The following is a 57,671-nucleotide window of genomic DNA, read 5'->3' as shown; positions in this document are numbered from 1 at the left end:
TCGAGCAGCTCGGTCGTGGTGCCGAGCAGCTTGAGATAGGGGCTTTCATCGATCATCTTCGATGCGACTTTGACATATTCAGGATTCAGCTTCATAATTCGCCCTCATCCTCCCTTGACCTACGACCTACGCGGCTCTAACTACGCATGTTCGAAAAATCTTTGATTCCCCGCAAAAGCAGATCGACCTCTTCAGCCGTGGTATCGAAGCCAAAACTTACGCGAATCGTCGATTTGCCGAGTTTCAAGGGAATTCCAGCCGCCTGAAGGCTCAAAGGATGCTTCGGACGCCATGTGCCTTTCGGAACGGTCGTATGATTTTCAGTGCATGCGGAAGCTTTCGAAATGAAAATGCCCCGTTCGCCCAAGAAATCGAGCAAATCTTGGTTGAAGAGGCTCGGCAGCGACACGTTCACGATATACGGCGAGCCGTCGTCACGAGAGTTCACGATAGCGTCGGGAGCGGCATCGTACAGCCCTTCGACAAAACGAGCTTTCAACCCATGCGCATGAGCGAGGTTCGCCTCACGATTTTCGCACGCCTTTTTTGCGGCAACGGCAAACCCCGCAGCCAAAAACACCGGCTCAGTACCCGATCGCAGGCCCCGCTCCTGGCCCCCGCCAAAGGCATTGGTGAACATCTGCGTGCCGCGCTTCACGTAGAGCGCGCCAATACCGCGCGGCCCGCCGATTTTGTGGCCGGCAATGGTGAGCAGATCGACCCCCCATTCGCGAGGAGGCGTTGGCAGCTTTCCGAACGATTGCGTCGCATCGCAATGCACAAGCGCACTCGGAGCACGTTCATCACGAGCGGCGACGATTTCGGGAACGGGAAGCAGCCAGCCGAGCTCGTTTTGAACGCGCATCACAGAAATAAGCGTCGTGGGCTTGAGCAAGGCGCCGTGCAGCTGCTCCATGTCGAAATCGCCTGCGACATCTTCAATATGCTCAACATCCCAACCCTCGCGTCGCATGCCTCGAATCGACCTCGTAACAGAGGCGTGTTCAAGGGATGACGTCACAATGCGGCGCGATTCGTCTTTGCGCGCCATGCAAGCCCCGCGCACGGCAAGGTTATTCGCCTCGGTCGCACCGGAGGTAAAGAAGATCTCGTCGGCATCGACGCCAAGGCATTCAGCGATTGTGGCGCGCGATTGCTCGAGCACCTCTTTCGCAGCAGAGCCCACCCTATGAGGCGAAGACGGATTGCCCCATGCATGGCGCAACACGTCATTCATCGCTTCAATTGCCTCATCGATAACGGGCGTGGTTGCAGCGTTGTCCAAATAGGCATTGCAAACAGGCTCTTGCATGGTGGTCCTTAATCGAATGCGCAATGCAAAGCATCGCGCCACGGTGTCGAATATCAGCAGCAAGCATAATTCATTTCGGCAAACAAAAAAGCCGCGATGGGCAATCGCGGCTTTCATTTCATTTCAACGGCAGCTATTCAGTAAACAGCGGAGTTGAGAGATAACGCTCCCCCGTGTCGGCAAGAAGGGCAACGATGGTTTTGCCCTCGTTTTCGGGACGCTTGGCAAGCTCAATCGCAGCCCAGACGGCAGCGCCAGAGGAAATGCCCACGAGAACGCCTTCGGAATGGCCAACCAAACGGCCCGTCTCGAACGCATCGTCGTTTTCAACGGCGATAACCTCATCGTAGACGCCTGTGTCAAGCGTATCGGGCACAAAGCCTGCACCAATACCCTGGATTTTATGGGCGCCAGCGGTGCCCTTCGAAAGCACCGGAGAGCTCGCAGGCTCAACGGCGACAACCTTCACGTCGGGGTTCTGGGATTTCAGATATTTACCAACGCCGGTCACCGTGCCGCCCGTGCCCACGCCCGCAACGAAGACATCGACCTTGCCCTCGGTATCGTTCCAAATTTCGGGACCCGTGGTTTTGATATGGGCCTGGGGGTTTGCAGGATTGGTGAACTGGCCCGCGATGAAGCTGTTCGGAATCTCGGCGGTAAGTTCTTCCGCCTTCGCGATAGCGCCCTTCATACCCTTGGCGCCATCGGTAAGCACCAGTTCGGCACCGTAAGCCTTCATGAGCAAGCGACGCTCGACTGACATGGTCTCGGGCATCGTGATGATGAGTCGATAGCCGCGAGCCGCAGCAACCGAAGCCAAGCCGACACCCGTATTGCCGCTCGTGGGCTCGATAATCACAGAATCTTTGTTCAGCTTGCCCGCAGCCTCGGCATCGTCAAGCATCGCCTTCGCGATACGATCCTTCACAGAACCCGCAGGGTTGAAGTACTCGAGCTTTACGAGCACCTTGGCCTTCAGGTCGAGGTTCTTCTCGATATTGCTGAGTTCCAGAAGCGGCGTGTTGCCGATAAGTTGATCGATAGAGGTGTATACAGCCATGGGAATCTCCTTTTATAAAGTGGGGTGAAAACATAACGAGTGCGAATCTACCGTTCGCTGGAGCGCAAACATCGACATCGCTCGCCGGCGCACGACGCCACGCCATCCCTCTTCCAATGCTTCATTTCCATATTCCCACCTTTCCTGTAGGTATAACGGTATTTTACGATTTGAACCACGCGTGTCAAGCGCCCACGAATTTTTTTCTACCAACCGAATGCGTCTCAACATTTTCCATATAATCCTATCAACCCTGTATATAATAGGTTTGATACATGACACGATGCATTCACACTACGCCTGTAAGGAGGGCTTGCCATGATGGTTTCAACCAAGGGCCGCTACGCCCTGCGCGTTATGATCGACCTCGCCGAGCATCAAACCGATGGATATATCCCGCTGAAGGAAATCGCAGCACGCCAAAACATTTCCGAGAAATACTTGGAAAGCATTATCAAGTCGCTCGTGAAAAGCAATATGCTCATCGGCCTGCGCGGCAAAGGCGGCGGATACCGACTTACTCGCGAGCCCGACCAATACACCATAGGCGAAGTGCTGCGCCTGACCGAAGGCTCGCTCGCGCCCGTCGCATGCCTTGAGGCGAACGCCGAGTCGTGCCCCCGCATGATCGATTGCCGCACGGTGTCGTTATGGAGAGGCCTCGATGACGTGGTGAACGAATACCTCGACGGAATCACCGTGGCCGATTTGGTTGCGCCGTACCAATCGGGCGATAATTACGTTATCTAGAACGCTTTGCGCAAATCCGATTCCTTGTGATGCCAATGCCGAACCACGCTGCCGCCCCGCCCTCGCAAGGCGCGATGTGGCAGCTTTACTTTCATGAGGGGAACCAACGATATGGCATAATGTCTTGTTGGGTATTGGAGGGAATATGGAACACAACGCGATGATGGCGAACCCGATTCGCCACATTCGATTTATTGGATACGGCCTTACGAACGCATGGTCATTCATGCTGCTGTTCGTGCCGCTTTTTGGCGCGCATGACTCAACGATCGTCGTAAGCGGCTCGATGCTTTCAGGGGCGCTTTGCGGCCTTATGCTGCTGCTCGCTTCGCCCAAACTGCAAACGATCGCGGGCCGCAAGATGCTTTCGTTCCTCTTCGCCCTGGGCGCTTCTATCGGAACGCTTCTGTACGCGTACCCGATGTTTCCATCGTCGCCCGTTGCCCTATTCGGCCTTTTGCTATCGGGCTTTTGCTTTATCGGCATCGTCGCTTCGTGGTTCGAGAATTACGCCCGCTTAAGCACGCGCGATGTGGTGCTTCTTGCGGGATGCTCGTTTCTTTTCGCGGCGATTTTATGCCTCGTAATAGCAGCGGTCCCGCTCGACATCTCTGCATTGCTGCTCGCCGCGCTCCCGATCGCTTCGTTTGCGCTTATGCCCCATTCCCTTGTTGAAAAGCCGCATGCAGTTGCCGGCAACCCCGAGTCCGCCGCCGAAACGGCCCACTCGCTCATCGACAATGTCAAAGAATCTGTGAAATGGCGCACGCTCGCAGGGCTTTTCGTCACCTTTTTCGCGCTGGGGTCCATCGGGGCCCTCATACCGGCAAGCGAGCCGCCATTCGATTTCGGAATCAAATTCCTCATTATTCCCGTTATCATCTTTGTCTTCTTCGCCGTAAGCGCGCTGACGCTGCGCAGCAAAGTCGACATGACGATTCTCTACAAGGTGATGCTCGCAAGCTTCGCGGCACTCGTCTTTTTGTTCTCCAATTCGGAAAACGTGCCGCTGTCGATGGTGTTCTCGGGCTTCATCACAGCAGACGTGCTTATGTGGATCATGCTTCTGCTTATCGCGAAGAAAAGCCCCGCGAAGCCTATGGTTGTGTTCATCATAGGCTGGTTCGCGGAATGCGCCGGCAACGTTTCGGGACATATCGTGGCACCGCTTTGTGCAGGACATTCGACCATTTTTGTCGCAGTAGTGCTCATGTTCATCGTTCTGACCGTGGGACTCATGTTCTCGGAAGGCCAGTTTGTGCTCGACTTCGACATCGAAGCAGACGAAAGCAGCGTGCATGTCGAGGAAACCCCCGTTGAAGATTCGCGCGACGCCATTCGCGAATTCTGCGAGCACTACGGGCTGTCGCCCCGAGAATCGGAAGTATGCGAAATGTGGCTCACGGGCCATGGATTGAAATACATCCAAGAGAATCTCTTCATTTCAGAAGCGACCGTGAAAACGCACGTACGCAATATCTACCGCAAATGCGACACGCATAATCGAGCTGAAATCCTTGCCCTCTACGAGGCGGGATTGAAGAAATAAAGGCTTAGATGGGAAATATAGCTTAGAAAAACTAGCTTATAGGACGAAAAGTGCGTCCGATTTCGGGCGTTGGCGCAGTTCAACGCCCGTTTTTATGGAAGCGACCATTCGGGTCGAGAAAAAAGAAGCCCGCAGGCATTCCCAAGAGCGGGCGCACCTGCGGGCCTTATTCCGAACTGGTAAACCGATTGACGAGTTGCTTCTTACTGATTACTGGAGCTTTTCCAGAACAGCTTCGGTCGTTGTCACGCGCGAGTCGTAGCAACGCGTAAAGTAATCAAGGCCGCCTTCCTGGGTTCCAACAAGGAACGTCGCGGTGGCGTCGGCGGGGACAATGGTCTTATACCCGCGGAAATACGCACCGGCAAGCGTCTGCAGCACGCAGATATTCGTGTCGCAGCCGACAGCGATAAGCGTATCAACGCCCAGCTCACGCAGCGTCAAATCAAGATCGGTCTGGAAGAAACCGTCATAGCGGCGCTTCGAGATAACGAAATCGCTTTCCTGCACGTCGAACTCGGCCAAAGGCTGCGCAGCGTCGCTGCCCACAATGCCATGCTCGCCCCAAAGCTCCAATTCCTTGTCGAGGCCAGGAATATGCGCGTCGCACGAGAACACGACCGGAAGCCCTTTTGCGCGAGCAGCCTTCACGATTTTCACGCTGTTCGAAGCCATGCCCTCAAGACCCGGCGTCGCTCCCCCTTCGCCACCCAAAACATCGATGACGAGCACAGCCGTTTTCGACATATCGAACACATCGGTTTGCTGCCAGGGGGTGTTTTGCGCTACGGGAATATAAGCCATCATGTGTTCCTTCCTGCGAGGCTTACGAATTTAACGCTGATGCTTGCCGCGCGTATCGCGGCCGCGGCTCGATGCGTTCTTCGAAGGCCGCGTATGCACGACTCGCTGGCGCGATGCGTGCCTGCCGGCGAGCGCCTGCGTGTCGTCTTCATATTCTCTCACTTCGGAAGCGCGTTGCTTCTCTTTCGCAGCCTGTTCCATAAGCTGGGCACGAACGCGCGCCTTTCGCTCGCGCTCGCGTGCTTCGGCGTCGGAAGAAGCCCTCGAAGAGGCGACGGTAGCTCCCGAAACGCGCACGCGCTGCGAGGTTTGCCCGTTATAGCCGCGCACACGAGTCGTTCGAGCCGGCCCATCGGCCGATTCCGCATGCGACCCACGCGAGCGAACCACGTTCGTTTTGCCCGTTTTAACCTGCTCGCGAGCGCTGTGCATGGCCTTCTTCGTTTTCTGGCGAATTCGCAGCGCATCTGCCTGAGAGATATCGATACGACCCGACATAGCGGGGTTCACGGGCAACGTCGGCGTGCGACCCGAAGCCTCGTCGTCTTCTTGCCACACCGCGCCATGGCTGAACTGCACGCGAATCGTGATGTATTCCATGGCGAGCAGCGAAAGAAGAATCGCCATAACGATGAGGTAGCCGATTACAGCACCCGGCAAGCCCGTGAAATTGATGAGCAAAATGGGCACGAAAACCGAGAAGCCGAACGTGATGAAATAAAGCTTCGTAACGTCACCCTGGCGACGCAGCACGGTAATGACCTGATACAGGAAGTCGACTGCAGCGGTCACGCCGCCAGCAGCGACCATGACGTAGGCCAAGCCTCGATAGGGCTCGAAATCCAAGCCGTAAATCCAGCTCATAAGAGGTATGCCGATCCAGCCCATAAGAACGGCCGTCACGCCCGTGAATGCAAGCACAACGCCCATCATAGCCAAGAACGCCAAATCGAATCGCTTACGGCGGCTCGGGTCGGCCCATTCCTTCGTAAGTCGCACAAGCAGCGGCTTATATACCAGCTGAATCGCGAGCATAATGCCCTGCGCTGGGAAATACAGCGCGTTGAAATACAGCTGGCTGTCGTAAGGAAGCACGCCTTCCATCACAAACTTCGGCATGCTCTCGATAAGGTTGAACAGGAACACCGCCAGAAAGAGCGGGAAGCACTGCTTGAAAATAACCACGATGTTCTCAAAAGTGCAGCGCGGCGATTTCGGCGTTTCGATAAGCCCCAAAGGGAAAGTGAGGAAAACGAACGTCAACGCCGCGACCACAGCCATGGCGATGCTCGCGACGCCCACATTGCGCGTAATAAGCAACGCAAGCGAGAAAAGAACCACCACGAGAACCGAACGCACAGCCTGCGAGATGCCCGCAAGATAGAACTTGTCTTGTTGCTGCAAGCGGCCCTCATACACATCGGCGAGCGCATCGATCATGCGATAGAAATACACGCCGATCGAAATGGTGAGCATGTCTCCGCCATAGCCGCGCACCATGCAGTATCCCACGCCAACAACCATCATGAGCGCGCAGGTAATGAAACGGTTCACCTCATAATCGGCAAACGAATGGCGCTCATCGATATCGGAAACCTGATAGGTGCGCACGCCGTAATTGCCGATCATCATAAGCAACGTAGCGGTGATGAACGCAAGCGAAAACATACCCGCAAGCTCGGCGTTCGTGAGCTGCGTGATAACGACGGTGAGCACGGGGAAAACCATGCCCCACGTGGCGATGCCGAACATATTGCAAATGTAGTCGCGCGATGTGCGGTGCGACGCATACATCTCGTCCTGATCGGAAAACGAGCCATCTTTCGCGGCACCGAGCAAGCGGTTCCACCATTGGCCAATAGTCCTGGTAAGCGCGTTATTCACAAATACGTTCGACATAACGAAGCGAAAATCCCCTTTCAACGCCCCCATGGAGCGAAATGCATAAACACATGGAATTATAAAGCCCCGTCCGGAAAACTCCGGACGGGGCGAAGCGGCGTCAACAAACGTTCACCTAACGAAATAAAGGATGAATTTACGCCTCAATGGCACCCGCGGAACTCACCTGAGCTTCGGAATCATTGAACACATCGCGATTGAAGCCGCCATTGACGTGGGACGACGTAATTCCCGCAACCATGGAATCGCTCACATTGAGCGCCGTGCGGCCCATATCGATGAGCGGCTCAACGGAAGCGAGAATGCCCACGATTTCGATAGGCAGGCCCAGGGTGCCCAGCACGATGAGCGATGCGAACGTCGCGCCGCCGCCAACGCCGGCGATGCCGAATGAGCTCACGACGATGACCGCGACGAGCATAACCACGAATTCTGGCGAGAACACGTTAATGCCAACCGTCGGGGCGATGATCGTGGCAAGCATGGCGGGATAAATGCCCGCGCAGCCATTCTGGCCAATCGACATGCCGAAGCTTGCCGCGAAATTCGCCGTAGCAGAATCGACGCCGAGCGCATGGCGCTGCGTTTCGATATTCATGGGCAACGCACCGGCGCTCGTACGAGAAACGAACGCGAAGCTCAAAACGGGGAATGCCTTCTTCACGTACGTAATCGGGCTCACGCGATTCGCCGCCACGATGATGAGGTGCACGATGAACACCGTGATCAGAGCAATATAGGAAACGATCACGAACTTGCCCAAGTCGAGCACGGCAGCGAAATCGCTCTTCGCCATGAAGCTCGCGATAAGGGCGAGCACGCCGTAAGGAGTGAGCGAAAGAACCATATTCACGATACGCATGACGATGCCGTACAGCGCATCGATGAACTTCTTGAAGAATTCAGCCTGCTCGGAATCTTTATCGCGCAGCTTCAAATATGCGACGCCCACGATTGCCGAGAAAATAACGACCGCGATGGTGGATGTGGAGCGGCTTCCGGTGAAATCGGCGAATACGTTCGTCGGAATGAAGCTGAGCAGCTCCTGCGGAATGGTGAGCGCGGCAACGGTTTCCTGCTTGTCTTGAAGGGTTGCGAGCTTGGTCGGGTCCACCGTGCCATCGGCAAAGCTTGCGCCCGCCAGGCCGGAAAACGCGATAACCGCCCAGCCAACGATTGCCGCGATGGCGACCGTCGCGAGCAGCACGACGAGCACGACCGCGCCAATCTTGCCAAGGTTATCGGTCACTTCAGCGCGCGTGAAGGCGCCGACAATGGCCACGAACACCAAAGGCATAACGAGCATCTTCAGCAAGTTGATGTAACCCTGGCCCACGATGCTCATCCAATCGAGCGCCGTCTTGGTCGCATCGGTGCCGAGCCCGAGCACGAGCTGGATGCCCGCGCCGAACACCACGCCCAAACCAAGCGCTGTGAACACGCGGAACGTGAAGCTCATGCCCTTCTTCTTCAAAAATGCGAGGAAGGCGATGAGGCCAACGAGAATCGCGAGCACCACCACCGTCGACGCGACGGTTCCAAACGACATAGCGTCCCCCCTTGAAACATGGAGCCGAGGCCCCTTTGATTAGGATGGTTCTGCATTATTATTCTATTTCCCTATTTATGCAATAGGTTTATAGGTATTAATTGGGAAGAGAGCAACGAAAAGGCAAAAACGATAGTTCATCGCTGCAACAATATGCCGCAGGGGATACAATCCAAGTAACGCGATTCAAGGAGGATAGCTTATGTCTTACGCATTCATCCACGCCACGGTGCTCGACGGCACAGAAAAAATGAAGCCCGCGCCCGACACGACGGTTCTCGTCGATGACGAGGGCAAAATCGTCGAGGTCGGCCCCACCGCCAAAGTAAAAATGCGCGGCGGCGAGCAAATCGTCGATTTGCAAGGCAAGTACCTCATGCCTGGACTCATCAATATGCACGTTCACCTGGTTGGCGACGGTACGCCCCGCAGTTCGAGCAACGCCGAAGGGGCGGTTCAAAAAGTCACGGGCAATCCCGTCGGCATGGCGATTTTGCGCCACATGCTGAAGGCTTCGCTGAAAAACCAGCTCGCAAGCGGCGTAACCACCGTGCGCAGCGTCGGCGACCCCGGGTATGCCGATATCCAAGTGCGCGACCAAATCAAATCGGGCAAATTCCAAGGTCCGCGCCTTATCGCATCGGGCTGCGGCATCACTGTTCCCGAAGGCCATGCGCGCTTCTTCGCGAAAAAAGCAACGACCCCCGAAGAGGGGCGCGCGCTCGTTCATGAGCACTTCAGCAATGGCGCCGATCAAATCAAGCTTTTTATCACGGGCGGCGTTTTCGATGCCGAAGTCGAAGGCGAGCCGGGCGTTTTGCGCATGCCGCTCGATATCGCGCAGGCAGCGTGCGACGAAGCGCATAAGCTCGGGCTTCGCACCTCAGCCCATATTGAAAGCACGGAAGGCGTCGAGGTTGGATTGAAAGCGGGCGTCGACACCATCGAGCATGGCGCGCCCCTTACCGACGAGCTTCTGAAGCTGTTCAAGAAAAACGGGCTCGGCAACGCCTCGTCGCTTACCTGCACCCTCTCGCCGGCACTCCCCTTCGCGGTGCTTTCGCCCGAGAAAACGCACTCTACCCATGTGCAGAAAGTCAACGGCCGCGTCGTCTACGAAGGCGTCGCCACCGCGACGCGTCAGGCGCTTGCCAATGGCATTCCCGTAGGCCTGGGCACCGATTCCGCCTGCCCGTTCGTCACGCACTACGATATGTGGCGCGAAGTGGTGTATTTCCAGCGCCATACCGGCGTGACGTCCGAATTCGCGCTGCATACCGCGACGCTCAAGAACGCGCAACTGCTGGGCGTGGCCAACGAAACCGGCTCCATCGAAACGGGCAAAAGCGCCGACTTCATCGTGCTCGACGTAAACCCACTCGACGATCTTTGCGCGCTGCGCAACGTTGAACAAGTCTACATGGCCGGCAAGCCGGTGAAATACAAGGCGAAGCACCTGCCCAAGATCGACGCCGGGCTCGATGGCATTATGGACGGCCTCGACAACGACCCGTTCGTGAGCGAATGGAATATCGCGGGCGAAAAGAAGTCGCTCAACCCCTTTGCGAAACGCGGCGCGAAGGAATAAAGGCCGACAGCAAACGCGAAAAGGCCGCTTGGCTTTTTCGTGAAACGCGGCACAAGGGAATAGAGCGGAAACGCCACCCTTCGGCAACGTGCTCAACAGCCACCGAAAAACACGCACACCAGCCGCCGCTTCGGAATCGTGAGCCCGAAGCGGCGGCCTAATGCGCATAATGAAAAGGCAACTCACCTCTCGACAAGGAAAGGAACACCCATGAGGCTCGCAATCGCTTCAGACATTCACGGTTCTGCGAAATGGTGCGAAAAGTTCTTGAAAGCGGCCGACGAGGAGCGAGCCGACGAGATTATTTTGCTCGGCGACATTTTGTATCACGGACCACGAAACGAAGAACCCGAGGGCTACGACCCCAAAAGCGTTGCCGCCATGCTCAACGAGCGCGCGGGTTCCATTGTGGCCGCGCGCGGCAATTGCGACGCAGAAGTCGACCAGATGATGCTCGAGTTCCCCTGCATGAGCGATTACGCGCTCGTCTTCGCTGACGGCATGCGCCTGTTCTGCACGCATGGCCATGTATTCGGAAGCGGGCTGCATAACAGCGTCAACAACATGCCGAAATTGCCGAAAGGAAGCGCATTCCTGTTCGGACACACGCATATCAAGGTGAACGAGCGCGATGTGCACCACACCGGCGTGTGGCTGTTCAACCCAGGCAGCGTATCCATCCCGAAAGACGGCTCTCACAGCTTCGGCATTTTCGACGACAAAACCTTTACCCACCGCATTCTGCTGTAAGCGACACCCAGCGCGACACGAAAACGGCCTGCCAACCATATCCAAAGGTTGGCAGGCCGTTTGATTTCATGACAAGCCAGAAAACCGCGCGTGGGCCGTTCACGGCGATGCGCCGAGCGAGACCTGTTAAATGCTCGTAGTGCTTAACAAGTTCAACGCCGCATATGCATCCCAGCAAAAGAACGGCTCCCTCCATAGAGGGAGCCGTTCTCGTTATGCGATAGATGACCTTACGCAAGAATAAACATGAGCAAGAACGCGAGCGAGGCAACCAACATGAGCGGCTTGACTTCCTTGGCCCTGCCAGTCACGAGCATAATGACCACGTAGGAGATAAAGCCGAAGCCGATGCCATTCGTGATGGAATACGTCATGGGAATACCCATGATGCACGCAAACGCCGGGAACGCATGCTCAATGTTCTCCCAATCGATATGCACGACGTCGGAAAGCATGAGATAACCCACAACGACAAGCGCGCCGCAGGTAGCCGAAGACGACACCATGCCAATGACAGGCGCAAAGAACGCGAACACAACGAACAGCAGGCCCACGACGATGTTGGAGAGGCCCGTGCGAGCACCAGCTGCAGCGCCCGAAGCCGATTCGACGAACGTGGTGATGGAGCTCGCGCCGCAGAAACCGCCTACCGCAGCAGCCGCGGAGTCGACCATAAGAATGGGCTGGATGTCGTCAACGTTGCCATCTTTGTCGGCGAACTCGCCGCGCTGGCCAACGGCAACAACCGTGCCCATGGTGTCGAAGAAGTCGCTCATAAGCAACGAGAATACGAAGAGCAGCAATGCAGGCTGCAGGAACACCTGAACGATTGCCATGGTGTCGGTGCCAGGAATGGTTTGGAACGGGGCCGCAAAAGCCGAGAAATCCAAGCCGAAGTTCCACGACGTCGGCAGCGGCGTTACGCCCAGCGGAATACCGATGATCGTCGCTGCAACGATGGAAATGAGCAGGCCGCCCTTCACGTTGAGCACCTGCAGAATAACGGCAATTGCAATAGCAACGATCGAGACAATGGCAACGGGCGAAGACAGATCGCCAAGCGTAAGAAGGGTCGATTCGCTCGAGACGATAACGCCGCCGCCCTTCAGGCCGATAAACGCGATGAACAAGCCGATACCAATGCCGATAGCGTGTCGCAGGCTGGCCGGAATAGCGTCCATGACCGCCTTACGAAGGCCGCACGCGACCAAGATGAAGATAACCACGCCCTCGAGCATAACGATGGCCATAGCAACGCGCCAGTCGACGTTTACGCCGCCCAGGCACAGGGTATAAGCGACGATGGCGTTGATGCCCATGCCAGATGCCAAAGCAACGGGACGGTTGGCGATAAGGCCCATGGCGATCGTCATGATGGCTGCGCCGATGCACGTTGCGGTAAGCGCCGCTTCAAACGGCATGCCCGCCGCAACAAGCATCTGTGGGTTAACGGCGATGATGTACGACATCGCAAGGAATGTCGTGAGGCCGCCGATGACCTCATTTCCGACCGAAGAATTGCGCTCGGAAATCTTGAAGAACGTATCCACTCTCAACCTTTCTGCTCGAGAAGCTTCGCCGCACTGTCTATGCGGCAAATGAGCATAGTAGCACGCCTCAGAAAAGAAAGCAGAGCAATCTGCTACGCGACGCGTAGAAAGGCACTCGATAAAGGTGAATGGATGAGGGGAGTCATCCTCGCAGCCTCATACAAAAAAGCGCCGTTCGTTAGAACGGCGCAACAAAGACTGGAGCGGACAACGGGCTCATGGACGCGCTTCGCGCGCCCCTACCCCTCAGGCTAAAGCCTTCGGGCGAATTCCTAAAAACCGCCCACTGGGCGGTTTTCTTGACAGAATTCCACCTCATCGGTTCGAGCCCCGCTCCGTGCCCCCTTCAGACCAGAGTTGCAGGTTGGATTCCGAAGAGCCGCATTCGCAGCAAAGGCAGCGAGCGCCATGCTGAGTGGGCAGATTGCCCTGAAAGAGGAGCGAAGCGTACTTCGGTACGCGAGCGACGATTGAGGGGCAAGATGCCGCCCAGCATGGAGCGCAGCGTCGGTCGTCTCATACGAAAAAGCGCCGTTCGCTAGAACGGCGCAACAAGACTGGAGCGGACAACGGGGCTCGAACCCGCGACCCCCACCTTGGCAAGGTGGTGCTCTACCAACTGAGCCATGTCCGCAAATATGGAGGCGAGAACCGGATTCGAACCGGTGGTGAGGGCTTTGCAGGCCCCTGCCTTACCACTTGGCCATCTCGCCATTATCAAAAGAAGCCCGCCCGAAAACGGGCTTCGAATGAACTGGAGCGGACAACGGGGCTCGAACCCGCGACCCCCACCTTGGCAAGGTGGTGCTCTACCAACTGAGCCATGTCCGCGAAGTGGTGGGCGATACAAGATTTGAACTTGTGACCCCTACCGTGTCAAGGTAGTGCTCTCCCCCTGAGCTAACCGCCCACTTCGTTTGGTTGTTCGGTTCGTTTCCGTTCCGCTCAACCGCGCGAGTTGGTATATTACAGACTTCCCCAAGCGAATGCAAGAACTTTTTTCGAAATTTTTGCCCTTGGATCAACGATAATAATATCGACGCAGGTCGGAGCCCAATAATATTTCAACTGCTTCCAACTGCTACGCTCCCCGCCTCCCTGGACATTAATTGCGTTCTGTAAAGAAGCGTCTGAGATTGCCGCCATGCGGCCCGAATGCACGGGGCGAACCTTCTTTGTCAGAAATCGCCGCAATGGGGCCCGAATGCATTAAATCAGGCTTGTTTTGTCAGAAATCACGACAATGGGGCCTCAAAGTCGCGGTCTCAATGCCACACGAAGGTCAAAATGGGCCCAAAAGCGCAATCAGAGCACGTTTTCAGGGTCTAATAGCAGTCTGCAAGCTTGCAGAGAGGCCCCATTGCGCCACTTTCTGTCATAAAAGGCTTCCCGCTCTGAAACAGGCTTTCCCGGAACGCGGCAACTATCCAAAGGCGCACGTTTGCTCCGCAGACCCACAGCATCAGCTTCATAGCTCCGCAGACCCACGGTCCATGACCCTACAGTCCAACAGCCTCACGGACCCACAGCCTCGGCTCCACAGCACCGCAAATCCACGGCCCCACGAGCCCACGAGCCCACGGCCTCACGTCCTCACAGATCCACGAGCCCACGGTCCCACGGTCTCACAGACCCATGGCCTCATAGACCCACGGCCCCAAGTTTGGCCCCGCCTATAAGCCTAAGCATAAGTCCAAGCCCGACCTTAGAAAACGCTGATTAATAGCGTTTTCTCCAAGCGCGGCTAATAGAAGTCCTCTCATATAGGAGTGAGAGCCTGCCCCGCCCTTCGAAGGTCACCTTAATCAGCGTTTCCCTTATGCATCGGTCTAACTTTGCCTAAGACAAAATAGCAACAGATGCAAAAAGCCACCCGATTGGGTGGCTTTCAAGTTTCGATGGTGTCGGAGGCGGGATTTGAACCCGCACGCCCGGTATGTGGGCACTAGCACCTCAAGCTAGCGTGTCTGCCGTTCCACCACTCCGACGTGGTTCCTTGTTTGGGTTGCCCCTCGCAAGCGACAAGAAAGTATTTTACAGGAACGCCAATTGAATGCAAGAACTATTTTTAGAATTTTTTTCCGCCCAAACAATGCCACAAGCGCGCAGGCCTCAAACCATCAAAACACGCCTGCAATACAATCCACGGGTTCATATCGACTTTCAAAAAGACACGTAAAGATTGGGTTATGTTTCAAAAAGTGTGTCCTTTTTGAAACATAACCCTAAAGATTCGCCTCCGATCCTCCCGCAAGCGCAATTGAGCCCGCTCAGTCAAGCTGACTCAACCCAGCTAAGGCCTGACCCTATAAGCCTAAGCCTCAGTCTCAAAGCCCGCCGGACTCACACATACAAAAAGCCACCCGACTGGGTGGCTTTCAAGTTTCGATGGTGTCGGAGGCGGGATTTGAACCCGCACGCCCGGTATGTGGGCACTAGCACCTCAAGCTAGCGTGTCTGCCGTTCCACCACTCCGACGTGGTTCCTTGCGCATTGCAAGCAGCGAATTGGTATTATACGGAACTCTCTGAATTGAGCAAGACCCAATTTAAAGAAATTTCGAAACCTAGCGAGAAATCGTGCCCTGCGGGTACAGGAGCATAAGCGCGAGCAGCGACAACATGAAAACGATCGCGAAAATAATCGTGATGCGGTCAAGATTCTTTTCGATGATGTTCGTGCCAGTCTGAGTAGAATACAGCGAGCTGGCGATCATGTCAGAAACACCCGTGCCCTTGCCAGAGTGCAGCAAAACGAACACGATAAGGCCAACACCAGAAACAGCCCAGACGATAAGGACCAAAATAAGCAACGGATTCACGTTGACGTTCTCCTTTATAGGGGTCAGAAAATTGCAACCTGAATATTCTAGCCAGCAATACACTATTTCGCAAGATGGTCGTGCAAAAACAGCATAGCCTGCCGATAACCTTCAATACCCTGCCCCATTATGGTCCTGAGCGCAGCCTGACGCACGAAGGAAACCTGGCGGAAATCCTCGCGCTTGGTCACGTCGGAAATATGAACCTCAACATACGGAATGCCGACGGCTTTCAATGCGTCGAGCAAAGCCACCGAAGTATGCGTGTATGCCGCGGGGTTGATCACAATGGCATCGGTCTTGCCGAACGCCTCCTGAATTCGATCGACAAGCGCGCCCTCATGGTTGCTCTGGAAAAGCTCGACTTCATCGCCCAACTCAGCCGCGGTATCACGCACGAGCTGGCAGAGCGCATTGAAATCTTGCTTTCCGTAGATATCGGGCTCGCGAACGCCAAGCATATTGATGTTCGGCCCGTTCATAACAAGAAATCTCATAGTGCTCATCCCCTTTCGGAAACGCTCAACGCGCCAAGGCGCATCGATCAAATTACTTCTGCAACTTTTCGAGCGCACGTCCCACGACGATCATCGGGTCGGCGTCATTGGAAACAACGATGTCGCCCCAGGCGTCATATTTCGGGCCGCGATCACGCGCAAGAGCAGGAATGCCCTTGGTGATAGACATGGGCCGCCCATCGGACACGAGCAGTTCAAGCGGGCGCTTCAGCAGCAGGATGATGCCGTTCTGGTGCAGCAAGTCGTAATTGCGCGCCTTGGTAACGACCCCGCCGCCGCACGCGATAACCAAACCGCTGCGCTTGCACACGTCGCCCGTGACCTGCGTCTCGATAGCGCGAAACGCCTCTTCGCCATCTTCCGCAAAAATATCGGCGATAGATTTTCCGGCCGCTTCGGGAATATGGTCGTCGATATCGACGAATTCGCGCCCAAGCTGTTTGGCGAGCAGCGAGCCAATGGTGCTCTTGCCGCCCGAAGGCATGCCGATAATGACGATATTGCCCTCTTCGAACGTGATTTTCTCAACGATCTCGTTCACGATTTCGTTGCCGATTTGCTTGTGCTGCCACAACTCGCTTGCCGCTTTCGCCTGAGCGACGAGCATGGGCAGGCCGCTTATATGGGGGATGCCGAGCTTTTCAGCCTGAAGCATGAGGCCCGTTCGAGCCGGGTTGTACACCACGTCAATAACGCCGAACAAGCCATCGGCGCGACCCTCGCGCAACTCACCCGTTCGTGCGAACGGCTCAAGGTCAATGGGAGAATCGGGGCAGTTGGGGAACATGCCCACGGGCGTCGTGTTCACGATGAAACGCGCATCGTAGTGCTGCGCGATGTTTTCGTAGTTGTTCTCACCCGTGCGCGAAACCATGACGATTTCCGACGCGCCACGATCGGTAAGCACGGCATGCACCGTTTTCGCCGCACCGCCCGTACCGAGCACGACGACCTTGCGGTCGGTCACGTTCATGTGGCCGACATTAAGCAAATGGGAGAAACCGTAATAGTCGGTGTTGTCGCCAAGCAAGGTGCCGTCTTCGCGACGGACGATAGTGTTCACGTTTCCGATTTTCTTAGCAGCATCGGTGAGCTTGTCGCACAAATCCATCACGGTTTCTTTATACGGCATCGTCACGTTCAACCCCGCGAAATCGCCTTCCCGAATGAAGGCGGCAACATCGTCGGGCTCAACTTCATGCAAACGGTATTCATAGTTGCCCAGCATCGCGTGAATGCGCGGCGAGTAGCTGTGGCCGAGCTTTCGACCAAGCAATCCGTATACGGGTTTCGTTTGAGAGGCAGCCATACGTACTCCTTTATAGAATGCGCCACAACATGGCGCGAATTTCACCATTGGTCGGCGGCGTTACATTTCGCCACGTGCCCGCGCGGGAGCCGAAAGAATCCGCGCGGGCGTCAAAACACGTATCGGCCCAGCGTCGTAAGAAGAATATCGCCAACCATTTATTCCGACACCTCCGCATAGCTGCCAAGATAGGCCAAAGAGTCGCAAAGCGGCTCGATTTGGGCAATTACCTCGTCAAACGCCGCATCGTTCGGCGTGCATTCGATATCGACATAGAACATGAACTCGAATTCGCTGCCAGGAATGGGCCGGCTTTCGAGCTTCACCATATTCACCCCAAGTGCCGCGATGCGGGAAAGCACGCGGAAAAGCGCGCCCGCCTCGTGCGGCGTGATGAGCAGAAGCGAGCTTCGCTCCGGAGCGCCAACGAGTTGCGGCTTTTTCGTCACGCAGATGAACCTCGTGAAATTATCAGCCTCGTCTTGAATGGCATGCTGAAGAACGTTGAGTCCGTAAAGCTCGGCGCAGGCAGTCGAAGAAATCGCCGCAACATCGCGTCGATCGCTGTTCGCCACGGAACTCGCCGCCATCGCCGTGTTACGACAGGCCGTCGAGGTTACTTCGTTGGGCATTTGCGCGATGAAATCGGTGCACTGGCGCAATGCCTGCTCATGGGAAAACACCTCGACGATATCGGATATTCCAACGCCGGGCTTCGCAAGCAAATCGTGGTTGATGCGCAGCGTAATGGCGCGCGCGATGTACAAGCCGCGTTTATACAGAAGGTCATATACGCGATCGACCGTGCCCGCCGTTGAATTCTCGAGCGGCAAAATGCCATATTCGACGCGCCCCTCTTCAACAGCGTCGGCGACGGCATCAAACGTGGGCACGAACGCGATATCGGGATCGTCGAAAAGCTCGCAGCACGCAATGTGCTGATAGGCGCCCTCAACGCCCTGCACCGCCACGCGCGCGCCCGCAGGAAGCTCGGCAATCGCATCAATGGTGGCAGGCACCGCGCCTTCCGAGCCGTCATCAAGCAGCGAGTGCTGATAGGCGCGGCTCATCTCCATCATCATGCTGAACAGAGGCGGAATGAATTTCTTGAACTCGTCGCTTGCAAGCTCGGTCGCTTTGTCGATCTTCGCCGCTTCGCGCTGCTTGTCGAGCACGGGCTTGCCCGTCGCGCGCTTATAAGCCGCCACGTCGGCGGCGATATGCATGCGGCGCTCAAACAACTCGATGATCTGGGCGTCTATCTCGTCGATACGCGCGCGCGAAACCGAGAGGTCGACGACGGGCGTCGTGTTCGTTTCCTGCGAGGTCATTAATCCATCCTCGATTCCAAAAGCAAGTCGTACAGGGCAAGCGCGACCGCGGCCTCAACGACCGGAACCGCGCGCACGACGACGCACGGATCGTGGCGGCCATGCACGGAAAGGTCTTCGTTCGCACCCGCCTGCATATCAATGCTGTGCTGAGCGCGCGAAATAGAAGGCGTCGGCTTGAACGCGCAGCGCACCACCACAGGTTCGCCCGTCGTAATGCCGCCATTCGCGCCGCCAGCGTTGTTCGATTCGAACACGACGCGGCCATCCTCGATGCGCATGCCGTCGTTGCTCTCGCTGCCACGCATATCGGCCACATCGAAGCCGCGACCAAATTCAACGCCCTTCACGGCGGGAATGCCGAACAGAATGCGGGCGACGGCGTTCTCGACCCCGTCGAACATCGGCTCGCCTACGCCGACGGGCATTCCCACGGCAGCGCATTCGACAATGCCGCCAACGCTATCGCCCGCCTCGCGCGCTTCGGCGACGGCGGCAATCATGCGCTCGCCTTGAGTGTCGTTGAGAACAGGGAACGGCTTCGCATGCGCCGCATGAACGTCGGAGGACGAAAGGCCCTGAAGCGCGAACGCATCATCGGCAATGCCCGCAATGCGTGCGATATGCGCACCGACTTCGATTCCCTCATCGCGCAGCAACTGGATTGCAATGCCGCCCGCAATGCACAAAGGGGCGGTGAGGCGACCTGAAAAATGGCCGCCGCCCGAAACGTCTTGCGCACCGTGGAATTTCATATTCGCAACGTAATCGGCGTGGCCCGGTCGCGGCACGCGGCGAAGTTCGTCGTAATCGGAGCTTTTCGTATTCGTGTTTCGAATAAGGGCCGCAAGCGGCGCGCCGCACGTGGCACCGTTGACCAAGCCGCCCAAAAATTCAGGAAGATCGGCCTCTTTGCGGGGCGTCGACCACGGCATGCCGCCTGGCGCTCGACGCGAAAGAAACGCCTGCAGCTCATCGAGGTCGATTTTCTTTCCGGCAGGTATGCCCTCGACCACGCAGCCGATGCCGGCGGAGTGGCTTTGTCCAAAGATGGACACGCTGATATTTTTCCCAATGCGCGAAGCCATGCGCCCCGCCTTTCTATCGTTGGTGCCGTCTGGCACGATGTTTCATTTCGCCCTGTATCACTTGTTCGATTCGCTATGCGCATGCATCATGGACGAATGCGCGGAAATCGTCGAGTTCCAAGGTCTCGATGCGCGACGTGCCGATCTCGGTCGCAACGACGACGTTCATCGTGGAGCCATGGCGCTTCTTGTCGGCAAGAGCCGCCTCGTATATCGCGTTCGCGGGCTCTTCGGTTTCGGCAAGAAGCCCCCACGCGCGCACGGTCGATTCGATTCGAGCGGCATCGGCGCCGGAAAGCCATCCGCGCGCAACGCTCGCCTTCGCCACGAGCACCATGCCACACGCGACGGCGAACCCGTGCGTCACCGTGAAGTTCGACAGCTTCTCAATCGCGTGGCCCAAAGTATGCCCATAGTTGAGCAGTTGTCGGGCGCCCGCTTCCTTTTCGTCGGCAACCACTACGTCACGCTTCAGTTCGACGCAGCGCGCAATCACCTCAGGCAGGCGCATATCGCTCGCAGCGCACGCCTCAAGTTGGACAAACAATTCCTTATCGAAAATCACTCCGTATTTCAAAACCTCGCCGCAGCCGTCAATGAAGAAACGCTCGGGGAGCGTTGCGAGAAGCGACGTGTCGATAAGCACGGCATCGGGCTGGAAGAATGCGCCCACGAGGTTCTTTCCCTCGGGCAGGTCAACCGCCGTTTTGCCGCCGACCGACGAATCGACGCAGGCCAGAAGCGAGGTTGGCACTTGAACGCATCGAATGCCGCGCATGTAGGTGGCAGCCGCGAACCCCGCCAAGTCGCCCACAACGCCGCCGCCCAAAGCGACGACGAGCGACGAACGCGTAAGCCCCGCATGAGCAAAGGCCTGCTGGGCCTGAGCATAGGTCTGAAGCGTTTTCGATTGCTCGCCCGCCTCGAATACGAAACTCGATACGACATAGCCTGCCGCCTCGAGGCTCGCTTTCGCGCGCGAGAGGTAGAGCGGGGCAACGTTGCTGTCGCTCACAATGCAGCAGGCGTCTCCCCCGCTCACGTCGCGACATACCTCGCCAAGCTGATCGAGCGTGAATTCATCGACGAAAACATCGTAGCTGTGCGACGCGGCGTCGACTTTGACCACGCTCATCGCACGCCGCCTTCGCGCGCATCGGAATACCGGCCGTCGGCCTTGCGCTTGGCGATCGACCCTTGTTCAAGCAAATCGTGCAGTTCGGCTTCATCTCCGCGCGAAAGCGCGTCGCGATAGCGCTCGAGCTCGGTTATGACGACGCCAATTTCCTCGGTGAGATTGTCGGCGTTGTCCATGAACAGCTCAGTCCACATATCAGCATTGAGCTCGGCAACGCGAGTAAGGTCCTTATAGCTGCCAGCGGAAAAACCACGATGCTTTTGCGCAGTGGGGCTTTTGATGAACGCGGAGCTTACCACATGGGCAAGCTGCGAAGTGTACGCGATGATCTGATCGTGCTTTGCCGCCGTGGTGATCGAGAACGAGCCGAACGCCGCAGGCGACAAGGCTTCCTCGGCCCACAGAATAATATCGGGGTCATAAATTTCAGGCGGCACGAGCACCATAGGCTGGCCGGCATACAAATCGGCACGCGCGTGACGATAGCCCGAATACTGCAGACCCGCCATAGGATGCCCGCCAATGAACGTAAAGCCACGACGCTCCGCGATAGAGAAGCACACCGGGCATACGCTGCGCTTCACGCTTCCACAGTCAATAACGAGCGTTGAGGGCGAAATGAATTGCTCATACGCACGCACCCACTCGATAATCGCCTGGGGATACACTGCGAGAATCAGCAGATCGCACGAAGGGATGGACGCTTCATCCAACGGAGCCACGACCGTTTCTTCTGCCATGGCGGCGTTCATGGCGCGCTCGTCGATATCGGCAGCAAATACTTCAATACCTGCATCGGCATATGCCTTGGCGAACGAGCCGCCAATAAGGCCCAGGCCGACAATGCCAACTCGTTTAGGGGTTCGATCAGTCTCAGACATGGCGGCCTACCATTCCGCAGTTACGGCAGAACGAATGATGCCCACGCGACGCATCATGTCTTCGAACTGCTCGGGAAGAAGCGCCTGGGCGCCATCGGAGGCGGCATGGGCGGGGTCATGATGCACCTCAACCTCGAGGCCATCGGCCTGAGCGGCGGTCGCGGCGCATGCCACGGGCGTCACGAAGCGGGTATAACCCGTCGCATGGCTCGGGTCGGCGATAATGGGCAAATGGGTAAGCTCGCGAAGCACGGGGATGGCGCTCACGTCGAAGGTGTTGCGCGTGCGAGTCTCGAACGTGCGAATGCCGCGCTCACACAGCATGACTTGGTCGTTTCCTTCGCTCATGATGTATTCGGCGCTCATAAGCAGCTCATCGATCGTGGCCGACATGCCGCGCTTGAGCAGCACGGGCTTGCCATAACGGCCGAGCTCCTTGAGCAGCGAGAAATTCTGCATGTTTCGCGCGCCCACCTGAAGAATGTCGACATCATCGAAAAGATCGAGGTCGCGGGCATCCATGATTTCGGTAATGATAGGCATGTCGAACTCGCGCTTGACCTTCGAGAGGATGTCGAGGCCCTCTTTGCCCAAGCCCTGGAAGGAATAGGGGCTCGTGCGGGGTTTGAACGCGCCACCGCGGAAAATAGCGGCGCCGTGCTTTTTGACCTGCTCGGCAATGATCATACACTGCTCTTCGCTCTCGACCGAGCAAGGACCAGCCATAACGGCGAAATTGCCCTTGCCGCCGATTTTCACACCGCCGACCTCGATGACCGTATCATCGGGATGGAACTTGCGATTCGCCTTCTTGAAGGGCTCGGACACACGACGAACGGCCTCAACCATGCTGTTCGACTCGAGCAAATACGGGTCAATGCGGGTCGTATCGCCAACCAAACCGATAATGGTTTGATTCGCGCCTTCGATAACCGACGTCGAAACGCCTTTACTCTCAATGATTTCGCAGAGTTGCGCCACACCTTCTTTTGGTGTTCCAGGTTTGACAATTGCGATCATGCGCGGAATCCTTCCATAATACAAAGATGCCGAAGCGGACAGCCTCGGCATTAAAGGTGTTGCAAGCGGGTTACAAGACTATAGCACTATCGCGTGATAAAGTGAAAGAGGAATTGCGAATCCACGCGCGGAATTCGACAGCTGGAATTCGACAAGAACCATAAAAGATCGAGCAGCGCAGACGCCCTGGCATGCGACTCTGCGCCTGGGCGTCTGCGCTGAAACTTGTTTTTTATTTAGTTAAGCGCAGCCAAGCGAGCGCATAGCGAACGAAGTGAGCGGTAGCGAACTGTGCCCTTGCGCAGAGTCGCATGCCAGGGCGTCTGCGCTACCGTTCCCCGCCGAATGCACGTTGCGGAGCGTCTGCGTTCATATTTGCATTTCATTTCAAAGTTGAACGCAGCCAAGTGAGCGGTAGCGAGCTGTGCCCGCAACACGCCTCGGCGAGGGGGGGGCGGCAGCGCTCAGGGCGTTACGCCAGCAGGCTACGACCCGTGAATTCCTTCGGCGATTCCATACCCAGGGCGGCCAAAAGCGTCGGCGCGATATCGCACAGCGCGCCTTGCTCGCCATTGAGCTTGAGGTCATCACCAGTGCCATTGGCCAGAGCGAACGGAACGAGCGCCGTCGTGTGCGCCGTATGCGGCGTGCCATCGTCGGCGATCATTTTGTCGGCGTTGCCATGATCGGCAGTAACGAGCGCAAAGCCGCCCTTGGCCTTCACCGCCTCAACAACCTTCGCAACGCCCGCATCGACCGCTTCAATGGCGGCAACTGCGGCGGGAATAACGCCCGTGTGCCCAACCATGTCGGGATTGGCGAAGTTCACGATATACACGTCGGCCTCGTCGTTTTCAATCGCCGCAGCAAGTGTGTCGGCAACAGCGGGTTCGCTCATCTCGGGCTGCAGATCGTAGGTCGCAACCTTCGGGCTCGCGATAATCGTGCGCTGCTCCCCCGTCTTTTCGGCCTCAATGCCGCCATTCAAGAAGAACGTGACATGCGCGTACTTCTCAGTTTCGGCAATGTGGTACTGGCGCAAGCCAGCGGCAGAAAGCACATCGGCGAGCACGTTTTCGGGGAATGTTTTCGGGAATGCAATGGGAGCGTCAATCGAGGGATCGTATTCCGCCATGCACACGAAGCTCACCTTGGGTGCGCTCGCACGCACAAAGCCGCCGAAATCGGCATCGACAATCGCGCGCGTGATTTCGCGGGCGCGGTCGGGGCGGAAGTTAAAGAACACGACCGCATCGCCATCGAGGACGCCACGAGCATCGAGCGCGCCTGGCACCACGAACTCATCGGTCACATCGTTGTCGTAGGAAGCCTGCATGAATGCATCGGCCGAAAGGCTGCTGCACGGCTCGGCGCACACAACCGCATCGTAGGCCTTCTGCACGCGCTCCCAACGCTTGTCACGGTCCATCGCGTAATAGCGCCCCGAAATCGAAGCGATTTTCGCCACACTCGCAAGGCCCTTTTCGGCGATGAACTGCTCGAGCTCCTCAATATATCCCTTGCCACTCGCAGGCGGCACATCGCGGCCATCCATGAAGCAGTGAATGCGAATGTCGCTCACGCCGTAAGCCGCCGCATGCTCAATCAGCGCATACAAATGCTCGTTAGAAGAATGCACGCCGCCATCGGAAAGCAAGCCCATTAGGTGTAGCGCAGCACCGGGGGCCTTCGCCGCATCAAGCGCCGCATTGATCACAGCGTTTTCGCGAATAGAGCCTTCACGGCATGCCATATTGATTCGAGAAAGCTCCTGATGCACCACGCGACCAGCGCCAATATTCAAATGGCCTACTTCGGAATTTCCCATCTGGCCAGCAGGAAGTCCCACGGCCTCGCCCGATGCTTCGAGCTTGCACATGGGGGCTTCGCTGAAAAGCGTATCCAAATACGGAGTGTTCGCGAGGGAAATCGCATTGCCCGGACCAGGCTCCGCCAAACCGAAGCCGTCCATAATCACAAGCAGGGCTGGCGTACGCAGCGTTTGCATAGTTCCTCTTTCCCGCGCAAAAGCGCGCATCACATTGCGGCCAACGGGCCGCGACTGCCTTATCCCCCTTGCAAAAATCCCGGCAACCGCGAAGGCACCGGGATTTCTGCTCGTTTTTCAAAGAGTGGTATCGAATTATTCGGCGTAGCCAGAGGCGATTTCGACGAGTTCGCAGAAATCTTCAACTTTAAGCGAGGCTCCACCAATAAGGCCGCCATCGATATTCGGGCATGCCATGAAACCGTCGGCGTTTTCAGGCTTCATAGAGCCACCGTAGAGCACGCGCATCTTCTGGGCAGCCTGCTCGCCAACCAAGTCGGCAACCGTCGCGCGAATCGCCGAAGCGATTTCTTCGGCTTGTTCGGGGGTAGCGGTGCGGCCCGTGCCAATAGCCCAAATGGGTTCATAAGCAATCGTGCAATACTCAGCTTCGTGAGCGTCAAGGCCGGCAAGCGCAGCGCGCACCTGGTCACACACAAATCGAACGGCATCGCCCGCATCGCGCACAGCAAGGCTCTCGCCGACGCATACGATGGCGTTAAAGTTCGATTCGGCAAGCGCACGAACCTTCTTGTTCACCATGGAATCGGTTTCGCCGAAATAGTCGCGACGCTCCGAATGGCCCACGATGCACCAAGCGGCGCCAACATCCTTCAACATGGGAATGCTCGTCTCGCCCGTGAAAGCGCCCGAAGGCTCCCAATGACAGTTCTGAGCACCCACGTCAATGTTCGACTTGTCGAAATCGAGCACCGTGAACACCGAACGCAGATCAATCGTCGGCGGGCACAGCACCACGTCGACCTTGTTCCATTTGCGAGAATAGCGATTGGAAATGCCCTGGGAAAGCACCACGCTCTCCGCAGGCGTCTTATTCATTTTCCAGTTGCCAGCAATCAAAGGTTTGCGAGACATAGGATTCCTTTCAATGGACTTCACCTGCGCTTTGGTTGGGAATGGGTTCTACGCGACACGATACCTGAGCTCGCACGAAAGCCACATAAGGTGGCTTTCGGCTCGTGCGGACGGTCGCTATGAACCCATTCCCAACCAAAGCGCGCCACGCCACTTCGGAGAAAGGCGAGCATGCGGCGAACCGAAGCGTCCCCATGGAGCGACCGTCCGCACGAGCCGAACAGCCCAGTGGGCTGTTCGCGCGAGCTCAGGTATCGCGTCGCGGAATGGGAACGCTTCGGTTCGCAAAGCGAGGCTATCGTAACGCTTCGACGCCGGGAAGGGGCTTGCCTTCAACGAGCTCCATGGATGCGCCACCGCCCGTGGAAATAAACGTCATCTCGCTGGCGAGGCCGAACTTGTTCACAGCAGCCACGGAATCGCCGCCGCCGATGATGGTCGCGGCTTCCTTGTTCGCGGCAACCGCTTCAGCCACGGCCTTCGTGCCATGCTCGAACGCCTTCATCTCGAACACGCCCATAGGGCCGTTCCAGAACACCGTTTTGCCTTCAGCGATAGCGGCGGCATAGGCGGCCTCGGTTTCGGGGCCAATGTCGAGACCCATCATGTCAGAAGGCATCGCGTCGGCGGCGCAGGTCGCAGTATTCGCGTCTTCGGCGAATTTATCAGCAACAACCACATCGGTCGGAAGCAGCATCTTCACGCCACGCTCTTCAGCCTTCTTGAACATCTCGCCCGCGCGCTCGACCCAATCCTCTTCTTTAAGAGACGTGCCGACCTCGTAACCCTGAGCAAGCAGGAAGGTGAAGCACATGCCGCCACCAATGATGATGGTATCGGCCTTGTCGATAAGAGCGTCGATAACGCCGACCTTGTCGGAGACCTTCGAGCCGCCCAGAATGGCAACGAACGGGCGTTTGGGGTCGTCGAGCATACCGCCCAGAGTTTTCACTTCGCCAGCCAGCAGGAAGCCCGCATATGCGGGAAGCAATGCGGCAACGCCAGCCGTGGATGCATGAGCGCGGTGCGCGGTGCCGAACGCGTCGTTCACATATACATCACCCAGCTCAGCAAGCATCTTGCAGAACTCGGGGTCATTTTTCTTCTCACGCTTGTCGAAACGGAGGTTTTCGAGCACAACGATTTCGCCGTCGGAAAGCGCCGCGATCTTCGCCTTAGCATCATCGCCCACGGTATCGGCGGCGAAGGCGACAGGGGCATCGATGAGCTCGCCCAAACGCGCAGCAGCAGGCGCAAGCGTGAACTTATCCTCAAAGCCCTCGCCCGACGGACGACCCAAGTGGCTCATGAGCACGACCTTCGCGCCGCCCTTCACGAGATATTCGATGGTCGGCAGCGCCGCACGAATGCGCGTGTCGTCGGTCACGACGCCGTCTTTGATGGGCACGTTGAAATCGACGCGCACTAGCACGCGCTTGCCCGCGACGTCAACGCCTTCGATAGTCTTGATATCGGCCATAAGGAAACTCCTCATCAGTCAATTTCGATACAGGGAACCTGTTAAATGCTCTGAACTTTTGACAGGTCAAAGGTAGGGATAGGTTTTCTGGCTGGCGGAAAGCGCTCCTGAAGGCCTCTGAGCTTCAAACATGTTCTTCATCCAGATACGAAAGCAAAGGAGCGAGGCGCATAGCGAGCAAAGCGAGCGGTAGCCGAGCGCGCCTTAAGGAGCGCCTTCCGCCAGCCAGAAAACCAGGTAAGTCACACAAACAAAAAAGGCCGGAAACAAGTCCGGCCTTTTCCCAATAGCCTAAAGAAGAATTTTGGCCAGGTCTTTCACGCGGTTGGAGTAACCCCACTCGTTGTCGTACCAGGAAACAATCTTGACCAGGTCGGAATCGTCGCCCATGACCATGGTGAGGCCCGAATCGAAGATGGAAGAATGATCGTCGCCCACGATGTCGACCGAAACGATGGGGTCTTCGGTGTAGGCGAGAATGCCCTTGAGCGGGCCTTCGGCGGCAGCCTTCATGGCGGCGTTGATTTCTTCCTTGGTCACCTTGCGCGAAAGCTGCACGGTGAGGTCAACCATAGATCCATCGGGGGTGGGAACGCGGGTCGCAAAGCCATCGAGCTTGCCCTTGAGCTCAGGAAGAACCAAAGCAACGGCACGAGCGGCACCCGTGGTGGTCGGAATCATGGACAGCTGGGCAGCACGGGCACGACGAAGGTCCTTGTGCGGAAGGTCGAGGATCTTCTGGTCGTTGGTGTAGCTATGAATGGTGTTCATGTAGCCGCGCTCAATGCCGAAGTTCTCAAGCAGCACCTTAGCAACAGGAGCCAGGCAGTTCGTGGTGCACGAAGCGTTCGAAATAATGTTGTGTGCTTCCTTGTCGTAATCGCCGTCGTTCACGCCCATGACGATGGTGATGTCTTCGCCCTTGGCCGGGCAGGTGATGACGACCTTCTCGGCGCCAGCGTTGATATGCTTGGAAGCAAGTTCGCCCGTCTTGAAAATACCGGTGGATTCAATAACGACGTCGACGCCGAGCTCGCCCCAGGGCAGGTTCTCGGGATCACGCTCGCAGAGCACCTTGGTGGCATGGCCGTCGGCCACAAAGCCGTCTTCGGTAACCTCGACCGTGTCGAATGCGCGGCCGTGGACGGAATCATATTTCAGCAGATGGGCCATCGTGGGAATGTCGCCCAGGTCGTTAACCGCAACGACGTCGAGCTCGGGATCGTTCGCCATCGCGCGGTAAACGAGACGACCGATACGGCCAAAGCCGTTGATGCCAACCTTGATTGCCATGTGCAAACCCCTTTCTTAGGTGCATTACTGCATCGAATTATAGGTGAGAGCGATGAAAGGACAACAAAAAGCGGCTCAAAAGCACGGCGAGCGGCCCAAAAGCACCGCTCGCGGACATGAGAATGACACGCTCGCCTCAAAGTCAGCGAAAACGGCCCTGGCGAGTGCAGTTCAAGTGAAGCCAAGGCGACGCGTACTTCGGTACGCGAGCCGAAGGCTGAACCCGAAATGCGCCGCCAGGGCCGTTTGCAGCGTCGAGCGGTTGCGTCGTTCGTCAGAACGACGCAACTATTTCAAATCCATGTTCTGCATCATTTCTTGCAGCTGCTTCATATCGGACATCTTCATGCCACCCATGCCGGGCAAACCGGACATGCCGAAACGTGGCTTTTTGCCCTTCTTGCCTTTCTTGCCCTTCTTCATGGGACGACCCGCATTCGCGGCTGCGGGCATCATCTTCTTCATCATTTTACGCGTTTCGTTGAACTGCTTCATGACCTGGTTCACTTCCTGAACCGAAGTGCCGGAACCGGCCGCAATGCGCTGACGGCGGCTGCCGTTGAGCAGCTCGGGCTTTTCGCGCTCGGCTTTCGTCATAGAGAAGATGATGGTCTCCATGCGGTCGAGCGCACCCGTATCGACCTGGCCCTGCGCCATGGCCTTATCGCCGCCCGGCAGCGCGCTGATGAGCTTCGAAATGCCGCCCATCTTGGAAACCTGCTTCTTGATTTCGAGGAAGTCGTTTAGGTTGATATCGGCCTTCTGGACGCGCTCAGCGGTTTCGGCTTCAATTTCTTCGGCCTGGATTTTCGAGGCGTGCTCAATAAGCGAAACCACGTCGCCCATGCCCAAAATGCGCTTGGCCATGCGGTCGGGATGGAACGGCTCGAGCGAATCGGGCTTTTCGCCTGCGCTGATGAATTTGATCGGCTTGCCGGTGACCTGCTTGAGCGACAGCGCACCGCCGCCACGGGCGTCGCCGTCCATCTTCGACATGATCACGCCGTCGAAATCGACTTTCTCAGCGAAGGCCTGAGCCACGTTCACGGCGTCTTGGCCAGTCATGGCATCGACGACCATGAGAATCTGATCGGGCTTCACGGCAGCCTTGATATTGGCGGCCTCTTCCATCATCTCTTCGTCGACGTGCAAACGACCCGCCGTGTCGACGATGACCACATCGCGCAAGTTATCGATAGCGAAGCGAACGCCCTCGCTCGCGATTTTCACTGGATCTTGGCCGTAGCCGCGATAGACCTTCACACCCATCTCGTCGCCGAGCGTTTGCAGCTGATCGGCCGCAGCCGGACGATAGACGTCGCAGGCGACGAGCAAGGGGCTGTGGCCTTTGCCCTTCAACAAATGCGCAAGCTTGGCGGCAGCGGTGGTTTTACCCGAGCCTTGCAAACCCACGAGCATAATCACGTTGGGAATGCGGCTCGAGAGCACGAGCCCCGAATCGGTTTGGCCGAGCAGCGCCGTGAGCTCGTCGAGCACGATTTTCACGACGTTTTGCGCCGGCGTGAGCGAATCGAGCACCTCGGCGGTCAGACAGCGCTCCTTCGCATTCGCGATGAAGCTCTTGACGACCTTGAAGTTCACGTCGGCCTCGAGCAACGCCATGCGAATTTCGCGCATGGCTGCATTAATATCGTCTTCGGTAAGGCGGCCCTTCGACTTCAGACCGCTGAAAATGCCTTGCAGGCGATCGGAGAGGTTCTCAAACATACATGGCTCCTTGCTATCGCGCTTCGCGTTCGTCGAATTCGCCCACGAGCGCTCGCGCGAAATCGTGCGCGTCGAAATCTTTCAAATCGCCCAGGCCCTCGCCCACGCCGATTTTATAAATGGGCAGGCCGAGCTCGTGGCTCACGGCCAACGCGATGCCGCCCTTCGCGGTGCCATCGAGCTTGGTCACGATCACGCCATCCAAATCGAGCGCTTTATCGAACACGCGCGCCTGCGACAGGCCATTCTGGCCGGTAGTCGCATCGATCACGAGCACGGTGTACACGGGCGCCTTCGAACGCTTGCGCACCACGTTCACGACCTTCTGCAGCTCGCGCATGAGGTCGTCAGACGTATGTAGGCGTCCCGCCGTGTCGATGAGCACCAAATCGGAGCCATCGGCTTCGGCGCGTTCGATGGTGTCGTAGCACACGCTTGCCGGGTCGCTTCCGCGCTCGCGCTCCACAATGGGAACGTTCGCGCGACGAGACCATTCCTCGAGCTGCTCGATAGCGGCAGCGCGGAATGTGTCAGCGGAACCCAGAATAACTTTGCGACCGGCGTCGGCGCCTTCCTTGGCGAGCTTGCCGACCGTAGTGGTTTTGCCAGCGCCGTTGATGCCGACGAACAGAACGCATGCGGGATCGCCGCCAAACGGATCGGCCTCAGCGGTGGCAAACGTACTTGCGAGTTCATCATTCAGGCGATCGAGCACGGCATATGCATCGGGCAGCGCCTTGCGCGTAGCCTCGTCGCGCAAGTTTTCGACGACCTGCGACGCGGCCGAGCCGCCCATATCGGCCAGAATGAGCGTTTCTTCCAAATCGTCCCAAAAATCGTCGTCCAAATTAGGACCACGATCGAGCAGGACGTTCATTTGCTCGGTGAATTTTTGGCGCGAGCGCGAAAGGCCCTCGCTGATTCGATCAAAGAATCCCATGAAAATACCCTTTCATGCGAATGGAAAAGTCAACCTTGTTAGCCTACCACAGCAAAAAGCCCGCCAACGCGCGCGCTGGCGGGCTTTATCGAATCATCTTTTCGAATGAAAGGCAAAGAGGCCGGCGGCGTATGGGAGGGGAATCGCCGCCGGCAGGAAAGATCGCCGGGGGAGGACGCGACCAAAGAAGAAGGCTAGATTCCGTCCACGCAGTTTCGTGCGGCCACGTAGCTCAGCGTAGTGGAATGCCCTGAAAGGCTCATTGGCACCTGCGGAGCATAAATGTTTCCGTAGAAGCATCCTGCCGGATTGCCGCCCGCATACAAGCCGGGAATCGGTTCGCGCGAAACGTCAAGCACATGCAGCTGCTTGTCAATTTCCAAACCGCCAACGGTCGTCATCCACGAGGAGCCCATCTCGGCGGCGTAATACGGCGGCGTATCAATCGTAGTAAGCCAGGTAGCAGGCTTATAGAAATCGGTATCTTCGCCGGCTTTGCACATTTCGTTGTAATGCGCGAGCGTTTCTTTGAACTGCTCCCCGTCGAATGCTCCGTTGTCCCAATTAGCGTCGTTCATCTTCTCGATAAGCTCGTCGATCGTGTCGGCCTTGATAAGCAGGCCCGCCTCGATCATCTTTTCAGAATGCTCTTTCGTGTCGATGCCATCAACGAGGCGGTCGAAATAATGCGGCACGACCTTGTTCTCGGAATCGCCATCCCACAGAGCCCAGAGCAAACCATTAGGCTGCTTATCGATGGTCGGACCCGACATGAAATAGCCGATTTCCTCATTCATAAAGCGTTCACCACGTTGGTTAACGTAGAGGACAGGAGCCAACGCGTTTGACGGAAGCGCCCATTCCTTCCACGGCGTGATGAATGCCGTGGATTCCGTCTCCATCATCATGGCGTCACTTCGCATGACGGCCGCGGGTGCCACCGTGCCCATCATATGAGACACGTATTGGCCCGGATCTTCCATCTTCGCGCCGACCCAAACGCCCATCTTGTGGCCGTCGCCCGTCATCCATTTTTGCCAGGTGCGGCACGTACGAAGACCGATGGGGTAATAGTAATCAACCATCTCGTCGTCCCAGTCGAATCCGCCCGTTGCGAGGATGACGCCCTTGCTCGCCTTGATTCGGATGTATTTGCCCGACTGAGAGCAGATGGCACCCGTTACGCGCTTCGAGGAATCGCTCTCCCAGCCTTCTTCGCGTTCAAGCTGCTCTGCGGTGGTATTGAAGATGAATTCCGCGCCTTGCTCGGCCGCATGCTCGTAAATCGGAGTCAGCCAGTCGGCATCCGAGAAATCGGGGCGACCCCAAAGGCAGACACCCGGCTCGTCGTTTTCGCCCACTTGGTGCTGCAGCGCATACATATTCCAGTACGAGTCACTGAAGACGCCGCCAGTCTTCTTCATATCCTCTTGAGATTCCTCGACCGTATTGAAGTGCTTATAGTAACCGTAGTAGCCACCGACGCGCACAGGGATGCCGCTTGCCTCGATGATGTCGGTCAGGTAATCGCCCGCCTCGCCCGATTCATCGAGCCACAGGCGAACAATATCCTGCTTCGAAGTGGCATTTGCACCGCCGAAAACGTCTTTTACAATGGTCGCCTTTTCCTCTTCCGTACACAGCACACCGAGCTCCTTGAGCTTTTTCGTGCCGAACCACGACATGCCGGTGGGACGGGTAACGCAGGGCGTCGCGCCTTTTTCGACGCAAATAACCTTCGCGCCCTTTTCCGCGGCGATAGAAGCCGCGGGCACACCCGATATGCCGCCGCCAATTACCAGCACATCGCATTCGAGCGTCTCGGTGATTTTGTCTTCCGGAATCGCTTCGGGCTTGGCCATGCTTGCCGGCAGCGTTTGCCCGTTGAACTCGATCGTTTTCGATACCGAAGCCGTACCGCTCGCCGAATCCGCATCTTTCTCGGTCGAACCCGATGGCGAACAGCCGGCAAACCCACCCATCACAGCCGCGCCAAAGGCCGTAGCCCCGGCGCCTTTCAGAAATGACCTTCTCGTTACTTCCTCACTCATCGCATTCCCCTTCCTCGGAGATGAACGAATGCCCCTTTTGGGACTAACTTCACTGTAGCCAAAGCGAAACGCCGCTATCGAAACGTCCTCCAATGGCCCATTCGAAAATTCAATGGAGAAGCAAAAGCGCCAAAATTCAGCAGCGCCCGTGATGGGAACGTGGGAAAATGACGGCATAGGCGGTCAAGGGAGGCGCTAATGGAATTCAGGGATATAGAATGCTTCCTCGCCGCGGCGAGGCTGGGCAGCTTTTCCGCGGCGGGGCGATATCTTTATATGTCGCAACCCACAGTAAGCCAACGCATTTCGGCGCTTGAAGAGGCGCTGGGCTTCGAACTGTTTACGCGCAGCGGCTCGCATATCGAGCTCTCACCGGCAGGCTCGTATTTATTCCCGCGCATGGAAGGCCTGAAAGAGACCTTCGAAAGCTATACGGCCACGGCACGCGACCTTGCCCTTAACGGCGAAGGCGCGATTACCCTCGGTTATGACGGCCCCCTCGCCGAGCCTTGGATAGAGCGAGCGTTGCAGCCCATCATGAAAGACCCACGCTTCGCCGCAGGAATCAAGCTGCGCCGCGACACACTTTCTTCGTTGACGGAATGCCTCGTGGACAATCTGATAGACGCAGCCGTAACGGTCGATGTGGAAATCGAGACACTTGAAGGGATATCGTTCATTCCCATAGCGAAAAGTACACCATGCGTTTACGTTTCCATGGAAAACTCGCTTGCGGCAAAATGCGAGGTGCATATTGAAGAGCTTTTAAAAGAGCATGTCATAGGCTCGTATCAATATCCTGTACATGGCTCGCTTTCCAGAATGGGCACATGCCTGCATAAATTAGGCCTGCCGCAGGAAGGGCTCGCCGCATATTCCGATGGCGAAAGTGCCATGCTTGCAGCGAGCCTCAACCAAGGCATCTTCATCGCGAGCCGCCTATGCGAGAAGTTCTCCCAACACTACAACGTCGCATGCGTCGATGTAGTGGCCGACCTGCCGGATATTCATCTCGGTCTCGCCTACACAGGCAACGCCGAGATGGCGACGTTGCTCGCGCACGCAATGAAAGCTGCGCTCACCGCAATATAGGAGAGCGGCATCCGATTCCGCCACCACAGCAAAAAGCCCGCCAACCTGTGCAGTTGGCGGGCTTTATCGAATCCCTAATTCATCGCGAGGGGCATGCCTCGTCTGCCGCAATAAGCGAGCAGAATCGCCCGAAGCACTCAGACATTTCTTCGGGCGATTCCTTGCATCCCTCATGCAGCCAAATCATGCATGCGTTAAACGTGGCACCCGTTGCGAAATACAGCGAGAAGCGGTCGATCGACCCTTGCGGCATGTCTCCGGCATACTCGACATTTGCCTCGTTCGAACATTCGAGCAGAACCGACGAATAGCCGAAACGTTCGAGCAGCAATATGAGTTCACGATGCTACCTCATTAATTCGAAGAATTTCGTTCCATACTCACGGCTCCAGAAATCGCACGACGAGTTTATGAGCTTGTTCATATCGGCGCGCAGCACCGAGCCAATGTAGCAGCGCACGATATCGCGCCTGCATGAGAAATTCCGGTAGTAGGCCATGCGCGACACGCGTGCCAGCGACGCAATTTGAGAAATCGCGATTTCGTCAGGGTCATCCCCCTCGATTTGCTTGGGCAACGTGAAATATGCGCTGGCGATTTGGGTTTTTCACTCAGATATTTTCCTCTAAGCGCTTATCCATGGGGCGCCTCAAAAAAGTCAAGAGCCAATGCGTTGCATATGTCCCAAATTCGAAACGTTACGAAAACGGTGTAGGCGAAACGTTACACGAGTCCAATGCATCTTTACCGCAAAGAATAGTGGTCTCATCACGTGATGCAACGAACTTTCTCGCAGCATTCGACAAGGCGCACCCGGGACGCGCCTGAAGCAACGTAGGGAAATACCACACGCAACACAAGGAGAACGCGATGAGCTATTTCATGACATGACAGACGAGCAATCGCTCCTTAGGGATTCCGTTGAGCAATTCTGCACTGCTCCCGACACCATCGCAGCCATCCAGGCCGATACTATGCAGGGCGGCTTCCCCCGCCGCAGTTGGGACAAATTGGCCGAAGCGGGCTTCATTGGAATGTCGATTCCTGAAGGATACGGAGGCCAGGGCTAAGATACGGTAAGCGAGCTTATCGTAAACGAGGTCTTGGGATTAGCGGCGGCCATGAATACGAAGTATGCGACCACGGCGCCGCTGTGCAATATGTTGCTCGGGCTTTTGATTATCGCGCAGGTGCCCATCATGCTTGGCTTCATTGGAGGAGACGCGGACATCGGCGTGCTTCCCTGGGTGCTTGCGGCATACCCAGCGATCATAATCGCCGTAATCTTCATGATTCTCGACGGGCAATTGCTTAATGCGACCGTCAACGGCGTTTTGAGCATTGTGCTTATGGGCCAGAATTTTGTGAAGGGCATCGTCTATCTCGCGTTCGCAGCTCAGGGCGCCCTCATCGACCCCGAACTTGTCGCGGCAATGGCTCTTATAGATGGCGCGGCATATCTCGTGGGCGGAATCATCCTCGTCGCCGTCGGCGCGCTGAACTTCTCGCAAAGCAAGCTAGCCGGTATATGCATCTGGTGTGCGGCTGCAGGGTTCATCTGCCTGTTCGGGGCCTCGTACCTCGGAGTTGCGGTATTTGGCTTGGTGGGAGGCATAGGGCTTCTCATCCTTGCGATATTCCTCGTATATGCAGGCATATCGGAGCTTATTGGCCGGACGAAGACGCAGGCTGCGTAAATCGAGAACCCTTGTGTTCTCGCTGCGACCGCACTTACGGAAAAGCGGGACAGGGTAACCTGTCCCGCTTTCGTATACAAAGCCTATTCCGCATGCGGAAGCGCATCTTTCAGACGCTGCGAGAAGACCTTCGTCACGCCATCGGCCTGCATCGACACGCCGTAGAGCACATCGGACATCTCCATGGTGCGGCGCTGATGCGTGATCATGATGAGCTGCGTTTCGTTGCGCAGCGTGGCCAGATACGCGATAAGGCGCCTCAGGTTGCTGTCGTCAAGCGCCGCTTCCACCTCGTCGAGAATGTAAAACGGGGCATGGCGAATACGATACACCGCGAACAGCAACGCGATGGCCGTGAGCGATTTCTCGCCGCCCGACATGAGCGTCATCTTCGAGATTTTCTTGCCGCGCGGCTGCGCCTCGACCTCGACGCCGAGCGAGCTTTGGCCCTCTTCCCCACCGACAAGCGAAAGCGAAGCGGAGCCACCCGGGAACAGCTGGGCGAAAATGGTCTTGAAATTCTCGTTCACCTGTTCAAACGTCACATCGAACTGCTGCTGCATGCGCTCGTCGATCGCGGCGACGATGCGCTTGAGCGAGCGGCGCGCGGCTTCCATGTCTTCCACCTGAGCAGCCATGAAATCGAAGCGCTCCTTCATGGCCTCGTATTCTTCGGCGGCCGAAGAATCGATGGTGCCCATGGAATTCAGGCGGCGGCGCATTTTGAACGCCTCGCCCTCGGCCGCGGCGCGGTCTTCCGGCGCGGGAATCTCGAGCGCGGTTTCAAGCGGCGTGCCGCATTCGTCGACGATGGTCGAAATCGCGGCTTCCACCTGAACTTCGAGTTTGCCCTTCTCGATGCGAACCTCATTGAGCTTCGCCTGCGTCGCTTCAAGTTCGTCATGGGCGGCGCGCGAGGCAGCACGCGCCTCATTGATGGAGGCATTGAGCGAGGCGGAATTGCTCTGCTCAAGCGCCGCTTTTCCCGCAAGGTCGTTCACCCATGCGGTGGCCGATTCTTTCAGGTTTTGCAGCACGTCATGCAACGGCTCGATGCGCCTGCTCGCGACATCGAGCACCACGAGATCGCGCTCGGCATGCTCTTTCGCATGCTGCGCACGCTCCAAATCGCGCACGCGTTCGCGGTGCTCGCGCGTGAGTGAAAGCGAGCGCTCCTTCGCCGTGGCGAATTCGAGCTTGCTTTCGGAAAGCTTGCTCGAAAGAGCCTGCTCACGTTCGTACGCAATGGCGCGAGCGCCCGAAATGTCACTCATGCGCTCTTCGGCGTCGATGCGCGAAACGCGCAAGGCTTCGATAGCCTGGCCAAGCTCCTCGACTTCAGGCTCTGTTTTGGCGAGCTCGACATTCACGCGAGCCAAGTCTTCCGCGACGCTTTTCTGCGACGCCTGAAGCGTTCCCACGCGTTTCGCGAGACGCTCACGTTCGGCCTGGGCGCTTGCTTGAGCACCAGCGCGCTGCGCATGGGTTCGAGAAAGTTCCAAGCTCATGGCGCGCTTGCGCTCCAGATCGCCCTGAAGGCGCTCGAGCTCCGTCTGTGCTGCGGCGTGCTCCTTATTGGAAGCCTCGAGCTGCGCCCGCAAATCGTCGAGCTCTCGCTCGCGAGCGAGCATGCCCTCTACGCCGGCAGACCCCATGCGTACCGTGATTTTCGCGCCCGGCCACACGACGATGCCGTCCTTGGTCGCGAATCGCGCGCGGGCGCTTCCCGCTCGGGCCCCAAGGCCCTCTTCGAGCGAGTCGACCAGGAACACATCACCCAAAAGCGACTCCAGAAGCCCTCGCACGTGCTCGGGATAGTCGAGCGCATCGAGCAGCCGCGGCTTGTCGCACGAAATGCACTCGGGCGCGCTGCCGGCAACGAGTACCGACGCCGTGCCAGTTGCGCCCGTTTGGGAAAGGGCATCCACGATGCTTTGCGCAGATGCGGCTTCGCGCACATACATGCTCGCGATATCTTCGCCGAGGAGCTGCTCAACAAGAGCCTCGAGGTCTTGAGGGGCGCGAACCTCTGCGGCGAGGGGCGCAATGGCCGCGTCGAATTCCTCGCCATGCTCGGCAACCCATGCCGAAGCATCGTTTTTCGAGAGCATGCCGCGGTTGATTTCCTCAAGAGCGGCGATTTTGCCTTCGAGACGCTGGACGGCTTTACGCTTATCGTCGAGCGTTGAGGTCGCCATGGCCACCGCACGCTCAGCAGCTGTCACGTCTTCGGTAGCCGCGCGGCTCTTCTCGAGCAGCTCGGCCAGCGCGGCGGTCTCTTCATCGAGGCCCTTGCATTTCTCATCGAGCTCGACCGTTGCGCCCTCGAGCTCGGCATCGATTTCCTCACGCTTCGATTCAAGGAGCTGCTTGGTTGACATGCGCCCCGAAAGAGCATCTTGCAAACGCGCGCGCTTCGCCGTTTTCTCGTCGATTTCGCGCTCGCGCTGACGCAAAGAGCGCTGCACTTCGGCCAGCTCAACGTCACGCGACTGGCGTTCGGCCTTCGCTTCGTCGAATTGCGTCTTCAACTCTTCAACCTGCGTGGCCAGCGCATCGCGGCGAGCCGTGCGCTCGTCGAGTTGCTCCTGCAACGCGGCTACTTCCTCTTCGAAATTCGCGATGCGGCGGGCACTGCCCATCGCGGTGTTTTCGGCCTGCTCGCGACGGGATCGAATCGAGCGCGCCTTTTCGGAAAGAAGCATATCGGCCGACTCGAAACGCTCGACCACCATATGGAAGCGCCCGCGCTGCGCGGTGAGATCACCCACATACAGGCCTTTTTCCTGAAGCGCCAGCTGCAGTGCTTCGAGCTCTTCCTCGGCCTTCTGGGCTTTGATTTTCTGCACATCGATGCCCGCGGCAGCTTCGTTTTCGCTCTTCAGAGTCGCATCCCATTTGCCCTGCAGCGTGCGCAAATCATCGACCGCGAGCACCAAATCGAGTCGGGCGAGCTCATCGGCCAAGCCTTGGTATTGTTTGGCTCGTTGCGCCTTGCGGGCAAGCGGTTTCAGCTGGCGCTCAACCTCGGCCGTAACGTCTTTCACGCGCGCGAGGCTCGCATCCATGCTCGCAAGCTTACGCTCGGAGCGTTCCTTGCGTTGCTTGTGCTTCAGAACGCCCGCAGCTTCCTCGATGAGCGTGCGACGGTCTTCGGGCTTGCTCGCAAGAATAGCGTCGAGCTTGCCCTGGCTGATGATAGAGTGCGCGCCCGTGCCAAGGCCGGTATCGTGCAGGATGTCCATGAAGTCCATGCGGCGGGCGGGTGCGCCGTTGATGAGGTATTCGCTTTCACCGGAACGGTACATGCGGCGGGTGAGCGACACCTCGTTGAAATCGACGGGCAGCGTGCCGTCGGAATTATCGAGCACGAGTTCAACCTCGGCGACGCCGACGCTTTTGCGGGCCGAGGAGCCCGCAAAAATGACGTCTTCCATGGCCTGGCCGCGCAAGTTCTTCGCGTTGCGCTCACCAAGCACCCACAGCACCGAGTCGGAGATATTCGATTTGCCCGAGCCGTTCGGACCGACGATTGCCGTGATGCCCGGTTCGAGAGAAATCACGGAACGGTCGGCGAACGACTTAAACCCTTTCAGGATCAGGGATTTCAGATGCATGTATGCCTACTCCTGGCTGTGCTTCGCAGCTGCCTTCGCACGCTTTTCCTGCTCGCGCTTCTCGCGCTTCGCACGTTTTTCCTGCTCGCGTGCCGCCTTGGCCTCCGCCTTCGCAGCTTGCTTGGAGTTCATTTCGTCAAGCGCGGTTTTCGCTGCCTGGCTTTCGGCTTCTTTCTTCGTGCGGCCCATGCCCGAAGCAAGCGCCTTCATGCCCGCGAACACCTGCGACACGAAGGTGCGATCGTGCGGGGGACCCTGGGTCTCGATGAGCTTGTACGTCGGCGTGATGCCTTCTTCCTGCAGCTTTTCCTGCAAGGCGCTCTTCGGATTTTCGGGCTCTTTCGCCATATCGATGCTCATGCGCGGAATAAGCGTGCGCTCGATGAAGAGCTGCGCGCCTTCGATGCCGGCATCGAGATACAGAGCCGCGACAACGGCCTCGTACACGTTTTCAAGCGCCGAATGCAGGCCACGTCGACCCGTGCCGCGCTCCGAAGAGCCAAATACGATGACGTCGGCAAAGCCAAGCTTTTCGGCGACGTCGGAAAGGCTCGCGCCAGAAACGAGCGCCACTTTGATGCGCGTAAGGCCGCCCTCATCGATTTCGTGGTAGGTATGGAAGGCTTCGCTCGCCACCACGGCGCCCAAAATGGAATCGCCGAGAAATTCAAGGCGCTCATACGAGAACTTGACCGGCTTGCCTTCGGTTGCAGAGGGGTGCGTGATTGCCGCAAGCAGAATCTCGGGGTTTTTGAACTCGTAGCCCAAAATCTTCTGGGCGAGCTCGACCTTCTGCTTCTGCTCCTCGGTATGGTTTTCGGTAAATGTCATCGTGACACCGCCTGGGAAATGAGCCCGCACACATCTTCGCGCACGACCTTGCTGGAAGCGTGGATGCCGTTCTTAATGGCATCGGCGTTGCTCGAGCCATGGCCCACGATGCAGGCGCCCTTGACGCCGAGCAGCGGCGCACCACCGAATTTATCGGGATTGATGCTATTCGCGAGTTCGGAAAGCTTGCCCTTGATGGCGAGCGCGCCGAGTTTCGTGGCAAGGTTCGAAAGGAACACCTTCTTCACCGACTTGAACAGGGTTTTCGAAGTGCCCTCGATGGTCTTGAGCACGACATTGCCCGTAAAGCCGTCGGTGATGATGACGTCGTAATTCGCGGCGATAATATCGCGGCCCTCGCAGTTGCCCACGAAATTCGGCACCTTTTCCTTAAGCTGCGCGAATGAGGCCTGCGCGAATTGAGAGCCCTTCGTGTCCTCTTCGCCAATGTTGAGCAATGCGCACTTCGGGCTTTTAATGCCAACGATTTTCTCGGCATAAATGGAGGCCATCTGGGCGAATTGAGCAAGATATTCGGGCTTGCAATCGGCATTCGCTCCGATATCCGCCATAACGACCGGCGCCACGGGAGACGGGATTACGCTGCACAGGCAGGGACGAGAAACGCCTTTGATGCGGCCAATGCCGAGCGTGGCACCTGCCAAGCATGCGCCTGTAGAGCCAGCAGAAAAGAAGCCTTGCGCCTTCCCTTCTTTCACCAGCTTGCAGCCGACCACGATGGAGGAATCTTTCTTTTTGCGCACCGCTTCAGCGGGATGCTCGGCCATGCCAATGACCTCGGTCGCGACAGCGGCGGTGCAGCGGTTGTGCGCGCTTGCGAACGGTTCCACGACATCGGCGGGACCAACGAGCACGACCTGCAGGTTCTCGTCTTCAGCGAGAGCAGCGGCAACGCCATCAAGCACAACGGAAGGCGCGTTATCGCCGCCCATGGCATCGACTGCGATGGTAACGTTTTCGGTTAAGGGCATCGATGAACCCCTTTCGTCATTGTGGTAACAAACGCGAAAATACGACAGCCCCGTTTCGAAAACGCCTTACAATAAAAGGCTGCGCTTCGCGTTGTAAAAGTCCTAGAAACACGAATGCCGACCCAAAACTGAGTCGGCATATTGACCGTGCATGTGGTATCGAGCGAGATTACTCGGTCTCGACAACCTCGCGACCCTTGTAGTAGCCGCAGTTGCCGCACACGCGGTGGGGCAACTTGACCTCGCCGCACTGCGGGCACACAGAGCGAGAGGGCATAGCGCAAACGTCATTAGCGCTGCGACGGGAGTGGGTACGAGCACGACCGGTTTTTTGCTTAGGCACTGCCATGGTTGTCACTTCTCCTTATCGATCTCGGCCGACCTTCAGCCGAAACGCTTCAAATGCTTGAATTCAGACGAAAGCAGATGATAGCAAAGCATCACGGTGCATGCAAGCATAAAACGCCACTTAGCATGGAATTTTGATGCGGCAAGCCCAGATGGACCCAACTGCTTTCCGTACGGCAGTAAAGTATACGTCAGAAACTAAAGGCGCAAGGGCGCACACGAGCATTCCACACCTAAGGCGCATATCGAAAGGGGTCTCACGTGGCGGACAACCAGCATTCATGCGAAATCGCACCAGGCATTTTCCTTATCAAAGTGCCGCTGCCCGAAAACCCGCTCAAGCAGCTGAATTCCTATTTGATTCTCGATGAAGACCGTCCCGCGCTTGTGGACGTCGGCTTCAACCGCATAGAGTGCGAGCAGGCATTGCGCCAAGCCCTCGATGATTTCGGCCTCGATTTCCAAGACATCGATGTGCTTGCGACGCACAGCCACCCCGATCACGTGGGCAACCTCGATCGCATTTGGCGTCCGAGCATGCGCATGTACGCTCATATGCATTCGTTCGAAGAGCCGCGCATTATGAACAACCTGCAGAGCAGCACGTTTTTGCCCATCGTCGACGCGGTGACCCTGTGCGCCGAATCGCAACGCCAACCCTCGCGTGTGTTTTCGACCGACCTTTCCGCCGTGAAGGGCGACTATCCCGTAACCTATCTGAAGGATGGCGACATCTTCCGCCGTGGAAATTACCGCTTCCAAGTCATCGAAACGCCCGGCCATCATATGACGCATATCTGCCTCTATGACGAGGCCACCAAAATCATGCTCACGGGCGACCATGTGCTCGAGCGCATTACCCCGAACATCTCGTCGTTCATGCTCGAGACCGACGAGCTGGGCGACTTCCTCGCAAGTTTGCGGAAGGTGCGCGACTACGATGTGAAATTAGCCCTCCCCGGCCACGGAGAGCCCTTCAGCGGACTTGCGCGCCGTGTTGATGAGCTCATCGCCCACCATGAGGCGCGCCTGACCGAAATGGAAGACCTCGTGCGCGCCGGACATCACGACATCATCGACATCACGAGCAACGCGAGCTGGAAATACCCCAATTGGGAAAGCTGGGCAATGGAGCAGAAGTTCTTCTCGCTCGGCGAAACCCTCGCCCACCTCGTGCATGCCGTGCATTGCGGGACGATTCGCATGATCATTGAAGGCGAAGTCGTCGAATTTTATCTCGCGGAATAGCGAGGAGGGATCGAATACGCATTCATGCGTTCATACGGTAGCTCAGCCTTGCGGGGGCTTCCCCGAAGTCACGGCTCGCTACCGTTCGCTGCGCTCACTATGCGCTCGCCTGGCTTCGCTTAACTTTAGAATAGAACAAGCATGAGCTCAGACGACTTCGGGGAAGCCCCCGCAAGGCTGAGCTACCACCCCAAAACGAAAAAGGACGCTTACGCGTCCTTTTTTCTATTCGAACTTGAAATTCTTAAGCGCGGCGAATTGGCTCGGCTTGCCGGAGTCGGTTCGCACGACATCGTCTTCGACGGGCTTGCAGCCGCAAGGGCCATCGTTGAGGTTCGCGCCGCATTGGCGGCACAAACCTTTGCAGTCCTCTGAGCACAACGGCACATAGGGCAAATCGACCAACACGGCAGCCCTGAGGATAGGCTCGAAATCGAGCTGGTTGCTTTCGGGAAGGTAGTCGAACTCGTCTTCATCCATATCTTCCGGCGCTTCCGATTCGCCCGGAATAATAAGGTATGCCTCAAGCTCGCCATTCACGTCATATTCGACTTCATCGAGGCAGCGAGAGCATTCGGTCGCCACAACGCCGGTAATGGAGCCCGCAACAAGCAAGGCGCCGCCAACGTTGCTCACAAAAGCATTCCACTGCATGGTGCCAACCGTTTTGTAATGATCGGGACCGAAGTCGAACTCGCCCATATCATAGGTTCCCTCGAAAGAAGAGCTCTCCGCCGGGGCGAAGAGCTCTGCAGGAACGTCTATGACCAGCGGATTATTTTCCACGTTCGCAGCCATTAGCGGCCGATTCCCTGGTTGTTCAAGCGATCGCGGCAACGGCGAACGCTCGTGATAAGCGTATCGAGGCTCTGCTCGACGTGGCCAAACACCTCGTCGGCGTAGTCTTCGGCACCAGCGCGCGTCTGACGCTCGAGCTCGCGGGCGTCAGCCATGATGGTATCGGCCTGCTGCTGCGCGATGCGCACGATTTCCTGCTCGCTGGCAATCGTCATAGCCTGGCTGCGAGCGTCTTCGATGAGGCGAGAGCTCTCGGCTTCCGCATCGTCGAGGAGGCTCTGGCGCTCACGAACGATTTGGCGCGCCTGCGCGAATTCGCCCGGGAACGTATCGCGGATTTCATCCATAATCTCAAAAGCCGCGGTGATATCGACCTGACGAAGATTGTTCTTGCCGAACACCGGTTTCGAATCCTCAAGAAGGATAGAGAGTTCCTCAATGAGACCGAGAACTCCTGTTTCGTCCATTGCATCCCTTTCATGCCTGCTGCGTATATGCTGCATTTCAATACACTGCGGAAGGCCGCAGGTTGCTTTCATTGCAATCGATAAGATACTTGGCACCTTATCGCAAGTCAAACTATTCTAGCATGAAAAACGCGAGCGCAAGGCTTTCTCCACACCAGGCGTCACAAGCTCAGAAATATTGCCATGGAACGAGGCGATTTCACGCACGATGGAGCTCGACAGGTACATATACTGCGGCGGAGACATGATGAACACGGTCTCGATCGAATCGTTCAGACGATAATTCGCCGCGGTCATTTGGAATTCGTATTCGAAATCGGTAATGGCGCGCAGGCCTTTTACGACGAACTTGCAGTCGATTTCCTCGGCGAAATGCACGAGCAGGTCGTCAAAGCCGACAACCGAGACATTGTCCAGGTGAGCCGTGGCTTCCTTCGCGAGCGCGACGCGCTCTTCAAGCGTGAACAAGGGGCGCTTTTTGTCGCTTTTCGCAACGCCCACAATAACCTCGTCAAACATCTGAGATGCGCGGGCGATAACGTCGATATGCCCATTGGTAATAGGGTCGAATGTACCCGGAACCAACGCTCTTCTCACGATAATCCTCCTTATTCCTCCTTATATGGGAAACGCATTCCCCTCCGCTGCGCTATTCCGCAGGCTCAGCGTCTTCCTGGAACGAAAACAGCACGAAGCCAACCTTGGACTTGCCAAAGATCTTGTTCGCATGAATTTCAACGGGCTCGCCCGTTTGCTCGATGAAGCCCGCTACGTCAACCTTCGAATGGTGTTCGTAGGTTATCACTGCATCGGGCGCGAGCATACCACGCTCGCGCAACGTTTGGACGAACGCCCACACTTCTTCGGTGGGATACGCGTACGGGGGATCCAAAATCACGATGTCGAAAGGCGCGCCGTACACCGGCGGCGTAGCGAGCACGTCGGCCTGGCGAACGCGAGCGCGCTCCTGCGAGAGCTTCAGCATATCGATGTTGGCGCGCAGCGCTTCGAGCGCAGCCTTGTCGCGCTCGAAAAACACCGCCGATTCGGCACCGCGCGAGAGGCATTCGATGCCAAGGGCGCCGCTGCCCGCAAAGGCGTCAAGCACGTGCGCGCCTTCAAGCGAGCCATAGGCCGAAATAAGCGAGCTTATGAACGATTCCTTCACGCGATCGGTGGTCGGGCGCGTATCCATTCCCGTGGGGGCTTTAAGGTTTCTGCCCTTGAAATCTCCTGCGATAACCCTCATCGCACGCCTCCTTTTTTCGCTGTGTGCGTTTTTCGCTGCGCTTCAGCGGAAAACACCGCGTCCACTTCGCGCAGATAAAGCTTCGATTCAAGCGTATTCGCACGAACCTGAGTTTCCATATATTCACGCGCGTCGGCGTGAGCGGCCTCGATCACGGCCCCGTCGCGAACCACGTTCACGAGCTTGAGCACTGAAGCGCCATGTTGGCGATTGCCTAAAATATCGCCTTCGCGGCGAAGTGACAAGTCATATTCGGCGAGCTTGAAGCCATCTTCGGTTTTCTCCATAGCCGATAGGCGCTCGCACGCCGCCTTATCGCCCGTGGCCGAGACCAAACACATGAAACCGGGTTTTTCACCGCGGCCCACGCGTCCACGCAGCTGGTGGAGCTGAGAAAGGCCGAATTTATCAGCGTCTTCCACGATCATCACCGTTGCATTCGGCACGTCGACGCCAACCTCGATGACCGTCGTGCTCACGAGCACATCGATTTCGCCTGCGCGGAAGCGCTCCATGACCTCGCGCTTCGCCGCCGCTTTCATGCGGCCGTGCAAAAGTCCCACCTTATAAGCGGAAAATGTTTTCGCCTGCAGGAATTTCGCCTGAGCTTCGGCCGCCTTCGCGTCATCGCCAGAAAAATCGTCGAACGAATCGATATACACCGGCTCGTCCTGCTCGCCGGCGGTTCCGGAATAGCCGAAACGCGAACGCTCTTTCGGGCGCGGCCCGGAAGCGTGCGCTGCCCCTTCGCCCTGAGAGCCAACCAAGGGGCACACGATATAAACCTGCTCTCCCCTTTTGCATGCCTCAAGCGCCACATCGTAGGCACGGCCGCGTTCGCGGAAATCATAAACCTTCGTCGTGCGCGGCGGACGCTCGAAGGGAACCTCGCGCAAATACGACTGCGTCATAGACCCGTACAGCGCCAGAGCGAGCGTACGTGGTATGGGCGTCGCAGTCATTTCGAGCACATCGCACGCCGCGCCCTTCGCCATAAGGGCCTCGCGCTGATCAACGCCGAAACGTTGTTCCTCATCGATAATCACGAGCCCGCAATTATGGCACAGCACGTCGCCCACAAGCAGCGCATGCGTGCCAAAGCACACCGAAATCGAGCCCGAAGCCAAGCCGTCGAGAATCGACTCGCGTTCCGAAGCAGGCGTTGAGCCCGTGAGCTTCGCCCATGTCACGCCCGATTTTTCAAGAAGCGGGCCCAGGCCTTGCGCATACTGGTCGACAAGCACCTCGGTGGGACCCATCATAAGAGCCTGCTCACCAGAATCGGCCGCCATAACGAGCGCATACGCCGCCACCATGGTTTTACCCGTGCCCACATCGCCCAGAAGCATATGGCGCATGCGTTCGGGGGCTGCCATGCGCTGCGAAATGTCGACAACCGCGCGCTGTTGGTCGTCCGTCAAAGAGAAGGGCATGTGTTCTTCGAATGCCTTGCGGGCTGGACCGTCAACCACGTGCGTGCGCGGCGAGCCATCGCCGAGCTCCGCCTGCGCCTGCTGCATCAAATGCATTTCGAGCGCAAGCACTTCCTCATACACCAAACGGCGACGCGCCTGAGCTTGTTCGGCCATATCGACGGGGAAATGAATCGCGCGCAATGCTTCCGCGCGCGGCATAAGGCGATACTTCGCACGAAGCGAAGCGGGCAGCGGGTCGTACACGCGCCCGAGCTGAGCCAACGCCCCACGAACGATGCGGCGCATCTGGCCTTGCGGCACCTTCTCGGAAGCGGCATGTACGGGGATCACCTGCCCGGTGACCTCTTCGACGTTGTCGCCGTCGACCTTGTCGAGAAACGGCATGGTCATGCGCAAGAAACCGTAGTTGAACTCAACTTTGCCCGCAACGCTTACGCGCATGCCAGCAGTGAGCGTTTTCACGAGCCAGGGCTGCTTGAAAAAGGTGACGATGAGCGTGCCCGTGCCATCGACGAGCGTGACTTCCACCAGATCGAACTTCGGCTTGGGGCGCTTGAGAACAACCTCGTGCACCGTAGCGACGATGGTGGCGTTTTCACCGATGCGCGCCTGCCCGATGGTGCAGATATTCGACATATCGAGATAGCGCTTGGGGTAATGCGCGAGCACGCCGCGAATCGTCGTGGCCCCAAAACGCGACAAAGCCGCCGCCCTGCCCGACGAAACGCCCGGGATAGAAGTCACGGGCGCGTCGAGAGCCAGGGTGGCGGCCAAGCGGTCAGACATGATGCGGTTGTTGCGCTACTCGAGCGAGAACACGACGGGATAAAGCGCCTGTTCGCCGCGGTGCGGGTCAATCTCGAGATCTTCGTAGGCCTCTTCAATGCGAGCGACCAGCGCGTCCAGAGCTTCGTCGCTGAAATCTTCGCCAGCGAGAATCGTCATGGTATCGGCGTCATCGGCCTCCATGGCTTCAAGAAGCGCAAGCACGACGTCGGAGACGTCGGAGCCAACGGCTTCGATGGAGCCATCGGCAATGCCAATGACGTCGCCATCTTTGATGGGGTTGCCATGGGCGTCTTTCGAATCTTTGATGGCATGGGTGACTTCGCCGGTTTTAACCTCGGCGAAAGCCTCCGTCATGGCTTCGACGTTTTCCTCGAGCGAAGCCTCGCCATCGAAGCCGAACATCGCAGAGAACGCCTGCGGCACACTGGTGGTGGCAACGACTGCGCACGGCTTCTCGGAAACCTCGACGCAGGCCTGAGCAGCCATGATGATATTCTTGTTGTTAGGCAGAACGACGACCGCGTCAGCGTTGACCTTGTTGACGGCAGCAAGGATGTCGGCCGTGGACGGGTTCATGGTTTGGCCGCCGGAAATAACGACGTCGACGCCGAGCGATTCAAGAATCTTGGCCGTGCCGGAGCCGGGAGCCACAGCGACAACGCCGAGCGGCTTGTGCTCGGCCTCGAGCTGCGCCTCGATTTTCTCGTTGCGCTCGTCGCTTTGCAGCTTCATGTTGTGGACATGCACTTCAGAAATCTGGCAATCGTGCATAAGGAACCAGCCCAGAACCTGGTCGGGGCGGTTGGAGTGCACGTGCACCTTGAAGTTAGGATGCATACCGACCATGAGGTCGCAGTCGCCCATGGTGGGCAGGAAGTCTTTCGCGGCGTCGACATCGACCGTGTTGGAATGCACGAGGAACTCGGTGCAGTAACGGAACGCGGAATCGACATCCCAGTCGTCGATCTGCTCGATTTCGGCCTTCGGAGCAGGGCGGGACATCGCAAGCGCGTCGCCGGCGAAGCCTTCCTTGCCCGTGAGGGTCGCGGCAAACGCGTCGATAAGAATAGCCAGGCCAAAACCGCCGGCGTCAACGACGCCGTTCTCTTTCAGCACGGGCAGGAATTCGGGCGTGCGCTGCACCGATTCGTATGCGCCGTTCACGATGAAGTCGAGCGCCTCTTCGGTGCTGAGCTTCTTCTTGCGAGCCTTCTTCGCGGCAGCCGCGGTATCTTTGATTACGGTAAGAATGGTGCCCTCAACCGGCTTGCGCACGGCCTGAAACGCCACTTCGGTCGCGCGGGCGAAGCAGGAATCGAGCGACGCGGTGGTAATGCCCTCTTCCTCGAAGCCTTCGAAGCCTTCGCACAGGCCGCGCAGAATCTGCGACGTGATAACGCCGGAATTGCCGCGGGCGCCCATGAGCGCACCCGTGGTAATGGTCTTGCGAATTTCCGCGCTCGAAGCGCCAATCGGAAGCTTCGCAAGGTTGTCGACGACCATTTGCATGGTGAGCGACATGTTCGTGCCGGTGTCGCCATCGGGCACGGGGAACACATTGAGGCGGTTGACCTCGTCTTTGCGGTCGGAAAGCGCCTTTTGGGCAGCAGCGATCGCGTTCAGAACTTCATGCGTAGAATAGTTGCTCATATTAGGTGGTGTCTCCTCGATGACCTTTAGCAAAGCTCGCTATTTGCGAACTTTGATGCCCTGAACGTGCACTTCAATGCCATCGAGCGGCACCTGCGCAAACTCATTGAGCACATAGGTAACGTTGTCGATAAGGTTCTGCGAAACGACGGTGATGTTGGTGCCGTATTCGATAACCACATACAGATCGACATGAATGCCAGCCTCGCGAGGCGTCACGATAACGCCGCGGCGCAGGCGGTTGGCGGGAAGAATCTTCGCAATGCCGTCTTGCAAAGAAGGCGCTGCCATGCCAACGACGCCGTAGCAGCCGAGGGCGGCGGTACCAGCGAGGTCGGCCAGCACGTCGTTCGATACGTGAAGATTGCCGGAAATCTTTTGCGTCATGAAATCGTCCTTTCCCACGACTGCGAGACAAACATTAAGTATACCCGTTTCAACGCAGGCGCGGTAATACTTTGATACTCAAAGTACTCTTGCACACAAAAAAGCCCGCAGAAGCGGGCTTTTGCGTTTGTGCAGTTGTCGCGCTTTAGCCGCGGACGACCTTGCCGGCCTTCATGCAGGAAGTGCAGACATTCATCTTGCGGGACTTGCCGTCGACGACGACGGAAACCTTCTGAATGTTCGGACGGAAGGTACGATTGGTTACGCGGTGGGAGTGGCTGATGCTGCGACCGGCCACGGGGTGCTTACCGCAAATTTCACAAACCTGGGACATTTCTCTCACTCCATTACTTCAGATAATCTCTGATTACAGGCAAAAAAGCTTGATTACTATAACACACGATTAGAGGTCACACAAGAAAAGTTGTGACTTCTTGTGTTCTGTGTCGAAAACGTGAACGGCAAGCCACAAACGCGCTTGTGTTTTGAAACCTGCTAAATGCTCGGAGCGTTTAAAAGGTTTCATTGAGCGAGACGACGGGACTACGCGATACGACGGGGCCAAGCGATGCGCTTTGCGCTTTGCATGAAGCCGAAACCACACCGTAGATGGCTAGCCGCGATACTTCTTGTCGACGACCATGAGGCGGCCACAGCTCGGGCACACCGAAAGCGGAGCCTCGGTGCGAAGCCCCAGCACGCGACTATGGTCGAACGTCGTACGGCATACCGTGCAAGCGTTTTCGTTCAAGGCGGAAAGCGCCACGCCGCCTTTCGCCTTCGCGATGCGCTCGTAGGTCGCAAGCAGCTTCGGGTCGTTAACGAATGCGACCATGCGATCGCGTTCAGGCTTGAACTGGTTCACCTTCGCCAGAATCTCGCCGCCCTTGGCGCGGTATTCAGCGATGAGCTTTTCCTCTTTCGCGCACAGCGAAGCCTCGATGGTGTCGATTTCAGCCTCGAGTTTCTCCATTTGAGCAAGCTTTTCTTTATAGCCGGCAATTTCATCGACGAGCGTGTCACGACGCTTTTGGTAGCCTGAAAGCTCCTTGCTGTGCAACGTAATGGAGCGGTAGTCACCGCCCGCCGTATCGATGAGGTTTTGCGCCACCTTTGATTTGCGCGCCAAATCGGCATCTTCGCCCTCGGCGTGCGCAAGCTGGGTTTGCGTATCTTTATGCATACCCACAATGGTGCGGCGCTTTTCGGCAAGCGCCGCCTTCTTGTGGCGAACATCGAGAATCGCCATTTTCTGGGGAAGCTCGTCGAGTTGCTTGTTCAGTCGCGCGCATTCCGAATCGATCGCCTGAAGCTTCAACAGCGCCGCGATTTGCTCTTGGGTTACCTGCACTAGACCCTCCTCGTTTCGGGATGCTGCCACGCATCGTTTTGATCGAGCAACGTTATCTTCTCACGAGCAACGCCCACGCGAGCGCACGATTCGGCAAGAATTCGCGCAAATGGCAATTCCGACACATCATGGCCAAGCTCAATAATGCACAGGCCCTGCTGCGACGCTTCAAGCGCGGCGTGGTATTTCACCTCGCCGCACACAAGCACGTCGATTCCACGCTTCACGCACTCGGAAGCGGCATCGCCCGCGCCGCCCGTCCACGTGCAAACCGTAGAAAGAGCCGTGTCCATGGCGCCCCACACGCGCGGTGCACGACCGAACACCGCCGTGCAACGAGCCGACAGGTCGCCGAGCGTGAGGCCCTCACTGGCGTCGATGGCGCAAATCTGACCATAGCCGAGCGATTCGTCGCGAGCGAGCGGCTCAAGCACAGCCGAGGGCTTCAGGCGCAGCATGCCCGGAAGCATGGATTGCGCAGGCGCGCTCACATCGAGCGCCGTGTGCCAATTGGCAAGCGCTACGCCCAGGCGCGCCGCCTCGTATACCACCGAGCCTGGCACACAGGCGTGGGACGAAAGGGGCATGAACGAATCGGGCGGGTCGAGAAACGCCGGATGATGCGTCACGAGCACGTTCGCGCCGAGCTGCGCGGCCTCACGAACGGCGAACACCGTAGGATCGAGCGCACAGGCCACGCCTTCGATTTTTGTCGCAGGGTCGCCCACAAGCAGGCCGGTTCTATCCCACGATTCGGCATCGGCCGGCGGAAACATGCGGTTCAGCGCTGAGACGAGCTCGCCCACCAACGCAGGCGCCTGTGCGCCCTTTTCCGCAAGAGGCCCACGGCCTACATGGCGCAGGCCCCGCTGCTCCTCATCAATCTCATATTCCTCTTCATTCGCCATAATCGGCCTCCTTGTCTTTCGAGCCGTATTGATTATTGGCACGTGTTAAATGCTCGTAGCGTTTAACAGGTCGGCGAATTCGTGACGCACGCTATAAAGAAGCCGCCCCGAAAGGCGGCTCGTCAACGTCACAAATCGACCATGCGCACACCACGGCCGCGCGTAGGCACGGCGAGCCGCGTATAGCCGGCAGCGCGCATGTAATCGTAGGCGCGTTCGATGTCGCGCGCGATATCTTCCTTGCGGTGCGCGTCGGTACCCACCGTGCACGCAACGCCCTCGGCGCAAAACGCCTGCAAAAGCGACGGCGACGGATAGTACTCGGCGCACTCGGCATACGCGCCCGAAGTATTCACTTCAATCATGCGCCCGCCCTCACGCGCCGCTTTCGCCATGCGCTCATACAAAGGCTCAAGGTCGAATCCGGGCTTCGGGCTGAACTTCTTCACCACGTCGGCATGGGACATGACCGTGAACGGCATGTCGCTTTTCACAGCCTGGCACCACAGTTCGACATAGCGGTTCCAGAATGCCTCGAGGTCAATCGATTTCCAGCGCGACACGTGCTTGTGGCTCACCATGAGCCAGCGGTCAACGAAATGGACCGAGCCGAGCACGATATCGAACTGGTCGAAATCGCTCGCATGCAAGCTACGCGTTTCGTCTTCGCCAAGCCAATCGAGCTCGCAGCCCAAAAGCACATCGATATCGTCACGTTTCTGCTGCTCGCGCACGGCTTCGATGTAGGCCCCAAGTCGCTCGATCGGCATGGTGGAGCGCTTCGACGGGTCGAGTTCATCGGGAATGGGATAATGCTCCGTTGCCGCCATATGGGCAATGCCCGCATCAACCGCCGCCTGCACCATGTCGTCAAGCGGATCTTTGGCGTGATTGCAGAACGTGGAGTGCGTGTGCATCGTTATAAGCTCGGTCATGCAATCGCCTCCTTGAACGCTTCGAAGAATGCATCGATGTCGGCTTGCGTGTTTTCCATGCCAATCGACACGCGCAGCTCGCCTTGGGCAAGGTTGCGTTCGACGCCGAGGGCGGAAAGCACATGCGAAGGATCGAGGCTTCCCGATGCGCAGGCCGAACCGCCCGAAATGCAGATTCCGCGCATATCGAGCTGCAGAATGAGCGTTTGGCTCTCGAAGCCGCGCACGCACACATTCACGATGTTGGGCAGGAATTCTTCGCCGCCACAAGGCACGCAAACCGACGGAACCACGCGTTTAATGGCGCCCAAACGCGCGTACAAATCGTCGCGCATGGCACGGGCTCGCGCCGCATAAGCAGGCTGCTCGGCCACGGCGAACTCAATGGCCGCGGCAGCACCTGCGATGCCGCACACGTTCTGCGTGCCGCTACGGCGCCCGTTTTCTTGACCGCCGCCAGGCAAATAGGCCACATAGGGTGTTTTCGCCGCAAGATAGAGCACGCCGACGCCCTTCGGGCCGCCCACTTTATGGGCGGAAAACGAAGCGGCGTCAACGCCCCAGCCCTTCAGATCGACGGGAATTTTCCCGAGCGCCTGAACGGCATCGACATGGAACAGCGCGCCAGCCGCATGGGCAACGCCGCACAGCTCAGCCACAGGCTCGATGGTGCCCACCTCGTTGTTGGCCGCCATAACGCTTACCACCAGGGTGTTTTCATCGACGACACGCTTCAGGGCTTCAGGCGTTACCTTGCCCGAGCCATCGTTGTCGACAAATTCGAACTCGAAGCCGAGCGCGCGCAGCATATGGCTCGTTTCGAGAACGGCCTCATGCTCGATGCGCGAGGTTGCCACCTTGAACGGCCCATGCTTGCCCGCCAAGCGAGCCTTTTCGCGCGCGCCAAGCGCCATGCCCACGATTGCCGAATTATCCGATTCGGTGGCACCGCCCGTGAACACGATTTCGTCGGGACGGTGGGCCTTCAGAGCGCGAGCCACGCGCGCACGCGCATCTTCGAGCGTGGAAAACGTCTCGCGGCCAATGGAGTGAAGCGAATTCGCATTGCCGAAAGGCGCCTGCGTTCCCGGCTCCATATAAGGCGCCATGGCCTTTGCTGCCGCATCACACAATGGCGTGGTTGCCGCGTTGTCCAGATATATGCGCTTGCTTTGCATTGCTTGCATGCCCCTTTTACGCCTGCACGTCGTTCGTCCACGGAGCCACGAAACCATTCTTCTGGGCTTCAGCGGCAACGGCCTTCATTTCCGCGATTGCGACCGCGCGGTCGGACGCGCCAAACACGCCGCTGCCCGCAACAAGCACATCGCAGCCCGCCGCGCACACAGCACGCGTGGGATCGTTCGCCTTCAGGCCGCCATCGACCTCGATGAGCGGCGAGGCGCCCGCCTCACGAGCCATTTCAACGATACGTGCGACCTTGGCCTCGATTCCTTGGATATAGCTCTGGCCAGAAAAGCCCGGGAACACGCTCATAGGCAGTACCATGTCGAGCTTCGCGATATAGGGCTTGATATGCTCGACATCGTAATCGGGCTTCATGGCGATGGCGGCCTTGCAGCCAGCCTCGTGAATCATGTCGATCGCCAAATCAAACTGACCGGCTTCGGCATTGAGCGCCTCGGCATGCACCGTGACGATGTCGGGCGTATGCTCCAGGTACCAGGGCAGCTGCTCGAGTGGGTTGGAAATCATCAAGTGCACGTCGAGCGGCAGCTTCGTGATTTTCTTCAGGCCAGCGACGAACGGCACGCCGAACGTAAGGTTCGGCACAAAATGGCCGTCCATCACATCGACATGCACGAACGCGGCACCGCCTTCTTCAATTTCGGCCACATCGCGGGCCATATTCATGAAGTCGGCGGACAGAATTGATGGTGCGATTTTCGGCTCGGTGAACACATTGGCTCCTTGCTTGCATGAATTTCGGGCGAGGCCCCTGCCTTTTCCTCCATTCTAACGCAGCCGCAGCGCTTGCCGCCTATAATCGAAGAACACACGAAAGGATGACCATGCAACGCTGCACGAACTATTTTGTATACGCCATGCCCATGGGGCGACTGAGCATCGCCGCCGACGAGGCGGGCATTTGCGCGATAGCTTTTGGCGACGTTGCACACGATGGCCCGCGCCGCCCGAGCGCGCTCACGAACAAAGCCGCAACGCAACTGCAGGAATACTTCGCAGGCAAGCGCCGCTTCTTCGACATTCCCCTCTCGCCGCATGGAACCGAATTCCAGCTCAAAGTCTGGAAAGCCCTCGAAACGATCCCCTACGGCCAAACGCGCACGTATGCGGAAATCGCCGAAATGGTCGGCAGCCCCAAGGGTTTTCGCGCGGTGGGACTCGCCAACAACAAAAACCCGCTGCCCATTGTGGTGCCGTGCCACCGCGTCATTGGGGCCGACGGCAAGCTCGTGGGCTACGCGGGCGGAGTGAAAATCAAGAAATACCTGCTCGACCTCGAGGGCGTCGATACCTCGAAAATGAAATAGGCTAAGTGGCGCGAAGACGAGCGATTCAGTCGAGCACAAGACCCCAAAGGACATCACGCGCGGTATTCGAACCCGACATACACCGCCAAAAGACGTTACGAGCATGGCCGACGAACACCGAACGAATACCGACCTCGCGTATTGCCCACGCAAAGAAAGCCCATAGAGCAAGAAAAGAGCCCCAATCGGGGCTCTTTTCATATACGTTCACGCTCTGCGCGGCAATTCGTTATGAGTGGCGACGCAGGCGCGCGGCGTAATGGGCGTCGGGGCCATTCGACGTGAGCGTGGTTTGTACCTGCTCCTCGATTTCGAACTGCTCGCCGAACTTCGTCTTCAGGAAGCGCTCGACAACCTGCTCGTTTTCTTCAGGGAAAACCGTGCAGGTGGCATAGGTGATAACGCCGCCCGGCTTCACCATCTTGGCCGCCTCGATGAGCAAGTCGAGGTTGATGGAGGCCATGCTGGTGATGTCTTCGGGCTTCAAACGCCAGCGAATCTCGGGGTGACGGCGCAGCGTGCCAACGCCCGAGCACGGAGCATCGAGCAGCACGGCGTCAAAGCTCGCCTCGGGCAACTTCTGCGAAAGAGTGCGCGCATCGGCCGTGAGCGACTCAACCGTGTCGATGCCATACGCAGCACAGCGCTCGCCAAGAATCTTGCCCTTGAACTCATGGTCGTCGACCGAGGTCATAGGCACGCAATGGCCAAATGCGCGATGCGCGGCGCTCTGGAGCAGAATGGTCTTCGTGCCGCGACCAGAACCGATTTCGAGGAAGCTCGCGGGCTCCTCGGCAGGCATGGCAAGCTGAGCCACAGTTTGCGCGCCCTCGTCGGACACGAGCAGCTCACCGGCCTCGAACAGCGCGCGCACGTCGGCGCTGCGCAGCGAACGGGCCTCCTTCACGCGATAGCAACCCTGCACGTCTTCCGACGGCTCAAGCAGCGAACCCGCCTGGTCAAAAGCCTCTTCGATCTGCTCGAAATCGCCCTTCACGGAATTCACGGCGATAAACACCGGGGCGTCGGTATTGCAGGCGCGCATGAATGCGGTCGCCTTCGGCAGCGTCATTTCGTTCATGAGACGCTTGGCGAGCCACATCGGGAAGGCCTGCGAACGCGCGAGCACCTGCAGGCTCAGGTTCGGGTTGCCGAACGGGAACGTTTTCGCGCTTTCCGACATGCGGCGCAGCACGGCGTTGGCAAGGCCGCCCGCTTTGGGGGCAACGGAGCACACGAGCTCAACACCCTGGTCAACGACCACATAGGCAGGCTTGTCGAGGAACAGCAGCTCATAGGCGCTCACGCGCATAGCGTCGCGAACGACCTCGTCGATGTCGTTCGGGGTTTTCATGTTGCGGTTAATGAACTCGTCGAGCGTGCCGACCGTCGCGGTTACGCCACGCGCGATTTTCGTGGCGAACGCGGCGTCTTCGGGAGAAATACCCTGGAATTTGGCGAGCACGGCAGGCGTGACTTCGGCAACATAGGCATTGCGCTCGCGCACTACGCGGCCAATGGCGCAGGCGGCCTGGCGAGCAGGCGTCACATGCACTTGGCCCTTGGGCTTGCGGTAGCCGCCGCCCGTGCCACGATAGCCTTCGCCCTTGCGACGGTGCTCGCGATACTCGCTGCGAGGAGCATCGTCGTCGACCTGCGCGTCGCTGCGTTCGTCGTCGCGGCGCGGCTTAAAGCCATGCTTGTCGTCGTCGAAGCGCTTTTTCGGACGATCGTCGAAACGGCGGTCTCCACGACCCTCGAACTTGCCGCCATCGCGTTTGTCGAAACGACGGTCGTCACGCTTGTCGCCATCGAAGGAGCGCTCACGCTTCGGGCCACGGTCGTCGCGATCGAACTTGCGGCCATCGCGGTCGAACTTACGCTCGCCCTGCTCGAACTTACGCTCGTCACGGCTGAAGTCTTTCTTGTAGCCGCCCTTCTTGAAATCACGATCGCCGTCGCGACGATCGCCGCGAGGCTTGCGGTCGAAGTCGCGGCCGCCTTTGTAGCCGCCACGGTCGC

At 57.7% G+C, this 57,671-nt stretch carries 50 protein-coding genes and 6 tRNA genes (2 of these 56 only partly in view); 9 read left to right on the top strand and 47 right to left on the bottom strand.

Annotation, left to right across the window (positions count from 1 at the left end; translation table 11 throughout):
- The 3 genes from Q0D41_RS01240 to cysK all read right to left on the bottom strand — a co-directional run.
- Positions 1–95 carry the 5' end (the start) of a PaaI family thioesterase gene (locus Q0D41_RS01240; RefSeq protein WP_114615483.1) on the bottom strand. The gene continues 388 nt to the left of window position 1, outside the view, so 95 of the gene's 483 nt are visible here — the first part of the coding sequence; its start codon is at positions 93–95; the stop codon falls past the left edge of the window.
- Between the two features lie 41 nt (positions 96–136).
- The gene (locus Q0D41_RS01235; RefSeq protein ID WP_294373960.1) at positions 137–1,312 is read right to left on the bottom strand and encodes a cysteine desulfurase family protein; all 1,176 of its coding nucleotides are present in this window, start codon (positions 1,310–1,312) and stop codon (positions 137–139) included.
- Between the two features lie 133 nt (positions 1,313–1,445).
- The gene (gene cysK, locus Q0D41_RS01230; protein WP_294373958.1) at positions 1,446–2,375 is read right to left on the bottom strand and encodes a cysteine synthase A; all 930 of its coding nucleotides are present in this window, start codon (positions 2,373–2,375) and stop codon (positions 1,446–1,448) included.
- 318 nt (positions 2,376–2,693) lie between these two features.
- Here cysK and Q0D41_RS01225 point away from each other — a divergent pair, with 318 nt between their 5' ends.
- Both Q0D41_RS01225 and Q0D41_RS01220 read left to right on the top strand, forming a co-directional pair.
- Complete coding sequence (locus tag Q0D41_RS01225) at positions 2,694–3,125, top strand: Rrf2 family transcriptional regulator (protein ID WP_294373955.1); 432 nt, start codon at positions 2,694–2,696, stop codon at positions 3,123–3,125.
- A 145-nt stretch (positions 3,126–3,270) separates the two neighbouring features.
- Complete coding sequence (locus Q0D41_RS01220) at positions 3,271–4,674, top strand: response regulator transcription factor (RefSeq protein WP_294373953.1); 1,404 nt, start codon at positions 3,271–3,273, stop codon at positions 4,672–4,674.
- Between the two features lie 210 nt (positions 4,675–4,884).
- Here the strand turns inward: Q0D41_RS01220 and Q0D41_RS01215 are convergent, their stop codons facing one another.
- The 3 genes from Q0D41_RS01215 to Q0D41_RS01205 all read right to left on the bottom strand — a co-directional run bounded on the left by Q0D41_RS01215 (position 4,885) and on the right by Q0D41_RS01205 (position 8,929).
- Positions 4,885–5,481 (bottom strand): cysteine hydrolase family protein, encoded by a 597-nt coding sequence (locus Q0D41_RS01215; RefSeq protein WP_294373952.1) that lies wholly within the window; start codon positions 5,479–5,481, stop codon positions 4,885–4,887.
- 27 nt (positions 5,482–5,508) lie between these two features.
- Positions 5,509–7,377 (bottom strand): lipopolysaccharide biosynthesis protein, encoded by a 1,869-nt coding sequence (locus Q0D41_RS01210; RefSeq protein ID WP_294373951.1) that lies wholly within the window; start codon positions 7,375–7,377, stop codon positions 5,509–5,511.
- Positions 7,378–7,516: 139 nt separating this feature from the next.
- Entirely contained in the window at positions 7,517–8,929 is a 1,413-nt protein-coding gene (locus Q0D41_RS01205) for an L-cystine transporter (protein ID WP_294373949.1), read from the bottom strand.
- Positions 8,930–9,131: 202 nt separating this feature from the next.
- Here Q0D41_RS01205 and Q0D41_RS01200 point away from each other — a divergent pair, with 202 nt between their 5' ends.
- A complete protein-coding gene (locus Q0D41_RS01200) occupies positions 9,132–10,517 on the top strand; it encodes an amidohydrolase family protein (RefSeq protein WP_294373946.1) in 1,386 nt (461 codons plus the stop codon).
- A 210-nt stretch (positions 10,518–10,727) separates the two neighbouring features.
- Positions 10,728–11,267 carry a phosphodiesterase gene (gene yfcE / locus Q0D41_RS01195; RefSeq protein WP_294373943.1) on the top strand — a complete coding sequence of 180 codons (540 nt, stop codon included), beginning with the start codon at positions 10,728–10,730 and terminating at the stop codon, positions 11,265–11,267.
- Between the two features lie 230 nt (positions 11,268–11,497).
- On the opposite strand, the gene Q0D41_RS01190 is transcribed toward yfcE, so the two are convergent.
- The 22 genes from Q0D41_RS01190 to Q0D41_RS01085 form a co-directional block, all read right to left on the bottom strand.
- Positions 11,498–12,817, bottom strand: coding sequence for an NCS2 family permease (locus Q0D41_RS01190; protein WP_294373939.1), 1,320 nt, complete (start codon positions 12,815–12,817; stop codon positions 11,498–11,500).
- A 558-nt stretch (positions 12,818–13,375) separates the two neighbouring features.
- Positions 13,376–13,451: transfer RNA gene (locus Q0D41_RS01185), tRNA-Gly, on the bottom strand.
- Between the two features lie 5 nt (positions 13,452–13,456).
- Positions 13,457–13,530: transfer RNA gene (locus tag Q0D41_RS01180), tRNA-Cys, on the bottom strand.
- Between the two features lie 42 nt (positions 13,531–13,572).
- A tRNA-Gly gene (locus Q0D41_RS01175) sits at positions 13,573–13,648 on the bottom strand.
- Positions 13,649–13,652: 4 nt separating this feature from the next.
- Positions 13,653–13,727, bottom strand: a tRNA-Val gene (locus tag Q0D41_RS01170).
- A gap of 989 nt (positions 13,728–14,716) precedes the next feature.
- Positions 14,717–14,805, bottom strand: a tRNA-Leu gene (locus tag Q0D41_RS01165).
- Positions 14,806–15,206: 401 nt separating this feature from the next.
- Positions 15,207–15,295: transfer RNA gene (locus Q0D41_RS01160), tRNA-Leu, on the bottom strand.
- Positions 15,296–15,383: 88 nt separating this feature from the next.
- A complete protein-coding gene (gene secG / locus Q0D41_RS01155) occupies positions 15,384–15,638 on the bottom strand; it encodes a preprotein translocase subunit SecG (protein WP_123219060.1) in 255 nt (84 codons plus the stop codon).
- Positions 15,639–15,700: 62 nt separating this feature from the next.
- Entirely contained in the window at positions 15,701–16,135 is a 435-nt protein-coding gene (aroQ, locus tag Q0D41_RS01150; RefSeq protein ID WP_294373931.1) for a type II 3-dehydroquinate dehydratase, read from the bottom strand.
- A gap of 52 nt (positions 16,136–16,187) precedes the next feature.
- The gene (locus Q0D41_RS01145; RefSeq protein ID WP_294373929.1) at positions 16,188–17,465 is read right to left on the bottom strand and encodes a shikimate kinase; all 1,278 of its coding nucleotides are present in this window, start codon (positions 17,463–17,465) and stop codon (positions 16,188–16,190) included.
- Between the two features lie 158 nt (positions 17,466–17,623).
- Positions 17,624–18,796, bottom strand: coding sequence for a chorismate mutase (locus Q0D41_RS01140; protein WP_294373927.1), 1,173 nt, complete (start codon positions 18,794–18,796; stop codon positions 17,624–17,626).
- On the bottom strand, positions 18,796–19,884 hold the full coding sequence (gene aroC, locus Q0D41_RS01135; protein WP_294373924.1) for a chorismate synthase: 1,089 nt from the start codon (positions 19,882–19,884) through the stop codon (positions 18,796–18,798). Before aroC ends, Q0D41_RS01140 begins: the two co-directional genes overlap by 1 nt.
- A gap of 73 nt (positions 19,885–19,957) precedes the next feature.
- Complete coding sequence (gene aroB, locus Q0D41_RS01130; protein WP_294373921.1) at positions 19,958–21,019, bottom strand: 3-dehydroquinate synthase; 1,062 nt, start codon at positions 21,017–21,019, stop codon at positions 19,958–19,960.
- Positions 21,016–21,903 carry a prephenate dehydrogenase gene (locus Q0D41_RS01125; RefSeq protein ID WP_294373918.1) on the bottom strand — a complete coding sequence of 296 codons (888 nt, stop codon included), beginning with the start codon at positions 21,901–21,903 and terminating at the stop codon, positions 21,016–21,018. Before Q0D41_RS01125 ends, aroB begins: the two co-directional genes overlap by 4 nt.
- Before the next feature lie 6 nt (positions 21,904–21,909).
- On the bottom strand, positions 21,910–22,923 hold the full coding sequence (gene aroF, locus Q0D41_RS01120) for a 3-deoxy-7-phosphoheptulonate synthase (protein ID WP_114615090.1): 1,014 nt from the start codon (positions 22,921–22,923) through the stop codon (positions 21,910–21,912).
- A 472-nt stretch (positions 22,924–23,395) separates the two neighbouring features.
- On the bottom strand, positions 23,396–24,931 hold the full coding sequence (gene gpmI, locus Q0D41_RS01115; protein ID WP_294373913.1) for a 2,3-bisphosphoglycerate-independent phosphoglycerate mutase: 1,536 nt from the start codon (positions 24,929–24,931) through the stop codon (positions 23,396–23,398).
- A 135-nt stretch (positions 24,932–25,066) separates the two neighbouring features.
- Positions 25,067–25,846 (bottom strand): triose-phosphate isomerase, encoded by a 780-nt coding sequence (tpiA, locus tag Q0D41_RS01110; RefSeq protein WP_294373911.1) that lies wholly within the window; start codon positions 25,844–25,846, stop codon positions 25,067–25,069.
- Between the two features lie 295 nt (positions 25,847–26,141).
- Positions 26,142–27,326 (bottom strand): phosphoglycerate kinase, encoded by a 1,185-nt coding sequence (gene pgk / locus Q0D41_RS01105; RefSeq protein WP_294373908.1) that lies wholly within the window; start codon positions 27,324–27,326, stop codon positions 26,142–26,144.
- A gap of 291 nt (positions 27,327–27,617) precedes the next feature.
- Positions 27,618–28,619 carry a type I glyceraldehyde-3-phosphate dehydrogenase gene (gene gap / locus Q0D41_RS01100; RefSeq protein ID WP_294373906.1) on the bottom strand — a complete coding sequence of 334 codons (1,002 nt, stop codon included), beginning with the start codon at positions 28,617–28,619 and terminating at the stop codon, positions 27,618–27,620.
- Positions 28,620–28,907: 288 nt separating this feature from the next.
- A complete protein-coding gene (gene ffh, locus Q0D41_RS01095; RefSeq protein WP_294373901.1) occupies positions 28,908–30,347 on the bottom strand; it encodes a signal recognition particle protein in 1,440 nt (479 codons plus the stop codon).
- A gap of 13 nt (positions 30,348–30,360) precedes the next feature.
- On the bottom strand, positions 30,361–31,287 hold the full coding sequence (gene ftsY / locus Q0D41_RS01090) for a signal recognition particle-docking protein FtsY (protein ID WP_294373898.1): 927 nt from the start codon (positions 31,285–31,287) through the stop codon (positions 30,361–30,363).
- 194 nt (positions 31,288–31,481) lie between these two features.
- Positions 31,482–33,338, bottom strand: a complete 1,857-nt coding sequence (locus Q0D41_RS01085) for an FAD-dependent oxidoreductase (protein ID WP_294373895.1) — start codon at positions 33,336–33,338, stop codon at positions 31,482–31,484.
- Between the two features lie 198 nt (positions 33,339–33,536).
- Here Q0D41_RS01085 and Q0D41_RS01080 point away from each other — a divergent pair, with 198 nt between their 5' ends.
- Positions 33,537–34,430: a LysR family transcriptional regulator gene (locus Q0D41_RS01080; protein ID WP_294373892.1), complete on the top strand. Its 894-nt coding sequence runs from the start codon at positions 33,537–33,539 to the stop codon at positions 34,428–34,430.
- Positions 34,431–34,509: 79 nt separating this feature from the next.
- On the opposite strand, the gene Q0D41_RS01075 is transcribed toward Q0D41_RS01080, so the two are convergent.
- Entirely contained in the window at positions 34,510–34,761 is a 252-nt protein-coding gene (locus tag Q0D41_RS01075; protein WP_294373889.1) for a hypothetical protein, read from the bottom strand.
- Positions 34,762–35,317: 556 nt separating this feature from the next.
- Here Q0D41_RS01075 and Q0D41_RS01070 point away from each other — a divergent pair.
- On the top strand, positions 35,318–35,500 hold the full coding sequence (locus tag Q0D41_RS01070; RefSeq protein ID WP_294373886.1) for an acyl-CoA dehydrogenase family protein: 183 nt from the start codon (positions 35,318–35,320) through the stop codon (positions 35,498–35,500).
- 51 nt (positions 35,501–35,551) lie between these two features.
- Positions 35,552–36,127: a hypothetical protein gene (locus tag Q0D41_RS01065; protein WP_294373885.1), complete on the top strand. Its 576-nt coding sequence runs from the start codon at positions 35,552–35,554 to the stop codon at positions 36,125–36,127.
- An 83-nt stretch (positions 36,128–36,210) separates the two neighbouring features.
- On the opposite strand, the gene smc is transcribed toward Q0D41_RS01065, so the two are convergent.
- The 4 genes from smc to rpmF form a co-directional block, all read right to left on the bottom strand.
- Positions 36,211–39,744, bottom strand: a complete 3,534-nt coding sequence (smc, locus tag Q0D41_RS01060) for a chromosome segregation protein SMC (RefSeq protein ID WP_294373883.1) — start codon at positions 39,742–39,744, stop codon at positions 36,211–36,213.
- A gap of 6 nt (positions 39,745–39,750) precedes the next feature.
- Entirely contained in the window at positions 39,751–40,575 is an 825-nt protein-coding gene (gene rnc, locus Q0D41_RS01055; RefSeq protein ID WP_294373879.1) for a ribonuclease III, read from the bottom strand.
- Entirely contained in the window at positions 40,572–41,567 is a 996-nt protein-coding gene (gene plsX / locus Q0D41_RS01050) for a phosphate acyltransferase PlsX (RefSeq protein WP_294373877.1), read from the bottom strand. The genes rnc and plsX overlap by 4 nt, the downstream gene beginning before the upstream one ends.
- Before the next feature lie 169 nt (positions 41,568–41,736).
- The gene (gene rpmF / locus Q0D41_RS01045) at positions 41,737–41,916 is read right to left on the bottom strand and encodes a 50S ribosomal protein L32 (RefSeq protein ID WP_114615080.1); all 180 of its coding nucleotides are present in this window, start codon (positions 41,914–41,916) and stop codon (positions 41,737–41,739) included.
- Positions 41,917–42,176: 260 nt separating this feature from the next.
- Between rpmF and Q0D41_RS01040 the strand changes: the two genes are divergently transcribed.
- Positions 42,177–43,163 (top strand): MBL fold metallo-hydrolase, encoded by a 987-nt coding sequence (locus Q0D41_RS01040; RefSeq protein ID WP_294373870.1) that lies wholly within the window; start codon positions 42,177–42,179, stop codon positions 43,161–43,163.
- Positions 43,164–43,388: 225 nt separating this feature from the next.
- On the opposite strand, the gene Q0D41_RS01035 is transcribed toward Q0D41_RS01040, so the two are convergent.
- The 13 genes from Q0D41_RS01035 to rpe all read right to left on the bottom strand — a co-directional run bounded on the left by Q0D41_RS01035 (position 43,389) and on the right by rpe (position 55,056).
- Complete coding sequence (locus tag Q0D41_RS01035) at positions 43,389–43,961, bottom strand: DUF177 domain-containing protein (RefSeq protein WP_294373867.1); 573 nt, start codon at positions 43,959–43,961, stop codon at positions 43,389–43,391.
- On the bottom strand, positions 43,961–44,428 hold the full coding sequence (locus Q0D41_RS01030; protein ID WP_114615077.1) for an ATPase: 468 nt from the start codon (positions 44,426–44,428) through the stop codon (positions 43,961–43,963). The genes Q0D41_RS01035 and Q0D41_RS01030 overlap by 1 nt, the downstream gene beginning before the upstream one ends.
- A 117-nt stretch (positions 44,429–44,545) precedes the next feature.
- Complete coding sequence (gene coaD / locus Q0D41_RS01025; RefSeq protein ID WP_367113798.1) at positions 44,546–45,031, bottom strand: pantetheine-phosphate adenylyltransferase; 486 nt, start codon at positions 45,029–45,031, stop codon at positions 44,546–44,548.
- Positions 45,032–45,077: 46 nt separating this feature from the next.
- The gene (gene rsmD / locus Q0D41_RS01020; RefSeq protein WP_294373861.1) at positions 45,078–45,677 is read right to left on the bottom strand and encodes a 16S rRNA (guanine(966)-N(2))-methyltransferase RsmD; all 600 of its coding nucleotides are present in this window, start codon (positions 45,675–45,677) and stop codon (positions 45,078–45,080) included.
- On the bottom strand, positions 45,674–47,899 hold the full coding sequence (locus Q0D41_RS01015) for an ATP-dependent DNA helicase RecG (protein WP_294373859.1): 2,226 nt from the start codon (positions 47,897–47,899) through the stop codon (positions 45,674–45,676). Before Q0D41_RS01015 ends, rsmD begins: the two co-directional genes overlap by 4 nt.
- A gap of 15 nt (positions 47,900–47,914) precedes the next feature.
- Positions 47,915–49,552, bottom strand: coding sequence for a DAK2 domain-containing protein (locus Q0D41_RS01010; protein ID WP_294373857.1), 1,638 nt, complete (start codon positions 49,550–49,552; stop codon positions 47,915–47,917).
- 39 nt (positions 49,553–49,591) lie between these two features.
- Positions 49,592–49,939 carry an Asp23/Gls24 family envelope stress response protein gene (locus Q0D41_RS01005; RefSeq protein ID WP_114615072.1) on the bottom strand — a complete coding sequence of 116 codons (348 nt, stop codon included), beginning with the start codon at positions 49,937–49,939 and terminating at the stop codon, positions 49,592–49,594.
- Positions 49,940–50,084: 145 nt separating this feature from the next.
- Positions 50,085–50,273 carry a 50S ribosomal protein L28 gene (rpmB, locus tag Q0D41_RS01000; protein WP_114615071.1) on the bottom strand — a complete coding sequence of 63 codons (189 nt, stop codon included), beginning with the start codon at positions 50,271–50,273 and terminating at the stop codon, positions 50,085–50,087.
- A 279-nt stretch (positions 50,274–50,552) separates the two neighbouring features.
- Entirely contained in the window at positions 50,553–51,290 is a 738-nt protein-coding gene (locus Q0D41_RS00995) for a zinc ribbon domain-containing protein (protein ID WP_294373853.1), read from the bottom strand.
- Entirely contained in the window at positions 51,290–52,198 is a 909-nt protein-coding gene (locus Q0D41_RS00990; RefSeq protein ID WP_294373851.1) for a Nif3-like dinuclear metal center hexameric protein, read from the bottom strand. The genes Q0D41_RS00995 and Q0D41_RS00990 overlap by 1 nt, the downstream gene beginning before the upstream one ends.
- 128 nt (positions 52,199–52,326) lie before the next feature.
- Complete coding sequence (locus Q0D41_RS00985) at positions 52,327–53,133, bottom strand: histidinol-phosphatase (protein WP_294373849.1); 807 nt, start codon at positions 53,131–53,133, stop codon at positions 52,327–52,329.
- The gene (locus Q0D41_RS00980) at positions 53,130–54,320 is read right to left on the bottom strand and encodes a cysteine desulfurase family protein (RefSeq protein ID WP_294373846.1); all 1,191 of its coding nucleotides are present in this window, start codon (positions 54,318–54,320) and stop codon (positions 53,130–53,132) included. Before Q0D41_RS00980 ends, Q0D41_RS00985 begins: the two co-directional genes overlap by 4 nt.
- 7 nt (positions 54,321–54,327) lie before the next feature.
- A complete protein-coding gene (gene rpe, locus Q0D41_RS00975) occupies positions 54,328–55,056 on the bottom strand; it encodes a ribulose-phosphate 3-epimerase (protein WP_294373843.1) in 729 nt (242 codons plus the stop codon).
- A gap of 110 nt (positions 55,057–55,166) precedes the next feature.
- Here rpe and Q0D41_RS00970 point away from each other — a divergent pair, with 110 nt between their 5' ends.
- Complete coding sequence (locus Q0D41_RS00970) at positions 55,167–55,649, top strand: methylated-DNA--[protein]-cysteine S-methyltransferase (RefSeq protein ID WP_294373837.1); 483 nt, start codon at positions 55,167–55,169, stop codon at positions 55,647–55,649.
- A gap of 229 nt (positions 55,650–55,878) precedes the next feature.
- On the opposite strand, the gene Q0D41_RS00965 is transcribed toward Q0D41_RS00970, so the two are convergent.
- Positions 55,879–57,671, bottom strand: partial view of a transcription antitermination factor NusB gene (locus Q0D41_RS00965; RefSeq protein WP_294373835.1) — the 3' portion only. The gene runs 394 nt beyond the window's last position; 1,793 of the gene's 2,187 nt are visible here — the last part of the coding sequence; its start codon lies beyond the right edge, outside the window; its stop codon occupies positions 55,879–55,881.

This window comes from uncultured Slackia sp. (genome assembly GCF_934630525.1).
GTDB lineage: Bacteria > Actinomycetota > Coriobacteriia > Coriobacteriales > Eggerthellaceae > Slackia.
This window is presented reverse-complemented; position numbering and strand designations above follow the sequence as displayed.

Coding starts and splice junctions, on each gene's coding strand:
- Q0D41_RS01225 (WP_294373955.1), top strand. CDS start 2,694: ATGATGGTTTCAACCAAGGGCCGCTACGCCCTGCGCGTTATGATCGAC.
- Q0D41_RS01070 (WP_294373886.1), top strand. CDS start 35,318: ATGACAGACGAGCAATCGCTCCTTAGGGATTCCGTTGAGCAATTCTGC.
- rpmB (WP_114615071.1), bottom strand. CDS start 50,273: ATGTCCCAGGTTTGTGAAATTTGCGGTAAGCACCCCGTGGCCGGTCGC.
- aroB (WP_294373921.1), bottom strand. CDS start 21,019: ATGAGCGTGGTCAAAGTCGACGCCGCGTCGCACAGCTACGATGTTTTC.
- gap (WP_294373906.1), bottom strand. CDS start 28,619: ATGGCAATCAAGGTTGGCATCAACGGCTTTGGCCGTATCGGTCGTCTC.
- Q0D41_RS01125 (WP_294373918.1), bottom strand. CDS start 21,903: ATGTCTGAGACTGATCGAACCCCTAAACGAGTTGGCATTGTCGGCCTG.
- aroQ (WP_294373931.1), bottom strand. CDS start 16,135: ATGAGATTTCTTGTTATGAACGGGCCGAACATCAATATGCTTGGCGTT.
- rsmD (WP_294373861.1), bottom strand. CDS start 45,677: ATGAGGGTTATCGCAGGAGATTTCAAGGGCAGAAACCTTAAAGCCCCC.
- Q0D41_RS01015 (WP_294373859.1), bottom strand. CDS start 47,899: ATGTCTGACCGCTTGGCCGCCACCCTGGCTCTCGACGCGCCCGTGACT.
- Q0D41_RS01200 (WP_294373946.1), top strand. CDS start 9,132: ATGTCTTACGCATTCATCCACGCCACGGTGCTCGACGGCACAGAAAAA.
- rpmF (WP_114615080.1), bottom strand. CDS start 41,916: ATGGCAGTGCCTAAGCAAAAAACCGGTCGTGCTCGTACCCACTCCCGT.
- Q0D41_RS00985 (WP_294373849.1), bottom strand. CDS start 53,133: ATGACCGAGCTTATAACGATGCACACGCACTCCACGTTCTGCAATCAC.
- Q0D41_RS00990 (WP_294373851.1), bottom strand. CDS start 52,198: ATGGCGAATGAAGAGGAATATGAGATTGATGAGGAGCAGCGGGGCCTG.
- pgk (WP_294373908.1), bottom strand. CDS start 27,326: ATGGCCGATATCAAGACTATCGAAGGCGTTGACGTCGCGGGCAAGCGC.
- aroC (WP_294373924.1), bottom strand. CDS start 19,884: ATGGCTTCGCGCATTGGGAAAAATATCAGCGTGTCCATCTTTGGACAA.
- gpmI (WP_294373913.1), bottom strand. CDS start 24,931: ATGCAAACGCTGCGTACGCCAGCCCTGCTTGTGATTATGGACGGCTTC.
- Q0D41_RS01220 (WP_294373953.1), top strand. CDS start 3,271: ATGGAACACAACGCGATGATGGCGAACCCGATTCGCCACATTCGATTT.
- rnc (WP_294373879.1), bottom strand. CDS start 40,575: ATGACATTTACCGAAAACCATACCGAGGAGCAGAAGCAGAAGGTCGAG.
- Q0D41_RS01065 (WP_294373885.1), top strand. CDS start 35,552: ATGAATACGAAGTATGCGACCACGGCGCCGCTGTGCAATATGTTGCTC.
- Q0D41_RS01215 (WP_294373952.1), bottom strand. CDS start 5,481: ATGATGGCTTATATTCCCGTAGCGCAAAACACCCCCTGGCAGCAAACC.
- Q0D41_RS01035 (WP_294373867.1), bottom strand. CDS start 43,961: ATGGCTGCGAACGTGGAAAATAATCCGCTGGTCATAGACGTTCCTGCA.
- Q0D41_RS01145 (WP_294373929.1), bottom strand. CDS start 17,465: ATGGCTGCCTCTCAAACGAAACCCGTATACGGATTGCTTGGTCGAAAG.
- Q0D41_RS01085 (WP_294373895.1), bottom strand. CDS start 33,338: ATGAGTGAGGAAGTAACGAGAAGGTCATTTCTGAAAGGCGCCGGGGCT.
- Q0D41_RS01210 (WP_294373951.1), bottom strand. CDS start 7,377: ATGTCGAACGTATTTGTGAATAACGCGCTTACCAGGACTATTGGCCAA.
- tpiA (WP_294373911.1), bottom strand. CDS start 25,846: ATGTCTCGCAAACCTTTGATTGCTGGCAACTGGAAAATGAATAAGACG.
- Q0D41_RS01140 (WP_294373927.1), bottom strand. CDS start 18,796: ATGACCTCGCAGGAAACGAACACGACGCCCGTCGTCGACCTCTCGGTT.
- Q0D41_RS01080 (WP_294373892.1), top strand. CDS start 33,537: ATGGAATTCAGGGATATAGAATGCTTCCTCGCCGCGGCGAGGCTGGGC.
- ffh (WP_294373901.1), bottom strand. CDS start 30,347: ATGTTTGAGAACCTCTCCGATCGCCTGCAAGGCATTTTCAGCGGTCTG.
- smc (WP_294373883.1), bottom strand. CDS start 39,744: ATGCATCTGAAATCCCTGATCCTGAAAGGGTTTAAGTCGTTCGCCGAC.
- Q0D41_RS01005 (WP_114615072.1), bottom strand. CDS start 49,939: ATGACGCAAAAGATTTCCGGCAATCTTCACGTATCGAACGACGTGCTG.
- Q0D41_RS01205 (WP_294373949.1), bottom strand. CDS start 8,929: ATGTCGTTTGGAACCGTCGCGTCGACGGTGGTGGTGCTCGCGATTCTC.
- Q0D41_RS01235 (WP_294373960.1), bottom strand. CDS start 1,312: ATGCAAGAGCCTGTTTGCAATGCCTATTTGGACAACGCTGCAACCACG.
- Q0D41_RS00970 (WP_294373837.1), top strand. CDS start 55,167: ATGCAACGCTGCACGAACTATTTTGTATACGCCATGCCCATGGGGCGA.
- Q0D41_RS01030 (WP_114615077.1), bottom strand. CDS start 44,428: ATGGACGAAACAGGAGTTCTCGGTCTCATTGAGGAACTCTCTATCCTT.
- cysK (WP_294373958.1), bottom strand. CDS start 2,375: ATGGCTGTATACACCTCTATCGATCAACTTATCGGCAACACGCCGCTT.
- aroF (WP_114615090.1), bottom strand. CDS start 22,923: ATGATCGCAATTGTCAAACCTGGAACACCAAAAGAAGGTGTGGCGCAA.
- Q0D41_RS00980 (WP_294373846.1), bottom strand. CDS start 54,320: ATGCAAGCAATGCAAAGCAAGCGCATATATCTGGACAACGCGGCAACC.
- Q0D41_RS01010 (WP_294373857.1), bottom strand. CDS start 49,552: ATGAGCAACTATTCTACGCATGAAGTTCTGAACGCGATCGCTGCTGCC.
- yfcE (WP_294373943.1), top strand. CDS start 10,728: ATGAGGCTCGCAATCGCTTCAGACATTCACGGTTCTGCGAAATGGTGC.
- plsX (WP_294373877.1), bottom strand. CDS start 41,567: ATGCCCTTAACCGAAAACGTTACCATCGCAGTCGATGCCATGGGCGGC.
- ftsY (WP_294373898.1), bottom strand. CDS start 31,287: ATGGGATTCTTTGATCGAATCAGCGAGGGCCTTTCGCGCTCGCGCCAA.